Genomic DNA, 57,671 nt, shown 5'->3' on the forward strand with positions numbered 1-57,671 from the left:
TGTTAAATCCGAATGATATTGAGAGTATTTCCGTATTGAAGGATGCTGCCGCTTCCGCTATTTATGGCGCACGTGCTCCATTTGGCGTGGTTTTGATCACGACGAAGAACGCTACGGAAGGTAAGCCGAAGGTGACATGGTCTTCTAGCTATTCATTACAATCACCACAGAATGTGCCGGATGTAGTTTCCGATGGTTATATTTGGGCAAAGCATTTTTATGACGCTTATTTTAATTACAATCAAGCGAATCCTTCCGGTATCAACAAGACACAGCAATTTTCCGTGGCTTGGCTGGACGAGTATAAGCGCCGTCATGAGACGGGCGATTTTGGGACGGTGATCTCTGATGGCTCTATCGGTACAAAAGGCCGTTATGTATATTATCCGGAAGGAACCGACTATTATGATCTGATGTATAAGAAGAGTGTCTTTGCGCAGAATCAAAATCTTTCCATCTCGGGTTCCGACGGGAAGTTTGATTATTATTTGTCAGGACGTTTCTATAGTTACGATGGACTTTTCGATAGCGATGAGCAAACGGATAAGTTCAAGACCTATAACATGCGTTTCAAGGGAGGTTATCAGTTAACTCCTTGGTTGAAGATCAACAATAACTTTGAGTTTTCCCATAATAAATACTACAATCCGATTACCTATTCGGAAGGTTCTGGTGTGGTATGGAGAAATATCGCGGACGAGGGACACCCGTCATCGCCACTGTTCAACCCTGATGGTACGATGACTTATTCTGCCGTCTATACCGTAGGCGATTTGCTTTATGGACGTAGCGGTATTACGACAAAGAACTCCAACTTAAAGAATACTACGACATTCAATGCTAAGTTCTTGGGTGACCGTTTGCGTGTGAATGGTGATTTCACGTATCAACAGAAGACGCAAGAGAAGACCAAGAAACAAGTACGTTCACCGTATGCACGGTCGGTTGATGCAGATGGGGAAAGCCAGATCGAACATATTACGGGTACCTATTCCAATTTGGCAGAGACAACTGATCATACGAACTATCTAGCAACGAACCTTTTCGCAGAGTTTGAGGAAACTTTTGCCGAGAAACATTATTTTAAGGCTATGGCTGGATGGAATTACGAGAAATCTAGCTTCAAACGTATCTATGCTTATAATGATGACCTGTTGACGGATGACGTGGACAACATGAATCTGGTGATGGGTACTGATAACCGGAGCATTACCTCACAATGGAAGGCTTATCAGTTTGGTGGCGCTTTCTTCCGTTTGAATTATGCCTTTGACGATCGCTACCTATTGGAGGTAAACGGACGTTACGATGGTTCCTCCCGCTTCCCGAGTGATGAGCGTTGGGCTTTCTTCCCCTCGGCTTCCGTGGGTTGGCGAATCTCGCAAGAACCTTGGTGGAATGTTAAGTCCGAACATATCTCTAACGCTAAGGTCCGGTTTTCTTGGGGCTCTTTGGGCAATGCGGCCGGGTTGAGTAATTATCAATATATCCAGACATTGGGTATCAGCAAGTCTGATTATATCCTTGACGGTTTGCGGCAGAATTATATGTCATCTCCGGCGGCTCTTCCCGGCAACTTGACGTGGGAAACCGCTACGACGTATGATATAGGAGCGGATTTAGGATTCTTTGATAATCGTTTGACCGTAAGTGGAGATTATTATATCCGTAAAACAACTGATATGATCGTGAATGGCCCGACCGTACCGGATGTGTTCGGTGCTTCTTCTCCGAAAGGTAATTATGCGGATATGTCTACTTATGGCTATGAGTTGTCTTTGGAATGGAGAGATGGATTCGATTTAGCTGGTAAACGATTTAATTATAGCATCAAGGGTACATTGGCAGATTACTATTCAGTGATCGATAGGTTTAATAATGCGAATATGTCATTGAGCGAGTACGCAAATCAGTCGCTCGACAAGAATTATTACGAGGGAATGCGTATCGGTGAGATTTGGGGGTTTGTATCCAATGGCTTGTGGCAGGATCAAGCTGGCATCGATGCGGCTGAGGCCGCTGCGAAAGCTGCGGGGCAATCCTATTATAACCCGCTTATGCAAACATCGAAAACCTATAAGTTGTATCCGGGCGATATTAAGTTCGAAGACTTGAATGGCAACGGCTATATTGACCGCGGACAGAATACGGTAGATGATCCGGGCGACCGTAAGATCATTGGTAACGAGGAACCTCGTTATATTTATAGTTTTACGCTTTCTGCCGATTGGAACAATATCTGGGTAAGTGCTTTCTTCCAAGGGGTGGGTAAGCAAGATTGGTATCCGTCTAATGAAGCCTCTACGTTCTGGGGGCAGTACAATCGTCCGTATAACCAGATGCCCTCTTGGCATGTGGACAACTATTGGACTCCAGAGAATCCGGATGCTTTCTTGCCTCGTTACACGGGTTACTATGCGCCTTTCTATGGAGGTCATAAGAACGCCAACACGCGCTATTTGATGAATGCGGCCTATCTACGCTTGAAGAACATACAGGTTGGCTATAATTTGCCATCAGAATGGATTAAGAAGTTGCATTTGACAAATGTAGGAATTTATCTTTCCGGGGAAAATCTCTTTACATGGTCTCCGCTTTACAAGTATTCCAAGGATGTCAATGTATCGAATATCGGTGAATCGGATAAGGACTTGACTTCCAGCAACAGTGGTGATGGATATAATTACCCGATGATGAAGTCGTTCAGCATCGGCCTGAATGTTACATTTTAAAGAATAGGAGATTATACGAAATGAAAAAGAATATATTATTAAGCGGTCTGGTGGCACTTTTGGCTATATTTTCGGGGTGCGAGATGAATGAGGAACCAAAGTCGGAGGCTTCTGTGGATATGGTGTTTAGCTCCGAGAATGGTTTGAAGACGTATACGTACTCATTTTACAATGTCTTGCCTTCCCGAGGAAGCGCTTTCCGGCGTGATGCTACGGCAGATTATGGGGTGAAAAATTCCTTGGGTGGTATGGAGGTTGGCGCTTATACTACGAATAGCGCGACGAGTTGGTCATGGTCCGCTCTTCGTAATATAAATTTCTTTTTGGAGAATAACGTGAATGAGTCACTAAGCACGACTATCCGTGACAATTATAATGGTATCGCACGCTTGTTCCGTGCTCGCTTCTATTTTGATAAATTGGTACAATATGGCGAGGTACCTTGGATTGATAAGGTATTTAACGAGGCTGAAGACCCGGATCTTTATAACCCGCGTGATACGCGTGATGTGATTATCGGGCATATCTTGGAGGATTTGGATTATGCGTATACGAATATATTGGAAGAGGATGTCACGCATAATTCAACGATCGTAAATAAATGGACAGCTGCCGCTTTCAAATCTCGTGTTTGCTTGTTTGAGGCTGCTTGGCGTAAATATCATGCCGCTGACCAATTGGATATCGCTCGTACGGGATGTACGGAATATTCGGCCAAAGATTTATATAAACTAGCGGCTGAGGCGGCTAAGGAAGTTATGGATAACGGACCGTACAAACTTTATACTTCGGGTGCTTATAGCGATGGCCGTGGAGCGTATCGCGAACTTTTCATTGCCGATAAGGCCGTTACCACGGAGGTAATGATGGCTATCGAGACTGACAAGGTGTTAGGACTGGGTGAGCAGAATTGGTGGTATAATTCCTCTACTTACGGACCACACTTATGCATGAGCCGTAAATTTATGCTGTCATACTTGAATGCGGATGGTACGCCTTATGTCGAGAAAAAAGCGGATGGAAGCTATAAGAATTTCGTGGAGGAGACAACCGGACGTGATACCCGCTTGAACCAGACGATCCGGGGAGCGGATTATACCCGTAAGAATGCTTCTGGTGTTTATGAGCCGACGGCAGCTAATTTCACGGGACATACATTGACGGGATATCAGTTTACGAAGTTTGCCATGGATGACGTGGCTTACGATGATGCGGCTACGAATGATAATGACATTCCTATCATGCGCTATGCTGAGGTTTTGTTGAACTATGCTGAGGCTAAGGCTGAATTAGGCGAACTGACTGATGCGGATTGGGCGGCTACGATAGGTGCGCTTCGTTCTCGTGCGGGAATTACGGGAGGCACACCACAGACAGGTACATTGACAACCCGTCCGTCATCTGCGGAACCTTATATCGCTTCTTATTACCCGACGATCTCTGATCCTTCCTTGTTGGAGATCCGTCGCGAACGTGGTATTGAACTTTGTCTGGAAGGCTTGCGCCTAAATGATTTGAAACGTTGGAATTGTTGCGATCTTTGGGTGAACGATCCTTGGGAAGGTATCTTTATCCCGTCACTTAACCAACCGCTGGATGTGAATGGCGATGGTAATTATGACGCCTATTTCTATGATACGGACAAAATCGCTGATGAGAAATATGCTGCGATTGGTGTCTATGTAGGTACAAATAAGAGTAATGTGCTAAACGTGAAGCCGGTTCAAGGTGGTTATTTGATGGAGTATAATTATGCTGGACGGAGCTGGCCGACTCGTCAGTACTTGTATCCGATACCGGAGGTTGTAATCCAGTTCAATACGAATCTAAGCCAGAATCCGGGTTGGTAATCAAGGGGGTATCATGAGAAACTTAATTATAGTGTTTATCTCTTTATTTACTTTCTGCATAGGGATATCCGGACAACAGAAGTGTAAACTGAACGTGGGTAGTTTTAATCTGCGGTATGATAATGAGGGGGATAAGGATGATTCATGGGCACACCGCAAAGACATGGCGGTATCTTTGGTTCATTTCCATGACTTTGATGTCTTTGGAATCCAGGAAGGACTGATTCACCAAGTGAAGGATTTGGTGAAAGATGGTACGTATACGTTTGTTGGTGTAGGTCGGGATGACGGAAAAGAGGCAGGGGAACATGCCGCGGTCTTATTTAAGAAAGATCGGTTTAAATTATTGGACTCGGGAAATTACTGGTTGTCGGAGACACAGGATAAGCCTTCTTTTGGCTGGGATGCGCAATGCCGGAGGGTTTGTTCTTGGGCGAAGTTGAAGGATAAGGTTTCGGGAAAGGAATTTTATTTCTTTAGTGTGCATTTCGATCATATCGGTAAAGTGGCCCGTCATGAGTCTGCTTTGATTATGTTGGCTAATATTAAAAAGATAGCGGGGGATTCCCCTGCTATCTGTGTAGGTGATTTCAATGGTACGCCGGATTCTGAGCCTATACAAATATTGAAATCCGATGGTTTACTGTTGGATTCACGGGAAATCTCAAAAACACCACCCTATGGAACGGTAGGAACGACAAATCAATTTAATTTGAATGCTCCGATGAAGAATCGAATTGACTACATTTTCGTTACCAAGAATATTCACGTGAATAAATATGGTACGTTGAATGAGTTCCAATACGGTCATTACCCTTCAGACCATTTCCCGATTATGATTGAGGCTGAATTTTGAGTTTAAGGATTAGGATGTTAAAAATAATTATAAAGGTATGAAGAAGCTAATTTATTCTTTCTTATTTCTCCTTTGCTCCGTGTTTGCGTTGCAGGCGGAGTCTATGGTAGTTGCCACTTATAATTTGCGTAACGCGAATGCGGGTGACTCGACGAATGGTAATGGCTGGGGGCAACGGTATCCGTATATCGCCCAGTTGATTCAGTTTCACGGTTTTGATATTTTCGGAACTCAAGAAGGCAAGTACCAGCAATTGCAAGACCTTAAAAATGCGATGCCCGGTTATGATTATATCGGGGTAGGGCGTGATGATGGTAAACAAGCCGGGGAACACTCTGCCATATTTTATCGTAAGGAGAAGTTTGAGGTACTGGATCATGGGGACTTTTGGTTGTCTACGATAACCGATCGCCCCAATAAGGGATGGGATGCCGTTCTTCCCCGTATTTGCACATGGGGTAAATTTCGGGATAAACAAACCGGCTTTACTTTCTTGTTCTTTAACTTACATATGGATCATATTGGCGTACAGGCCCGTGCGGAAAGCGCGAAACTTATCCTTAAGAAGTTGAAAGAATTTCCGGAGAAGCTACCGGCGATTCTGACAGGTGATTTTAATGTGGATCAACATAATGAATCCTACTTATTACTGGACAATTCCGGTATTATGCGGGATTCTTATCAGATAGCGGATTTCCGGTATGTACCCAACGGCACGTTTAATGCCTTCCATGCGGATCGCAAAACAGACAGTCGTATCGATCATTTATTCCTTACGAAAGAGTTTGATGTGAAAAAGTACGGAGTCTTGACGGATACGTATCGTTCGGAAGCAAAAGAAAGCGCTCAAAAGGAACAGGATGCGAACTTCCCTAAAGAAGTTTCCATGCAGAAGTATGTCGCTCGTACGCCATCTGATCATTTTCCTGTAATGGTTGTGGTAGAAGTAGAATAGAAAAACTTTAAGAAAAATAGAGGCGATCGCTAGAGGTCGCCTCCTATTCTGTAGAAATATTATAGAGGTTCTATTTACTCATTCTTTTTATAATAATTACCCATAAAAGAATTAATTGTATCAGAATAACAATTACCTGTTTCTTTGGATGTATGGGGTCTTGTTGGATCGATTCCTCCCTTAAACTGATCGAAATAAGTATATCTTATTTTCGTATAATCCGTAAATGCTTGTTCGGGAGAGGTATTAAAATGTCCATGCATAAAAAATTCCCAAGTATCGTCTACACCCGCATAATTCTTTTTGGCAAACCCTTCTATCGTTATATAATCCGAATTGTCTTGGGAGATAATGGTAGCGTAATGATGAGCGGTACTATCTTTCACTGTAAAATTCAACATGCTAGATTTACTTTGACTTTCGTATCGGCCAAACAGAGAGGCAACCATATCGCACCCTCTGGGCATTTTAACCTCTTCAGAGTGGGTTTGTTCGTAAAGAAATGCCTCTCTGGTACATAGACCTAAGGTATCAATTGAGATACGACTCTTTATTTGTCGTAATTTCGATATAAGGGAATCTATATTATTTACAATCGGACCATACATCTCGTGGACATCATCCCTTTCACTATTATTATCAAAGACGGTAGGTATATAGGAAGAGGGCGACAAGGCTACTTCCAGATCAGACTTCAATGTGGTTAAATTTTCGATCAAGGTATCATAACTTCCAGTTACAGGCTTTTTACCTCTTTCTGGGTAGAGCCAAGAGGAAAGTTTAATGTGAATTTCTTTATACATTTCATAGACAGAAGTAAATTGACTCTGTTCGACCGGCCATTTAAATTGCAACTGAACAAAGAACTTCCTTAAATTCTCACTGCTTTTTCTTATCTCGTTCACCTCTTGATAGAGCGAATTAAATTCTTCATTATATCCACCTGTAACATCATTAAGATTTGAAAAACTTGAAATTAACTTTTTACTCGAAAAATCATGTTCCTTTTTCCATTTCGGTTCTACCCGGATATACTCTTTTGTACGGTATGTTGAATTGAGTCTTGTAAATTGTCTTTTTTCCTTTGGCACAAACTCAATCATAGCACCTTCCTTTTGCATAATAGTATTAAAATCTAATACATACAATTCGTGATTTGGATATTCCAAGCCGCAAATAGCTTGGCCAGAATTGGAAATATTATAAATTTTCCCACCTTCCGTGAAGGTAGCATATCGTTGAATGGGTACAAAATTATTGACTGATGGTATTTTTAGCTCGTCTTTTATTTTAGTTCCTGGACTGTTATTATTTATTTGACATTGAATAGCCTTCCTCTCAAGCAACTTATCATGAGAAGACTGTAATATTTCACACAAAGATGCTTGCTTGGAATTACCAACATGACCAACAAGGGTATGCGGTGTTCTCTGTTTTCTTTCAGCATATGTTTTCATGACAACTTAGATTTTAAACTATTCGTAGATAAAATCGGAGATTGCGTTCTGTTTTTTCCAAAAATAATAATTTTGCAGGAAAATAAATATTAAAATAACCAATCGAATAATAATTTTTCTACATTTGCGTTACAGGAGATTTGAGGAAAGACACGATTGATCCCTTGTAAAATATATTTCTGAGATCTATTACAACTGAGTCTCGGCAAGACTATGGTTTTGTTGATAAACCGTAAATCACTCAACCATATATATTTATAATCTATTCCTCCTTTTTATGAAATCTCAGATCTATCAACTAAGCATCTTTTTAAACCTCGATTACAAACTGATTCTGTTCGCTTTATATCTTCGTTCTTCTTTTTGTTAGCCATAGTCTTGCCGAAACTCATTTACCTGTAAAGACGATTGCGAATATTCATGATAATAAAGATTGTATGCAGGAAATTCATGCCGATAAGGTTTTAATGATAGCGATCGGAAATAATGATTATATCAGTTATAATAAACTGTTTGATCGTTATTACGGGCGTCTTTGTCAGTATGTGTATAGTCTATTGATGGATAGAAATGATGCGGAAGATGTTGTTCAAGAGCTTTTCTTGAATTTATGGAAAAATAGGGGGAGAATAGAAATAAAGGAAAATGTATCAGGATATTTATATCGGATGGCTAAACATCTGGCCTTGAACTTTATCCGATCAAAGGTGCAGACGGGAAGTTTATCAGAGAATCAAGACTTATTACTTCTATCCTATGAGGATAATCAACTGGAAACAGAAGAGTTTAGGATCGCTCTTTATGATTGTATAGACCATTTGCCGGATCGGAGCAGAGAAGTGTTACTTCTTCACAGGGTAAAAGGATTGAAGCAGAAAGAAATATCGGAGAAACTATCTATATCCGTGAAAACAATTAAAAATCAAATATGGATGTCTTTACAGAAGTTGAAGGAATGTCTGGAGATGAAGGAGGTATAAAATAATGAGAAAATTTTCAAGGTTCGTATAGGACCTTTTTTTATTTGTGGTGTCATTTAAATAAAGACTAGACTCATGGAGAAGAAAAAGCAAATAGGAGAACACATCGTTGACCATTTATCGGAGAGGATGAATGAAGAGATCGTGGATCCGGTTCTGGATGAATGGTTGGCTGAGGATGAGTCTAATCAAGAGGATTTTAAACGGTATAAAGAGATCTGGAAAGAAACAGGCTCTTATCTGGAGCAAGAAACTTTTAATGCTCAATACGCATGGGATAAGATCGATCGTATCAATAAGGAGAGAGATAATAAGCGGAAACGCTTGGTGAATATCGGATATATCATTTCAGGAGTGGCGGCTACTTTATTGCTTGTCCTCGGGTTTTCGAAAATGGGAGTATTTGATAAACAGCCGGAAATGCTGGTTCGAATGACCGCTGATTACGGAAGCCGATCGGAGGTGGTCTTGCCGGATGGTTCCGTTGTTAAGCTGAATTCTGGATCTGATATTACGTATTCCTATAACGCAAAGGAGAATATCAGGGAAGTGAATTTCCAAGGAGAGGGCTTCTTCGATGTCTCGAAGAACAAGATACCGTTCGTGATCAAGATGAGCAATGGATTACGCTTAAAGGTACATGGAACTTCTTTTAATTTGCAAGCGTATACGGATGAAAAAACAGTTGAAGCCTCGTTGGTGGAAGGTTGTATCGAGTTGGATCATGGGAATGATAAGTTGTTAATGAACGCCGGTGACATGGCGATTTTCGATAAGCAAACCAACAAGATGAGACCGACATCGGGTGTGTTATCTCATTCGTACAGCTGGCTGGAGGATAAACTCTATATGGATCATATGTCGTTGGCTTCCGTCTGCAAATATCTGGAGAGGAGGTACGATGTAACCATCCATCTTCAAAAGGATTTGGGGAATAGTATACATTACGATGGAGTCATACAGGAGGAAACCATAACGGATATATTGGGCGTACTATCCCGATTGAGTGATATAAGTTATAACGTGAAAGGAAAAAATATAAGTATAACCTCTAAATAAAGTCTGCCTATGAAGTAAAGAACAGGAATCGCATGAATACACATGAAAAACGGGAAATGCTGGAACATTCCCCGTCATCTTTTTGATCATTAAAATTAGTGCTCGTAACACTAGTGTTAACAAACAATCGAATTACAAATATATGAATTTTTGGAATATAGCAAGGCCGGAAGAGTCTCCGGTCCTTAAAAAAACTTTGTCTATTATGAGATTGACGACATTATTCTCTATCGCATGTTCACTTCAGATCTCGGCCTCTGTCTATTCGCAAGAGACAAAGTTGTCTTTGGACGTTAATAACCAGACAATAAAGGAGGTTCTTTTCAAGATAGAGAAACAGTCTGGCTTCCGTTTTATCTACGAGAGCGAGAAGGTTAACCTGAATAAGAAAGTATCTGTACATGTGAAAGAGCAGACGGTGGAAACCATTTTAAAGCGTCTTTTCGCAGGGGAAGGCGTAAAGTATGAGATTACGGAGAATAATTTCATCTTGATTAATCCCTCTACAAAAAACGAGAAAGCCGCCCCTTCCTCACAAGCCGTTTTGCAAAAGAAGAATTTAGTGCAAGGTGTAGTGACCGACGAGAATGGAGAACCTATTATTGGCGCGAACGTAGTTGAGAAAGGTACTACCAACGGAACGGTTACGGACCTTGATGGAAAATTTACGATGGAGGTATCGGAAAACGGTGTCCTTCAAATCTCTTACATCGGATATGCCATGACGGAATTGCGTCCCGGCAAGGAAGCGAATTTGAACGTGAAGTTACGGGAAGATGCTTTGCAAATGGATGAGGTTGTAGTTGTCGGTTATGGTACGGTAAAAAGAGCGAACTTGGGTGGTGCCGTATCTACGGCCGACGCGAAAGCGTTTGAATCTCGTCCGATTCAGAATGCGGCTCAGGCTTTGCAGGGAGAGGTACCCGGTTTGACGATTACACGTGCCGGAGGCGCTCCGGGTTCGGACATGACCATGAAGGTTCGTGATGTCTCTTCTATCAACGGTGGTACTCCCCTTGTTTTGATTGATGGAGCGGAGGGAAACATTAATATGATCAATCCTTCCGATATCGAGAATATTTCTGTATTGAAAGATGGTACGGCCGCTATTTACGGTGCTCGTGCCTCGGATGGTGTTATTCTGGTGACAACGAAAAGTGGTAAGCGCAATCAGAAGACATCTGTTGCTTTTGATGCATATTACTCTATTAAGACTCCTGCGTTGTTAAGGAAACCGGCGAATCTATTACAACATGCGGAGATGGCCTTGGAGATCACCGATGGATCATTCACTCCAGAATACACGAGAGATCAATTGGACCTGATCCGGCAGAATAGTGATCTGGTGTTGACTGATGCGGAATGGGGGCGTTGGACCGGTTATCCGCAATTCTTCAAGGATCAAGACTGGAATGATATGCTTATTGGCAATGGTAATATGCAGAATTACAATGTCAATATCTCCGGCGGTGGAGAGAGATACTCGTATATGTTGTCTTTAGGCCATCAGCGGGAGGAAGGTATCCCTAAATTTGGTGAGGATGTGAACAAGCGTTACTTCGTACGTGCTAAATCGAGCGTCGAGATCTTCAAGAACTTGACTTACGATCTTAATTTAGCTTATGAGGCAAGCAACAGGGACTATTCCTCGGGTTTGACGGAAGGACAGAATATATGGGAACTGATTTATAAGACTCGCTCTTGGACTCCGATGTACAATCCGTCGGGAACTTTCTATACATTCGAGGGTTTCGATAATCCGGCTCAAGTATTGGAAGACGGGGGTATGGTGAATAAGACTACAGGTAATATAACGGTCAACAACCAATTACGCTGGAAAGTGATCGACGGATTACAATTGGTGGGGCAAGCCGTGATCCGTAAGTATGATCAGGATGAGAACGTGACGAACAAGAAAATCACCAATTACGATTGGGATAATAACGAGGTCCGGGAGAAACGTACGCCGAATAGCGCAGAGCGTCGTTACCAGAAAACTTTATCCAAGAACTTCACGCTCTATGCTGATTATAAAAAGAACTTCAATGACCGGCATGATTTAAGCGTGATGGTCGGTACTTCCCATGAGTCTGAGAACTATGATAGGTTCACGGCGAAGCGTATTAACTTCGACCAACAAGAAAATATGTCTTTGCAATTGGGTAGCGCCCAAGATCAAAACGCTTGGAGCGAGGGAAATCAGTGGACGATTAATTCTTTCTTCTCAAGAGTGAATTATACGTTTGCCAATAAATATGTCATCGAAGGAACGATCCGTGCGGATGGTAGTTCCCGTTTTGATCCGGATCACCGTTGGGGATGGTTCCCGGGTGTAAACGCGGCTTGGCGTGTCGGGGAAGAAGGCTTCATGAAAAGATTGGGTTGGTTCGAGGACTTGAAGGTAAGGGCTTCTTACGGAGAGATGGGTAATCAGTCCGGTATCGGATTGTATGATTATATTCAATTGATCTCTTTATCGAACGATTATTATCCTTTCGGGACTGGCGTGAAAGGACAAATGGCTACGTCTGGAAATATTATTTCTACCTCTCGTACATGGGAGACGATCCAGACAACCAATGTGGGATTTGATTTCTCGACGCTCAATAACCGTTTATATGGATCGTTCGACTACTTCTGGAAAGAGAATAAAAACATGCTTATCCCGAAGACCTATCCTTCTATGTTAGGTGCGGACGCTCCGAGCACGAACAGCGGCCATTTAAGTATTCATGGATGGGAAATCTCTCTAGGCTGGAGGGATCAGATCAAGGATTTCAGCTACTCGGTTCGCTTTAATATCAGTGACGCGAAAAACAAGGTCGTGGATCGGGTTGGAAGTAACCTGATCAAATTAGGTAATAACGAGACTCCGACCGGATATCCGTTGAATTCCTATTTCGGATATGAATTTGATGGAATCATCCAGAATGAGCAAGAATTGGAGGCGTATAAATCTCGTTTCTCGGAAGGGGGTATCCCGGGTGACTTGAGCGTAGGTGACGCTATGTACAAGGACTTGGATGGAGACGGGAAGCTATCCGTATTAGGTGATGGTAAAGAAGGCTCCGGTGACGTGAAATACTTGGGCGACAAGAACCCGCGTTATAATTTCGGCTTTAACCTGAGTATGGCTTGGAAGGGATTCGATTTGAGTGCTTTCATACAAGGAGTCGGCCGTAGGACGATGTTCTTGGAAGGGGAGAGTCGGTGCCCGATGCCAGAGGCATGGTATCAATCCGCCGAGTATTGGTATGGAAAGACTTGGACCCCGGAAAGAACGGACGCCCAGTATCCGGCGATCACGTTGAAGGATAAACGAAACTACAATTATTATGTATCTACGAACACGAAGTTTAACGTTGCGTATGCTCGTTTGAAAAACTTGCAGTTCGGTTATACGATCCCGCAGACTTTGACCTCGAAGGCCGGTTTGCAGAAGGTGCGGGTGTATTTTTCCGGCGAGGATTTATTTGAGGTACATAACACGCCAAATGGTTGGGACCCGGAGGAGAACAGCGGTAGCATTACTTCCTATCCGTTTACCCGTAATTATTCATTTGGTATAAATGTCGTATTTTAAAAATTAAAGCGAAAAGTCATGAAAAACTATCGGATAATATTGGGAAGCTTTATTGTTTCCGCTTTGTTCTTGTCAAGTTGCCAAGATATAGACCTGTTGCCAAAAGATAATATGCCGGACGAGCTATTCTGGAAAACCCCGGATGATTTCGAGAAAGAGGTCAATTGGCTCTACACACGTACCGAGACATTCGGCACGAAGGATACGGATAGCGATATCGCCTATGAGTTGAACGAGAATACGACGAGCAACGGTACGTTGATCGCCCCGAATACGGATGCCCTATGGGACTCTACTTTCATAGACCTGCGTCAGAGCAATATGATTATCGAGAAGAGCCAGACGTACGAGGGCGATCCCTCGGAGATCGAGCGGTATGTGGCTGAGGCCCGTTTCTTCCGTGCTTACTCGCATTTTCGGTTGATGGCGAAATACAACGATATTCCTATCTTGACGAAGGTGCTTACCGTAGATTCCCCGGAGTTGTATGGTTCTAGGAATAAGCAACAGGAGGTGGAAGACTTCATCTTGTCGGAACTCAACGAGGTGTATGCTAAACTACCCTTGCAAAGTGAGTTAAGCTCGGATGAGGCGGGACGTGTAACCCAAGGCGCTGCCTTGGCGTTGAAAGCGAGGGTTGCCTTGTTTGCCGGGACGTGGGCGAAGTATCACCAGCACCGTTCGGACTATCAGCAGTTGTTGCAACAAGCGATCGATGCCGCTGCAAAAGTGATCGATAGTGGTGAGTATGCTTTATATGAAGGCTCTGGTGAGGAGAGCTACCGCTACTTGTTTATCAATGCGGGCGATAATTCAAAAGAAGGTATCTTCGACAGTCGGTACGAGACGGATATCCGCCACCATAGCGACGCGTGCCCTGTATATTGGGGATGGCGAGGGACGCCTACCCGTAAGCTGGCAGATATGTATTTGTGTAAGAGTACGGGATTGCCAATTGAGAACGCTAATTCCGGATTTGAGGGATATGCCACGATCAAGAGCGAATACGAGAATCGTGACCCTCGTATGAAACAGACCTTCTTGATGCCCGGAACCGACTATATCAGTCCGCAAGACGGCGCCTTGACCTGCCCGCCGCAATTTACCATACGTCCCGAGACACGTACGGGTTATAAGTTGTGGAAATATATGGCGGAGACTTCCGTTCCTTCTGACAAGGATGTATATGATTATCACATCATCCGTTATCCGGAGGTATTGCTGATATTGGCTGAGGCCACTTACGAGAAAGACGGGGCGATCAGCGATGACATCTTGAACAAGACGATCAATGTGATTCGTTCCCGGAAAGGCGTGGAGATGCCTCCTTTGACCAACGCTTTCGTGAAGAGCAATGGGTTGGATATGCGGACGGAGATCCGTCGGGAACGTACGATCGAGTTAGCGTTCGAAGGCTTCCGCAGGGATGATTTGAGACGTTGGAAGACGGCTGAGACGGAATTGATAGGTGCCATAAAAGGTATTAAGCTGAAAGGTTCGGAATACGAGAACTTGGATGTCTTGAACGAGGGAAATCCCGGTTTGACAGACGAAAATGGTTTCTTGATTGTGGAACCGGCGGAGAATCGTAACTTTGTGACCCCGAAGCATTACTATTATTCCCTTCCGTTGGATGAGTTGTATCTGAACCCGAACTTGGCTCCGAACAACCCGGGGTGGTAGGGTAATGCCTTATATTCCGGTAAAAATGGCTTTGCACCCTTGCGAAATGCTTTTTAGATCTCTAAAAATGATTTTACACCGGTGAAATGCCATTTCTAGAATATTTTATGAGAGTAAATGAATTTAAAATTGAATCGAATGTCATTCATAAAGAAGATAGGTCTTGTATGCTTTATCGTCTTCTGCTGTGCGGGATGCCGTAGCGCGGGAGAGAAACTGGTTGAGAGTGCGGCTGCTCCCCGTATTATCAACATCATCAATTTCATCCGCCAGACAGACTACCGGGTGGAGAACGCCGATAGCTTATTGTACGAGACGGTTTGTGAGCAAGTGAAATTGGTGAATAAATATGATTTACCGGCTACCTTTTTATTACAGTACGATGCGTTGATCAACCCATTGTACCAAGATCTGTTGAAAAGTAAACTCAATGCTCACTCCGAGATCGGTGCTTGGTGGGAACTTACGCAACCGCAGATCGAGGCCGCCGGGATCAAGTGGCGTGGCGAGCATTCTTGGGTCTCGCACGCGAATATCGCTTTCAGCACCGGATATACGAAAGAAGAACGGGAGCGACTGGTGGATGTCTATATGGCGAAGTTCAAGGAGATATTCGGCACGTACCCGAAATCGGTCGGTTCTTGGTTTATCGATGCGCATACCTTGGGGTATATGTACGATAAATATAAGATCGTGGCGTCGTGCAACTGCAAAGACCAAGTGGGGACGGATGGTTATACCCTATGGGGTGGTTACTGGAACCAAGCCTATTACCCAAGCCGGATAAACGCTTATATGCCGGCGCAGACCGAGGAGGGGCAAATCCCCGTTCCTATTTTCCGTATGCTGGGCAGTGATCCTATTTATCAGTATGATGATGGTCTGGGACAAGAGCGTCAAGGGGTGATCTCCTTGGAACCCGTGTATGAGAAGGCGGGCATGGATCGCCGCTGGGTGGATTATTTCTTGGAATCGATCGTGAACAAGCCTTGTCTGGCCTTCAATTATGCGCAAGCGGGACAGGAGAACTCTTTCACGTGGAGTAATATGAGCAAGGGACTGGAGATGCAGATCCCTATCTTGGACTCCTTGAGGAAGGAAAATAAGATCCGGGTGGAGACGCTGGGCGAATCCGGTGCGTGGTTCAAGGAATGCTTCAAGGTTACGCCGGCGACGGCTGTCACTACGTTGACGGATGTCCGTGGAGAAGGAAATAAGACGGTCTGGTTTAACAGCCGTTATTATCGGGCGAACTTATTGTGGGAGAAGGGAACGTTCCGCTTTAGGGATATCCATCTTTTCGACGAGAGCTATAAGTCGGCTTATCTGGAAAAGCCCGGAGACGGGAACCAGTTCCTATTCTATACGTTGCCCGTCGTGGACGGATTCATGTGGAGCGAGGGACTCGATCGTGCCGGGCTTCGGATCGTCCGATTAGACAAGGATGGAGATAAGGAGGAACTTACCTTGGACCATCCGGTAGTGACGGAGATAGGCAAGGATACCTTGGTAGTTTCCGCCGAAGACTCAAAAGGCCATGCTTTCAAGATCACGTTCTATGAGACCCGCTTCGAGGTAGTCGCTCTATCAAAGGAGGCGGACTTCTCATGGGCTTTAGAGCTAAAGGCTGCGGCAGGGAAGGAGCTACCTTTCACCGTTATAGAGGATAAGGCGGTCAACGCTAGCTTCGATGGTTTTAACTACGTGATCACTTGCGAAAAAGGCCATATAAGGAAACCTGAATCTGGTTCGGATTATGTCTTTAGGATGTTTCCGTCGGATCAGGAAATAGTAATAGATTGTACAAATGCGAGAAAGTAATATGAATATATCAGTTTGGAGAAAATGGGCGATCGTATGGATGGTCTCTGTGCTCAGTGGTTTTCAATTAAGGGCGGCGGATCCTGTGGTCGTCCCGGCGAATATGGAACCGCTGACGATAGAAGGAAATCGTTTTGTCACCTTATGTATCATGATACGTACGACGCCTTGGGAAGTCTCCCGGGATGTCAAGTTACATCCCCGCGATGAGGTGGATTGGCATACGCTTGAGGGAGTGCGGGCCTTGCGGGAGGCTTTCGCCACGAATAACCCGAACGGTCGTCTTACATGGGGATTCACGATGAATGCCTTGGAGGACGGACGGAAGAATTACCGGGAGATCCGTGATTATGTAGTGGAGTGCCAAAAGAAATATGGGGATGAGGTTACTTATTTCCCCGGTTATTTTCCTGCGATGTATCTACCCCGTGAGCGGGTAAACCGTGAGATGTCGGAGGCGATAGAGATCATTTCTAAAATGGTAGGAAATGGTTATCGTCCGCAGTCAATTATGGGAGGTTTCTTATCGGCCGATAATTTGAGATATTTGGCGGAGAAAGAGAACATCCATGTGGCGCACGCCGTGATCTGGAGCCAGCATAATATAGACGGTGGTGGTGCTGACGGTTCTCCTTCTTATCCTTTCTATCCCTCGACGGAACACTTCTGCAAGCCGGCGCAGGGAAAAAGCGATTTCATCGATTGCGTGAATCTGGATGGCTGGACGATGGACTTTATCTGTGCCCGCCGTAGCGGACAGACCGGACATGGTATCGATGGATACAACAGCCGTAGAGGTGTCGGCCCGATCGAGACGTACAAAGGTTGGGGGCTTGACTTGGGGCATCGTGAGGTGATGCACACGGAAGCGATTCACTTTGATAAAGGTCTTGAGTTGAATGGCTTTGGCTGGGTCGCCAATATCTGGGAGGCGCAGATGGTACATGAGTTCGGGAAGGATCTCATCTGTGATGCCATGAAGATGTGGGTAACGGGTACCAAGGAACGCTGGCCGGATACTCATTTCGTTACGTTCGGAGAATTTGGCGAACTTTGGAGAAAACAATATAAATCGAACGACGACTGGAACTATCGCTTCGTAGAACGTGGCTCTGGTTTGGGAGACTCTTATAATAATTTGGAGATAAAATGGTTTATGAATAAGGAATTCCGCTTGGCCTTATTACGTGATTGGCATACGAAAAATTCCCCGGCTTATGTCATCGACTTTACCCGCTATGATTTGCCGGCTCATGAACCTGCCGATCCGACCCCGACAAAACCGGCTAAGGATTGGAGCTTGATCAACAAAATCAACCAAAAAGGTCTCCGCCCGCAAGATAAGCCGGTCTTGATCGATAAGTTGGAGAAAGAAGATCAAGATTTGATTCGGAAATATTATCCGGAATTATTTAAATAGTTGGTTTATGAAAAAGATTACCGTTGTTTGTTTAGCTCTTTGCTCCTTTCTTTTTGGGGGAGATCTCTTCTCCGTAAAGGCGCAAATCCTAGAGAAGTTCACATTGCCTACCCCATGGACAGAGGAGGCATTGAAGGCTGAGATTCCTTTACCGGAATATCCGCGTCCGCAGATGGTGCGTTCGGAATGGTTGAATCTGAATGGTATATGGGATTATATGGGAGGAAAAGACCTGCTTGATCCTGTTACGGCAACCACCCCTCCAGTCTTTCCCGCGAAAGTAGAAAAGATACGTGTGCCGTATCCTCCTGAATCGGAATTATCCGGTATAGCTCGTGGGGGTGATACTTGCCTGTGGTATAGGCGTAGCTTCTCTGTTCCTCAAGCATGGAAGGGCAGGCATGTATTGTTGAATTTTGGGGCTGTAGATCGGATCTCGTCCGTGTTTGTCAACGGTAAGAAGGTGGGTACCCATACGGGAGGGTACGATGCTTTTAGTTTAAATATTACTGATTATTTGAAATCCGGTGAAAATGTCCTTGTGGTAGGTGCTTATGATCCTAACGACGGCCGGGCCGCTTCGGGCAAGAACGGCTCACGTGGAGATTATATTTTTACCTCCGGTATCTGGCAAACCGTTTGGCTTGAACCGGTAGAGAAACAATATATTTCTCAGATTAAGCTTGTTCCCGATTTAAAAAATAATCGGTTGGAAGTAATTGCTTATACGGAGGATAAGGAGTTAAAGGTAACGGCTATCGCGGATAATGGTACTTCAGAGGTGGCAAGAACCGAAGGAAATTCCAATATGAGTTTTTACTTGCCTATCCGGGAACCCCGTCTATGGAGTCCAGATGATCCTTTCTTGTATGGTTTGAAATTACAGTTGAAAGATCGAAAGGGTGAGATAATAGATGAGGTATCTTCTTATTTTGGTATGCGTTCTGTTAGTATGGGAAAGGTAGATGGTGTGCTTCGGCCTTTATTGAACGGGGAGTTTGTTTTCCATATCGGTCTTTTGGATCAGGGTTATTGGCCCGATGGCGCATTTACCGCTCCTACCGACAAGGCTTTGTTGTATGATATAGAACTGGCGAAACGTGCGGGTTTTAATGTAATACGCAAGCATATCAAAGTAGAGCCTCAACGTTGGTATTATCATTGTGACAGGCTTGGCCTAATGGTTTGGCAAGATATGCCGAACCTTTGGGAGCCTTTGAAGCGACAGACATCACAGCTTGGGTGAAAAAGTACGATCCGAATCGTTGGGTAAACGGTATGTCGGGATATAATTACGCTCCGGGCTATCGTAAGGCTTATGGAGATCCCGGAAATGGAGATTTCGTGGATATGCATCATTATGGCAAGATCGAGCCTAAGGCGATCCCCCGTCCCGATGATAAACGTGCTGCGTCCCTTGGCGAATTCGGAGGAAAAGGTCTATTTGTGCGTGGGCATATGTGGCCTGTACGCAATGACGCTTATGAGATGATGTTGAATAGAGAAATTTTGACCGATACCTATGTATTAATGCTTACCGAGCTAGAGCAGATGATAAACTATTTCGGACTAAGCACGGCCATCTATACGCAGACTACAGATGTGGAACATGAGATAAACGGCTTGGTCACTTATGACCGAAAGGTGGAAAAGATAGATATGGAGAAGGTTAAATACATTAATCAAGAGGTAATCGAATGTACACGGGCAAAATAAAGAATACCTAGTTAAGTTTATGGGAGTGTCCTCGGAAAAGGACACTCCTTTTTTATATATTTGGGCATCTTATTTTTCATGTTATAAAAAGGTTGGTAGATGAAAAAAATCGTTGTTGCTTCCGATTCATTTAAAGGCTCAGTATCTTCTATTGAAGTGGCTGAATGTGCCGAGTTGGCGATCCATAAGGTCTTTCCGAATTGCGAGGTCGTGAAAATCCCGGTTGGGGATGGGGGAGAAGGTACCGTGGAGACTTTGATTACGGCGATGGGTGGAGAAGCCGTATCTTGTGTCGTACATGATCCGTTGATGAGATCGGTCGAGGCCACTTATGGGATACTGGGAGATAATCGTACGGCGGTTATCGAGATGGCGACGGCGAGTGGTCTTACGTTAGTGCCTGTGTCGGAGCGTAATCCCTTGAGAACAACGACGTATGGAACCGGAGAGTTGATAAAAGACGCTATGGATCGTGGTTGCCGGGATTTCTTGATAGGAATAGGAGGAAGCGCAACGAATGACGGAGGAACCGGTATGTTGCAGGCCTTGGGTTTTCGTTTTCTTGATAGAAACGGGAATGAGCTGGGATTGGGTGGGCAGATCCTTAATCAGATTTATGAGATAGATTGCTCAAGGGCATTATCGCAATTGCGGGAAACTTCATTTACCATAGCCTGCGATGTGAATAACCCTTTTTATGGTGAGAAAGGGGCGGCGTATGTCTTTGCCCGCCAAAAGGGAGCGGACGACGCTATGGTCCGTTTGCTGGATGAGGGCTTGCGAAATTTTGCGGAAGTCATAAAAAGAACGGGACGAATAGAGATAGACGACATTCCGGGTGCGGGAGCCGCAGGTGGTTTAGGTGGAGGGTTTGTCGCTTTCCTAAAGGCTGAACTTAAACCCGGTATCCAGATGGTTCTGGATGCCTTGCGTTTTGATGAATGTATACGGGGGGCGGATCTAATTATTACGGGAGAAGGTAAACTGGATAAACAGACTTGTATGGGAAAGACCCCATGCGGAGTATTGCAGGCAGGCATGAGACAGGGTATCCCGGTTATCGTAATGGGTGGTTCCGTAGAGGAGGTAGAGGCGCTTAATAAATCCGGGTTTCTGGCGGTCTTGCCACTTCTTCCTTATCCGGTTTCCTTGGAGCAGGCGATGGATAAGGATTTCACCTGCCGGAATGTTGGGCGTGCCTTGGAACAACAATTGCGTGTAATCCATTACTATATGAATCACTAACACATGGGTATAATGAGTGCATGGGGAGCTTTTATCGGATTATTAGTGTCGATTTTCTTGATTATAAGAAAGGTATCGCCAGTCTATAGCCTTATTTTAGGGGCATTAGTAGGAGGATTATTAGGGGGTGTGTCGTTGCCGGAAACGGTCTCTTTAATGATCAGTGGAGTAAATGACGTAACTCCGGCCGTCATTCGAATTATAACGGCGGGAGTATTGTCGGGGATATTGGTGAAAACAGGTGCGGCGGCTTCTATCTCCAATACGATCATTTATAGATTGGGAGAACGGCATGTGTTTTTTGCGCTCGCTTTCGCTACGATGTTGCTGACGGCTATTGGAGTGTTTATTGATGTTGCTGTTATTACGGTGGCTCCGATTGCGTTGAGCATCGGCCGGAAACTGGCGGTTCCCCGGGGTAGCCTTTTGTTGATGATGATCGGTGGAGGCAAATGTGGCAATATCATTTCTCCAAATCCGAATACGATTATCGCCGCTGAGAATTTTCATGCGGATTTGTACTCTGTCATGTATGCGAACTTGATCCCGGCGTTGGTTGGCTTGTTGTTTACGGTATATGTCATAGGCCGTTTCTTACCCCGACAAAATGGATTTTATGCGAACGAGGAGATAGATAACCTGCAAGCGGATCTCCCCTCCTTCGCCTCTAGCATGGTCGCTCCGGTAGTGACGATCCTACTGCTGTCGTTTCGCCCTTTATTCCATGTGGCGATCGATCCGATGATAGCCTTGCCCGTTGGAGGAATCGTTGGTATTCTGGCGATGAGGAAATGGTCATTGATTACGGACAGCCTCTCGTATGGACTCAAGAAGATGTCGAATGTCTCGATCCTGTTGGTCGGGACAGGCACTATAGCGGGAGTGATCAAGGCTTCCTCTATCAAGGATGTTTTATTAGATGCGTTATCGCATACGAATATGGGAGAGCTTTTATTGGCTCCGGTTTCCGGCGTATTGATGTCTGCCGCTACAGCCTCTACTACAGCCGGAGCGACAGTTGCCTCTTCGTCATTCGCGGATATTATTATCGCCGCCGGTATCAGTGGTGTCTGGGGAGCCGCTATGATTAATTCCGGTGCTACCGTACTTGATCATTTGCCACATGGATCGTTCTTCCACGCTACCGGTGGGGTAGCGGATATAAGCATTCGTGAGCGGTTGAGGCTGATTCCTTATGAGACCGCAATCGGCGCTATTTTGGCCATTGGGACTATAATTGCTTATCTTACCGTGAATTAATTCTTTTCCAGTTTTGGCTTGGATTGGAGCCATTTGGGTGTTTTCTTGAGTGTATTGGTCTGCCTTGGATTTACGGCCATACAGATAGCCTTTAGCCAATATTGGCTGTCCGGCTTGCGCTACGGCCCGATGGAGTGGTTATGGCGGACCGGCACGTATATGAGATGGCAACCCATCCGTTTGGGTTAAGCTGGAAAGCATTGTTCTCAAGACAAATTCCGTACAATAAGACCACTGATGAGTCTGGTTTATAAAATGCTAAAAATCAGAGTCAAAAAAGCACGATGATCTTTCATCTAAAACACGTACGACTTTTTGAAAAAACATGTACGTGTTTTGCATGAAAGTCGTACGTGTTTGTCCCGAATCCTTCCACTGAAAACCAGAGCGCATATAAAAATCTACAAGAAGCTTCATTTAAACGGAGCGGTAAATGAAAAAGCTGTGGATGGAAGATCGTATAATTAGAAATAATATTTTTAATTTTCATTTTAAAATCTCATCTTTGCGATGAGATGGATGTTAAGGAACAGTCAATAGTACAGAAATTACGGAATGGCGACCAAGGTGCGTATCGATATTTATATGATCGTCATTATGTGGTACTATGTCAATTTGCGAATGAGTTGGTTGGCGATCCATTTCTAGCGGAGACTATAGTTGGTGATGTGATATTTCATCTGTGGGAAATCCGTGAGACATTGGATATAAATAGCTCTCTTCGTGCTTATCTAATGCGGGCTGTGCGGAACCGCTGTTATAACCATATCTCATCAGAAAAGGAAAAGAAGGAAGTCCGTTTCTCGAAGATTGAGTCTGAGACCTTGGGGTGGGACGCTATGATACAATCGGATGAACAGCCGCTAGGTATATTACTTGAACGGGAGTTAGAGAAGGAGATCATAAAATCAATCGATAGTTTAGGCGATGAATGTAAACGAGTTTTTAGGAAAAGCCGTTTTGAGCATAAGAAAAATGAGGAAATCGCTACAGAGCTAGGAATTTCTGTCAATACTGTTAAATACCACATAAAGATGGCTTTAACCCGCCTACATCAAGATCTGAGGAAGTATCTGATCTTGTTGATATCATTTTTCTCCTTGTGAGGATGAAAAAATTGATGTTTCTCACTACCCCTTGAGGAGAAATAACTGTCTTATATATAAAAGCTGGATATTTAATCTATATGGAAGAAAAGAAATCACATACGAAAAACGAGCGATCATTACCTGATCATGAAGAACAAGAACTTTGGTTCTCTGCTTTGGTTGCCGATGATTCCTGTGCCTATAATGTCGATAAGGCGTTCGATCGTTTTGTTTCTCGTACCCAGCAAAAACGCCGTACGGTTTTCAATATTCCTAAAATCGTTTATGGTGCGGCAGCGGTTATCCTATTATTGATCGCTTCTACGATTTCCTATTGGTGGGGTGAGCGGCAATTACAGAACCAGTTTGCGGATATCTTGGTGGAAGCTCCTTTAGGGGCCAAGACCAAGCTGATTTTACCGGATAGCACATTGGTCTGGTTAAACGCTGGCTCAAAGATCGTATATTCGCAAGGTTTTGGGGTGAAAGACCGCCATCTTCGACTGAATGGAGAGGCTTATTTTGAGGTGAGGAAAAATGAGAAGTTACCTTTTGATGTAATGACGAAAGAATTGAATGTAAAAGTATTGGGTACTAAATTCAACTTCCGGAATTATGACGAGGACGAAGAGGTAACCGTGAATCTGTTGGAAGGAAAAGTTCAGCTAGAGAATTATGTAAAGAAGATGGGAATTAATTACTTGTTTCCATCAGAGAAAGTTACCTTAAATAAACTTACTGGGGAAATGGTTATAAGCCGAGCCAAAGTAAAAAATGCTAAGGAGTGGACAAATGATGGACTTTTCTTTGATGAAATGCCTCTTGCTGATATCGTGAAAGAATTGAACCGTAGCTATGGTGTAAAGATTCAAATCGTGGATGAACAGTTAACTCATAATCGTTTTTATGCGTTGTTCAATAGGAAAGAACAGACTATATATAATGTACTGGATATTATAACTGCTACAAATCAAGTAAAGTATAAGGTGGAAGGAGACAATATTCTACTTTATGCGAAGTGATAAATAATTGTTTAACCTTAAAATTGTTTTGATATGGAGTATATGGAAGGAGATTAAAAAAGGAGTAACAGGATATAAAAGGAATCGGAGAATGGGCTAGATCCTCCGACTCGTAAATCCTCAAATTACATTATGCAAATGATCTGGATGAGGATTACAAATGTAATCAATCCTCTGAAAGGTCATCATCAATCACAAGTTAAATTACTAAAAATTAAGCTATTTATGAAAGTTGTAAAAAAGGCCATTTATATGGTCGTAGCTTCGTTTTGCTTAAATCTAACTGCCAATGCTCAGGATATAACCTTGAAAGCTAGCAATATAACAGTAAAGCAAGCGATGGATGAACTAAAGAGTAGAAGTGGCTACTCATTTGTATTTTCATCTGCGGATGTGGATACAAGGAAGAAAATATCCGTGTCTGCGGAGAATCAATCGGTCAATGCGGTAATCGAACAGATCTTGCGTGGTCAAGGATTGATATATGAGATCCAAGGGAAGAATATTATCTTGAAGAAAGAGGGAGCGATTGAGAAAACAGTATCCAAGAAAACTAATAAAATAACAGGTGTTGTTTTAGATCCTAGTGGAGAACCGGTTATTGGAGCCAATGTTGTTGTAAAGGGCTCTACAAATGGAACAATAACAGATATTGATGGGAATTTTTCTATTCAAAATGTTCCGGAAAATGCTGTTCTTTTGGTTTCTTATATAGGTTTCAATACGAAGGAAGTGGCTTTGGCTGGTAAAACAGCTGTGTCAGTTAGGTTGCAAGAAGATACCCAAGTGCTGGATGAAGTTGTAGTGGTAGGTTATGGTGTAACGAAGAAAAGAGATTTGACAGGGGCTGTAGGAGCAGTTAAAATGGATGAGAATGTTATTAGTTCACCAGCTGTTGATGCTGGACAGGCCATTGCTGGACGTGTAGCTGGTGTTCAGGTTGTTTCTGCCACAGGTCGTCCGGGAGCTTCTTCTACCGTTCAAATTCGTGGTATAAATTCTGTTACAGCTTCTCAGGCACCACTAGTTGTGGTGGATGGTATCCAAATGCCCGACTATGATTTAAATTTGATTCCTCCTAGTAATATTGAGTCTATTGATATTTTGAAGGATGCGGCTTCTGCTGCGATTTATGGTTCTAGAGGAACAAATGGTGTAATTCTTATCACTACAAAAAGCGGAAAGGAGGGTAAAGGTAAAATTAATTTTGGATATAAGTTTAGCATACAGCAGCCGATAAAAAAGGTTGATGTTATGAATTCCGCAGAATATGCCGAAGCTGCTAAGGATGCAATCCAGAATGCATGGATTGAAGATGGTGGAGATCCTAATGCTCCTAATACTTTAGAAGCACGTAGGAATCAATATAAATATACTTGGCCTACGGCGTTAGACTCTCCCGAAACTTTATATGATACGGATTGGCAGGATGTAATATATAGGAATGCCCCTATGCATCAAGTTGATTTAAATTATTCATGGGGGAATAAAACCTCTAATTTCTCAGCAACTATGGGAGTTGTCAAACAAGATGGTGTCGTGATCACTTCAACATATCAGAAATATACGATGTCTTTACAAGCGTCCACAAAAATCAAGGATTGGCTTCAAATAGGAGGAATGATGACCGCATTGTATGATAAGGAACGAGAACCTTTTAGTCGGACAGTGGAGTGGGCTGTTCAGTATCCCTCTATTTATCCAGTTTATGGTAAGGACGGCCTTTTAGGTGAACCTACAACTACTGAGGGATTTGAGAACTATAACTCATTGTTGTTTAGGGCTCGTAATGGGCATCCTCTTTATTGTATTGATTGGGAATTATATAGTAAGAAATTCAAGAATTATGGAAATGCTTTTATTGCCCTAGATATTATTGACGGATTGAAATTCAAAACTACTTTTAATTATTATATAAATCGTTCGGATAGAGATGAATATCAGCCTAAAGACCATAATATGGGACCTAACGCTATGGATGCAGGCTATGGCTATAAAAAATGGAATAAGACACTTTATGTTACAAGTGAGAATTTACTTACATATAATAAAGAATTTGGTAAACATGCGGTTTCCGCATTAGCTGGTTATGAGGCAAATTATCGTAGGCTGGAAAGTGTAACCGCTGCTCGTACAGATTATGAGAATGACTTGATTCATTATGTTGGTGCGGGTAAAACATTAAGTGCAGCTGCTGATTCTGATGTTGAAACAGCCCGAGTCTCTTGGTTTGGTAGGGCTTCATATACCTTTGATGGAAAATATATGCTTTCAGCTTCTTTGCGTAGAGATGGATCATCACGTTTTGGAGCAAATAATAAATGGGGCTATTTCCCTTCGGTATCTGGGGCTTGGAGGTTGTCTGATGAATCTTTTTTTAAGCCATTGGTTAAAATAGCGAATACTGTAAAAATCAGAGCAAGCTATGGTGTGACTGGAAATGATGGGATTGCAGACTATTCTTGGATAGCAAATTTGGATAAAGGGAAAATCGTTTATGGAGAAAATATAGAATCTTCTTATTATCCTAGTAAATTAGGCAATCCAGATTTAAAATGGGAGAGGCTACAACAATTAAATATAGGTGTGGATTTAGGATTTTTACAAAATAGAATTCTACTGGAAGCCGATTGGTACCGTTCTTATTGTGATGGATTACTATTAAATGTTCCGGTGCCGGCTACTTCGGGATTTCAGACAGTACTTAAAAATATAGGAGAACTGGAAAATAAAGGTGTAGAATTAAATTTAACGACAAGAAATTTAGTCGGTAAATTCCAGTGGCAGACTGTATTTAACATCTCAACGAATAAAAGTAAAGTGTTAAGTTTAGGAGAAGATGATGCTCCTATATTGTTTTACCCGGGTAATGCTGGACAATTAGGCTTGATTACACAAGTCGATCATCCTCTATATGAATTTTATGGCTACAATTATCAAGGGGTAATCATGAATGAAGAAGAGTTAGCATCAGCAGCTAAATATCCAGGTATTGGCATTGGCTATGGAAAATATGAAGATGTTAATAATGATGGAAAGATTGACTCAGAGGATCGTACTACATTGGGGCAAAATACTCCTAAATTTATTTGGGGTATGACAAATACGTTTAAGTATAAGAATTTTGACTTAAGTTTCTTGATCCAAGGTGCACATGGACAGAAGATTTATGATATGAATATGATTCGTTCAACTTATTATCATGAAGGACGAAACTATCTGGCAGAAATGGTGGATCGATATCGTTCTCCGGAGCAACCAGGAGATGGTTATCATTATAAACTAAATAGAAATACGAATCATTTTGAAACACAGGGGTCTTCTTATTGGTTGAAAAATGGCTCATATATACGTTTTAAAAATATCACATTGGGTTATACCTTACCTAAGAGTTTGACAGATAAATTGCATATTGGTTTTGCTCGTCTCTTTGTTAATGGAACTAATTTATTTACGATAACAAAATATCCAGGGATAGATCCTGAATCGTTTAAAAATAATGCAACAGAAGCTAGAAGACGAGGTACTTCGGATAATCAATATCCAACGGCTAAGGTTTTTACAATGGGAATTAATGTTGAATTTTAAAAGGATCATGTTATGAAAAAAGTGATAGTCTTGATTTTAGCTATGGGAGCTTTGGTGACTTCTTGTGGTGATGACTTTTTGAGTAAGTTTCCAAATACGCAAGTTTCAGAAGGGAATTTTTATAAGACAGAAGATCAGTTGTCTGCTGCTGTAAACGATTGTTATAGGCAATTGAACAGATTGTATGAAGAGTCTAGCATTTGTGAATTATATGGAGAGTTATATTCTGATAATACATGGATGCAGTATTTTGCTTCAAGTGATCCTTTTCTAGATAATATAAGTAGATATATACAGGAAGATAATAATGGGTATATATTAGATGCATGGAATGCTTGTTATAATGGTATATTCATATGTAATAATGTATTATATTGGCTAGAGAACAGTGAGGCTGTTTATAAGGAGGAAAAAACAAAAAAGCAATTCATAGGAGAGGTTCGTACTATTAGAGCATTGTTTTATTTTAATATGGTAAGGGCGTGGGGAGCTATTCCGATGCCTTTGGCTCCGATTTCTCCGGAAGAATCTTATAATTATTTAAGGGAGGATCCTTCAAAAGTATATGAACAGATTATAACTGATTTGACTATGGCGAAAGAGTATCTTCCCGAATCTTATTCTAAAACGCATGTTGGAAAAGTGACGAAATATGCAGCTATGGCTCTTTTAGGGAAAGTTTACTTAACGCTTGGAGATAAGACTAAAGCTGCTGTAGAACTGAAATCGGTTATTGACAGTGGTTTATATTCATTGGATACGAATGAGGATGGGCTAGTTGATGGTACTGACTATGAGTATTTATTTGCTCCAACTACAAAGAATTGCAAAGAATCATTGTTAGAATGCCAATTTTTAGCAGGAGTTTCAAATCCGAATAGTACACACCAGACTGCTTATATGCCTTTTTTATGGTCTTTCCATCTACCTGGGCAAACAGAAACATTCCGAGGACATGGGCATTGTACGCCAACGAAGGATTTGATAGCGGAATTTGAACCGACAGATACTATTCGTAAAAATGTTACTGTTGTTGAGGGTTTCGTTGATTTAGAAAGTGGAAAATGGGAAGATTATGCATTTACGATGAAGTTCTATGATCCTAATTGGAGAAATCCTGGTAATAATTTTAAAATACTGAGATATGCGGACGTTTTATTGATGTATGCAGAGGCTGTGGGTGAAGATGAAGGTAAGAAGTACTTAAATCAAGTTCGTGCTAGGGCCGGGCTTGTTGGATATGGTGATGCTGTTTATCCGAAGGAGTATAATACCTTTAATAAAGCTTTAGAGCATGAGCGCCGTGTAGAATTGGCAATGGAATTCCATCGCTTTTTTGACTTAGTAAGAACAAATAGAGCAATGGAGGTAATAAACTCTAAAGGGTTTAACTTGACTAAAGATAAATTACTTTTTCCGATACCAGTGAATGCGATAGATATTAATCCTGGACTTTTGCAGAATCCGGGATATTAAAATTAATCAGGGTTGCCTATGTATGGGGCAACCCTATAAATAAAATATCATGAGAAACTTTCAGAAACAAATATGGATGTTAGTTTCGCTTCCTATGATCTCATCGGTTGTTTATGGGAGCGAAAAATCAGAAAAAGGTTTACCTAATATCATTGTCTTTGTTGCAGATGATGCAGGTATGGATTTTGGATGCTACGGGAATAATGGTATTAAGACACCCAATATTGACCGGTTGGCAAAAGAAGGGATACGTTTTGAGAAGGCTTATCTTACTTCTCCTCAATCCAGCCCTTCAAGAACGAGTATGATGACCGGCCAGTTTGCCCATACGATAGGCACCGAGGACTTGCACAACCCTTTGGATGGGTCTACGAAAATGATGCCCTATTATTTTAATCAAGCCGGGTATTCAACAGGGGTAATGCTTAAAACGCATTGGGGACCTAATGGCGATAAGCAATTTACCCATGTTATTAAAGGGGGATATAAACCGAATCAGGGAGATTTGACGGAGGAGCTGTATCGTAATTACCGGAAGTTTTTGGATGATAGCAAAGAGCAACCCTTTTTCTTATGGGTTGGCTTTATTGATCCTCACCGGCCTTATAATCGAGAAGTTTGTCCTCAAGTCAATAAGCCAGAGGATGTGAAAATACCTCCGTTTTTGGTGGATGCGGCAGATACCAGGAGGGATATGGCTGATTATTATGATGAGATTTCCCGTATGGATCGGAATATAGGGATTATGCTGGGAGAATTGGAAAAAAGAGGAGAGCTGGATAATACGATCATTGTGTTCATGAGCGATAATGGCCGTCCTTTCCCCCGCTGTAAAGGTTCCTTGTATGATACGGGGATTCAAACCCCTCTTATTTTTGTGTGGGATAAACATATCAATCCGAATACAGTGCATAGCAATGGCTTGGTTAGTTCGGTGGATTTAGCTCCTACCTTGTTGGATTTGGTGGGAATTAATATGCCAGATACTGTTTATGGTAGAAGTTTTAAAGAATTACTTTTTGATCCTACGAAAAGAGGACGGGACTACATTTTCGCTGAAAGGAATTGGCATGATACAGATGAATACATTCGCTGCGTACGAACCGAAAGATATAAGTTTATTTATAACGCATATTATGAGCTTCCTCATGGCACGACGATGGACTTAGGCTCAAGTTTGAGTTGGTATGATTTGAAAATCGCTCAAAAAGAGAGAACGTTAAGCAAGGAGCAAGCCCTTTTATTTACTTCTCCTCGTCCAATGATAGAAATTTATGATTTGGAAAAAGATCCGGAAGAATTTACAAATGTGGCGGATGTGAAAGAGTATCGAGACGTTGGTAAAAAATTGGCTAAGCTTTTGGTGAATTGGCAAAAGGAGACAAAAGACCATCCTTGGTGGATGCGTCGCAGATGTGACCAAAATGATCGTGTGACTGGGTTCCCCTTGTATGAGACTCGTCCGGGGTTGTGGGCAGATTGATTTTGAATATAATTAAGTAAGATGATTATGAGATGTTTTTCGTATTGTGTTAGTTTATTTTTATTGTTATTTGTATCCTGCGTTAATGTTTCAAACCAAAAGGATACAAGCCTGTCAGGTTTGAGCTATGTTAATACTTTAATAGGGACAAACTCGAATAGAGCTTTCTCTCATGGCAATACGTACCCTGCGGTTACGCAGCCTTGGGGGATGAATGCTTGGACACCGCAAACTGGTCTGATGGATGATCCTTGGGTATATACTTATCAGTCAGATTCTATTCGGGGGTTTAAGCAGACACATGTGCCAAGCCCTTGGATTGGTGATTATGGCGCTTTCTCGATCATGCCTGTTACGGGTTCATTGAAAACAAAAGATACGGAACGCTCATCTTGTTTTTATCATTCGGATGAATTTGCTACTCCCTATTATTATAAAGTGCATTTGGCCGATTATAATGTAGATGCGGAATTGACAGCGACGGAACGATGTGGATATTTGCGATTCTCTTTTAATGATAATAAGGACCGATTTTTAATATTGGATGCTTTTAATCAAGGAGGACATGTGAAGATAATTCCGGAAGAACGGAAGATAGTCGGTTTTTGTAAGAATAACACAGGAGGTGTACCATCGAATTTTGCGAATTATTTCGTAATGGTATTTGATTCTGAATTTTCTGATTGTGGAGTTTGGGACAAGGATGGAGTTTATGAGCAGAAAAAAGAGTTGGAGTCTTCTTATATTGGATCTTATTTACGTTTTGAAAATAGTTGCAATCGAGTTTCTGTAAAGGTTGCCTCATCGTATATCTCCGTGGAACAAGCGGAGTTAACATTGAAGCGAGAAATTGGTGACTTGGATTTTATGCAAGTTAAAGAAAAGTCAAGATTGGTTTGGGCAGATTTGATGGGACGTATTAACGTTGAAGGTGGAACTGAAGAACAGAAAAAAACTTTTTATTCAAATTTGTATAGAGTTTCTTTATATCCTCGTCAGTTTTATGAGTATGATGAGAAAGGGGAAGCTGTTTATTTTAGCCCTTATGATGGGCAAGTGCATAAAGGAGTCATGTTCAGCGACAATGGCTTTTGGGATACTTTCCGATCAGCTCATCCTTTTTATACCTTGTTGTTCCCTGAGTTGACAGGGAAGTTGATGCAAGCATTGATTAATATTTATGAGGAGGGAGGATGGCTCCCGAACTGGATAAGTCCGGGTTATCGGAATTCAATGATTGGAGCCCATGCGGTTTCTTTGATTAGCGACGCTTACGTAAAAGGTATCCGGGACTTTGATGCCCAAAAGGCATTGGAGGCGGTTCGTAAAGAATGTTCCATGGATGCTCCACAATCTTTTATGGGGAGATATGGCTGGGAAAATTATAATAAGCTAGGTTATGTCCCTTACCCTAAATATCCTCAGGCTGTTTCAATGACATTGGAATATGCTTATGATGATTTTTGTGCGATGCGCTTAGCGGATTTGTTAGGAGAAATAGATGATGCTATTGAGTTTAAGAGACGTGCGATGAATTATTCTCATGTTTATGACTCTATTTCAGGATTTATGCGTCCGCGCATGCTTAATGGGGAATGGCATTCTCCATTTGATCCGTATCGCTGGGGTGGTCCTTATACGGAAGGTAACGCGATTCAATATAGTTGGAGTGTTTTTCATGATGTGCAAGGTTTGGTTAGTTTAATGGGTGGAAAGTCGCAGTTTATCTCCAAATTGGATTCTGTGTTTACACGTCCTCCCAAATTTAGCTTATATGATCGTAGCTTTAATGAGATTGCGGAAATGCATCAAGCGGGATTTGGTCAATATGCTCATGGAAATCAACCGGCCCAACATCTTCCCTATTTGTACACATATGTTGGAGAGGCTTGGAAAACTCAATATTGGGTTCGGAAAATTATGGATTGTTTGTATAATTCAACTCCTAATGGTTATTGCGGCGATGAGGATAATGGACAGACATCCTCTTGGTATTTGTTTAGCGCCTTAGGATTCTATCCTGTTTGTCCGGGTTCTGGGGAATATATTTTAGGAAGCCCTATCTTTGATAAGGTGACACTTTCTTTATCTAATGGGAAAAAATTTGTTATCTCTGCTCCGGGAAATTGCGAAAAAAACAGGTTCGTGGGACAAACCTATTTAAATGAAGATATATATTCTCCTTTATTTATTCGTCATGAGGATATAATTCAAGGAGGAACTTTACGATTTGATATGGTATCTGATCCTCTTAGAGATAAACAATATAGTAAGGATGACTATCCTTATTCTTTATCGAATTTTAATTAATCGTTAGTATGTATAAGATATTTTCTACGGGTTTATTCGTTTTTGTAGAGGTTAGCTTTTTTTTCGCACATTCAGAAAATAAGGCTCCTAATATCATTTTTATTATGTCTGATGATCATACCTCTCAAGCTGTTAGTGCTTATGGTGGGATATTATCATCAGTACTTCCGACACCCCATATAGACCGGATAGCCAAAGAAGGCGTTCGTTTGAATAATTGTTTTGTAACCAATTCGATAAGTACCCCTAGTAGGGCGGCTATTTTAACAGGGCAATATAGTCAAAAAAATGGAGTATATACATTAGGTGATCGTCTCTCGAGAGATTTGCCGAATGTGGCAAAGGAGTTGCAGTGTGCCGGTTATCAGACTGCTATTGTCGGGAAGTGGCATTTAGGAACAGAGCCAAGTGGGTTTGATTATTATAAAGTTCTTCCAGGGCAAGGCCGATACCATGATCCGATATTGATCGAAAAAGGGAATTGGCGTGATGTCGCAAATAAAGAGGGGGAAGGGGCTATAGGAAAAGTTCATAAGGGGCATAGTACCGATGTCATAACAAATGAGGCCATTTCCTATTTGGAGAATGTGGATAAGAATAAGCCATTTTTCTTGATGTGCCATTTTAAGGCTCCTCATAGACCTTGGCAACCTGCCGAACGCTTTAAGGGGTTGTTGGAAGGAGTGAATGTTCCCGAGCCATCTAATTTGCTCGATGCTTATGAAAGTAAAGGAAAATATACTTCTGAGATACGAATGGGGCTAGAGTTCATGAATAAAAATGACTTGAAAACTCCGATTCCATCGGATAAGTCCAGGGATGAATTCAGACATTGGGCTTATCAAATTTATATTAAGGATTATTTACGTTGTGTAGCGGGAGTAGATGAGAACGTTGGTCGAATCTTGAAATTTTTGGATGAGAACAATTTAACGGAAAATACAATAGTCGTTTATACTGGAGATCAAGGTTTCTTTTTAGGGGAACATGGATGGTTTGATAAACGGTTGATGTATGAAGAAAGTCTTCGTATGCCGTTTTTGATTCGCTATCCGAAAGAAATTCAAGCGGGAGGAATAAATGATGATATTATCTTAAATATAGATTTTGCTCCTTTGTTCTTGGATTATGCGGGGGTTAAGAATACGCCTGCTTATATGCAAGGAAAAAGTTTTCGGGATAATTTATCAGGAAAGGCTTCTCCGGAATGGCGACAGTCTATGTATTATCGTTATTGGATGCAAGGAGATGGCGCTCATAATGCGACAGCTCATTATGGAATACGTACGGATCGATATAAGTTGATTTATTATTATGCAAGATCTCTTGGGAAAATCGGAACCAAAGATGGTACGATAGCTCCAGAATGGGAACTGTATGATTTGGAAAAAGATCCAAAAGAGATGCATAATATTTATAATGATCCCCAGAACCAGTTCTTAATAAACAAATTGAAACTTGAATTATTGAGGTTGAAAAAAGAATATGGTGATGACGATGAGAGTTGTGAAGAGATGAAAAAGATTAATGACGTTTATTTTAAATAAGAATATGAGGATATTAATAGTCATACTAATGTTGCAATTATTTACTTGCTTATCCTTGCAAGCAAGGAGTGTAGAAGTGGTATATAAAACAGTCGATTCATTGCAAATGAAGTTGTATATCGATTATCCGGATGATATGAAAGCTTCTGAAAAACGACCGGCGATTGTGTTTTATTTTGGAGGAGGATGGATAGCTGGAGATATCGCTCATTTCAAGCCTCAAGCCGACCATTTTGTTAAGAAAGGGTTGATAACAGTTCGTGTTAACTATAGGGTTCAGGGTAGGCATAAGGTATCGCCTTTTGTTTGTCTTTCTGATGCGAAATCCGCTATTCGTTATATAAGAAAAAATGCGGACAGCTTGTGTATCAAGAGTGATAGCATAGTGGCTTCCGGAGGTTCTGCCGGAGGTCATTTGGCAGCGGCAATCGCATCAATAGATGGTTTTAATGACGCTACGGATGATTTATCCGTAAGCTGTAAGCCGAATTTGTTGGTGTTGTTTAATCCAGTGTTGGATAATGGCCCCGAAGGATATGGTTATGATCGAGTAAAAAAGCATTATAAGGAATTTTCTCCTTATTACAATATAAAGGAAGGATTACCTCCAACTATAATATTCTTAGGGACAAATGATAATTTAATTCCTGTGGAAACGATGGAAAAATATAGGGATAATATGTTGGAATTAGGAAATGTATGTGATCTATACTTGTATGAGGATCAGCAACATGGTTTTTTTAATCATGGTAGAAATAATAATGTTTATTATTATGATACTTTGAACAAGATGGAGAGTTTTTTGAATAGGTTTAGGTATATAAAATGATATACGATGGATACTTCGAGAAGAGATTTCATAAAGAGCGCAACATTGGCGGCGGGGACTTTTTTGTTGTCGGGATCTTGCACCTCTGTAGCGAGGAATGATAAGCGGAGAGGTAAAAGACCTAATTTGGTATATGTCTTCGCGGATCAGTGGCGTGCCCAAGATGCAGGATTTGCGGGAAATAACGATGTTATTACTGAAAATATAGATAAATTGGCTAGTGAGAGTTTGGTATTTAAGCATACGGTGTCTTGCATGCCAGTATCTACTCCTTATCGTGGCTCTTTGTTAACAGGGCAATATGCCCATACGCATGGACTGTTTTTGAATGATGTAACCTTGGATCCTGATTCGGTTTCTATAGGAAAGGTATATAAAAACGCTGGTTACGATACAGGATATATAGGGAAATGGCATGTAAATGGGAATGGAAGAAGTAATTATATTCCTGAGACACATAGGCAGGGTTTTGATTTCTTCAAGGTCTTGGAGTGTACGCATAATTATATGCATTCTGCTTATTATGACAATAATAATCCGGAAAAAAAATATTGGAAAGGGTATGATGCTTTTGCACAAACAGAAGAGGCGGTACATTACATGGAAGAGCATGCTAATGGGGAAAAGCCATTTGTCTTGTTCCTGTCTTGGGGACCACCTCATAGCCCTTATGAGGTTGTACCGGAAGAATTTTTGAATTTATATAAAGATAAGGACATAACTCTTCGTCCGAATGTCCCGGATCAGATGAAAGAGAAAGCGACTCGTGATTTAAAAGGATATTATGCGCATATAACGGCTTTGGATCGATGTGTAGGTATGCTTCAAGATGCGATTAAACGTTTGGGGGTGGAGGAGGATACGATATTTGTACTCACGTCAGATCATGGGGATATGTTAGGCTCTCAAGGATTGGAGTGTAAGCAAAAACCTTATGAAGAGAGTATAATGGTTCCCTTCCTATTAAAGTATCCGGCTATATTTGGGAAAAAAGGTAAGGAGGTTGAAACGATCTTAAGTTCTGTTGATATAATGCCTACATTGCTTGGAATGTCAAATGTGACTGTACCTGAGTCTGTTGAAGGGAAAGATTTGTCTCCTATATTACGGGGAGAAATTACTGATTTTACGGAAATGGCCTTGATCGAATGTATCGCACCTTTTGGGGAATGGGAAAGAGATAAAGGAGGAAAAGAGTATAGGGGTGTACGAACTAGGAGGTATACGTATGTTCGGGATTTATTAGGCCCTTGGCTTTTATATGATAATCAAGAGGATCCGTATCAATTGAGAAATTTGGTTCATGAAGTAGGCTATAAGCATCTTCAAGAACAATTGGATGAAAAACTGTTCAGCTCATTAAAGGAGCATGGGGATCCTTTCTTGGAGGGAGAATATTATATTAAACAATGGGGATATACAGTGAATTCAAAAGGCACCGTGGAGTATACACCATAAAGTGTAGAATAACAGTAAGTCTTAAATATTAAAATTGATGCGAAAATGAATAAATCGAAGTGTTTTTGGATGAGAGTTTTTTTGTTTGCGTGTGGGGTGTTCGCATTGGATGCGCAATCAGAAAACGCTCCCGTAGACTATGTGAACACCCGTATAGGAAATATAAGCCATTTGCTTGTTCCTACTTTTCCTACGACTCATCAGCCTAATAGCATGCTTAGGATGATTCCCGGGCATCATGATTTTGTTACAGATCGGATGCGTGGGTTACCGTTGAATGTGCCTTCTCACCGTAGGGGGGATGTTTTATTGCTTATGCCTTATTGTGGCAATTTGGATGTTTCAAAGGGGGCATTTGATTATAGGTATGATCATGAAATATCCAAACCTTATTTTTACTCTGTTTTTTTGGATGATTACGAGATAGAAGCTCGCTTTGCTCCAATGAAAAAGTCGGCTATCTATTCATTTGCTTTTGAAAAAGAAGATAACCCCCAAATAATATTGAGAACAAACGCTAAAGGCGATTTGATTTGGGCAAATAAAGCCTTGAGCGGCTATGAGATTTATAACGGGATTAAGCATTACTTTTATTTGGAGTTTGATCAAGATCCGTTAAGTGTGTCTTCTCTTGATTGGGAAAAGATCTGCGCAAAGTCTATTTCTTTTGATTCTTCCGTGAAGGAAATTAAGGTGAGGTATGGAATCTCTTATATTAGTGTCGAACAGGCCCGGAAAAATTTGAGAGAAGAAATTGCTGATTTTGATTTGGATCGAGTTGCTGGCCAAGCAAAGCAAGAATGGAATAAAGCTTTGTCTAAAATTGTGATAGATGGGGGCACAGAAGATCAAAAGACCGTTTTTTATACGTCATTATATCGGGCGCATGAAAGGATGATTAATATTTCGGAGGATGGAAAGTACTTTAGTGGATATGATGGGAAAGTCCATGAGGACGGAGGAGTGGATTTTTGGGTAGATGATTGGGTATGGGATACTTATCTTGCGCTTCATCCATTACAAGTTCTGTTAAACCCGAAAGCTCAGGAACAGAAGCTTTCCTCCTACATTCGCATGTATGAGCAATCGGGCTGGATGCCAACTTTCCCATGTGTGTTTGGCGACGCTCATTGCATGAATGGAAATCATGTAGCAGGTGTTTTTGCGGATGCGTTACATAAAGGATTGCAGTTTGATGTGGAGAAGGCATTTGAGGGAATGAGGCATACGGTAATGAATGAATCCATGATCCCATGGTATTTGGGACCTAAGACAGAGTTGGATGATTTCTATCATGAGCATGGTTGGTTCCCAGCCTTACATCCGGGAGAAAAGGAGGTTTTCCCAATGGTTGGCCCTTTTGAGCAGCGGCAGGCTGTTGCGGTTACTACTGCGGCATCTTACGATGATTGGTGCATTGCTCAGTTGGCCAAATATCTAAAAAAAGAGACAGAGTATGATTTCTTCAATAAACGTTCTTACAATTACCGAAAAGTCTTTAATAAGGAGACGAACTTTTTTCATCCAAAAGACAAGGATGGGAATTTTATAGAACCATTTGACTATATTTTTTCAGGAGGTATTGGTTCTCGAGCTTATTATGATGAGAATAATGCTTGGACATATAACTGGGATGTACATCACCATATTCAAGATCTAATTGATTTATTTGGAGGGGAGGAACCTTTCACGGAAAAATTAGATCAATTATTTGTAGAAAGCATGAAGCGATCTAAATGGCAGTATTATGCCGTGCATCCTGATGCTACCGGTAATGTGGGGCAATTTGTCATGGGTAATGAGCCCAGTTTCCATATTCCTTATTTATATAATTATGCGGGTCAGCCATGGAAGACGCAAAAACGGATCCGTATGCTTATGGAAAGTTGGTTCCGGAATGATTTGATGGGGATCTGCGGCGATGAAGATGGTGGGGGGATGTCTGCCTTCTATGTTTTTTCCGCATTAGGTTTTTATCCGGTATCTCCGGGTGTGCCAGTTTATACGATAGGTAGCCCTTTGTTTGAGAGATCAGAGATTCGGTTGGCGAATGGAAAAGTGTTTACGGTGATTGCTCATGGAGCTTCTTGGGAAAATAAATACATCCAGTCCGCTAAATTGAATGGAGTAGAGTATGATAAGACTTGGTTTACCCATGAGAATATCATGGAAGGTGGAACATTGGAACTGTTAATGGGCAACCGTCCTAATAAGGGCTGGGGAATAGGTGAAGGGGCAACCCCTCCTTCTAGTGAATTTGTTGATTGATTCTTTGTACAAAAAATATTGTTTATGTTAGTTTCATTGAGAGAAATTGTAGCAGATGCTTATCAAAATGGTTATGCTGTTGGAGCATTTAATTGCTTAAGTTTAGAAAATGTGGAAGGAGCGATAATGGCTGCGGAGGAATTGAACTCTCCTATTATTTTACAACTAGCGGAAGTACAGTTCCCTTGTGCGCCATTAGAGAAGATGATACCTATGTTTGTGGATGCGGCTCGCAGCTCCTTTGTTCCCGTCGCTGTTCATCTAGACCATGGATTAAGTTTCAATACTTGTGCGCAGGCGATTCGCTTAGGGGTTACATCTGTCATGATTGATGGTTCTACCCTACCTTTAGAAGAGAATATCCGAGTTACTCGTGAAGTAGTCCAAATGGCCAAGGCTTTTGGTGTAGCAGTTGAATCTGAATTAGGGAAAGTTGGTGATACTGATACGGTGGAATGGGATAATAATGTGAATACGTTTACAGATGTAGATGAATCAATCCGATTTGTACAAGAAACAGGCATTGATGCCCTTGCTATTTCTATAGGTAATTTACATGGGAAATATACAGCTACACCTAACTTGAATATCCAACGACTAAAAGAGATCAAAGACCGGAATCCAATTCCTTTAGTTCTACATGGAGGATCGGGTACTAGTGAGGCTGACTTTAAGGATTGTGTTCATAATGGGATTAGTAAGGTAAATGTAGCGACTGCTATTCAATTACGTATAATGGATGAGTTACGTGAGTGCATGAAAAATGAGACTGATTTGGGGTACATTGGATTAAAAGAAAAAATAAAGTGTGCGTCAAAGAATGCTGTAGCAGATCATATCAAACTGTTTGAGAGTAATAATAAAGTAAAGCAATGAGGACGGGGATTATTGCAGCTGGGACATGGCTGGCCGATTTGATCAAATTTATTCCTTATTATCCTGCTCCGGGAAATTTGGTCTCTATCGAAAAAGAAGAAGTTGGATTAGGAGGATGCGCTCACAATGTTTTGATGGATTTGGCAAAATTGCAGAGTGGATTGCCTTTGTATGCTGCTGGTTGTATAGGAAAAGATGCGTATGGGGACTTGATCTTGAAAACAGTCATGGAACAAAGGATAAATGCGAAATATTTATGTCAGTTATCCAGTGTTCCTACATCTTATACAGATGTTATGGTGGCTAAAGCGGGTACAACCCGTACGTTTTTTCATAATCGAGGAGCGAACGCAGAGTTTGGTATAGAATATATAGATCAAATAGATGTTCCTGCTAAGATTTTTCATTTAGGATATCTATTGTTATTGGATAAGTTGGAGGAACCGGATAAATTCTATCAATTGAAAGTAGCCCGTGTTTTTCATGAATTGCAGCAAAAAGGCTATGAGACTTCCGTGGATGTAGTCTCGGAAGAGAGTGATCGTTTTCGGAATGTCTTATTGCCTTGTTTACCATATATTAATTATTTAGTAATTAATGAGGTGGAGGCAGGATCATGCTATGGGATATCTTTACGTGGTGATAATGGGGAAATTCTGTTGGATCAGGTAAGGCTTGTAGCGGTAGATTTGATGAAAGCAGGAGTGAATACGTTGTGTTGTATTCATTTTCCAGAAGGAGGATATGCCTTACATCGTTCTGGTGAGGAAGGCTTTTGCCCATCCTATAAGATACAATCAAATGAAATTGTTTCTACGGTTGGAGCAGGAGATGCCTTTTGTGCAGGAGTACTATATGCGGCACATGAAGGTCTGGGATTAAAAGATACACTGCGGTTTGCAAATGCTTTGGCGCATTTTAATTTATTACATGCGACTTGTTGTGGTGGGGCACCTAGATTAAAAGAAGTTTATGATTTTATAAAAGTAAATAAGATATGAGAAGAAGTGAAATAAACCAATTTATACATGAGGCTATCGAGTTTTTTGAAGAAAGCCATTTTTATTTGCCGGAATGGATATTATGGAGTCCTGCGATATGGGAAAAGAAAGGTAAAGCTTATGACGAGATTCGTTTAAATCATTTAGGATGGGATGTGACAGACTTCGGGAAAGGACGATTTTTGGAGGAGGGGCTTACGCTGGTTACAATTCGTAATGGGAATATTCATCGTGACAAAAAAAGTTACTGTGAAAAAATCATGATGGTTCGTGAAGGACAGGTTACCCCTGTTCACTTCCATTGGAAAAAAATGGAGGATATTATTAATAGGGGGCGTGCTATATTGTGTATGCGCTTATGGAAAGCGACGGCGACGGAAGGATTATCTACAGAAGATTGCTGTGTAAGTATAGATGGTGTTAGGACGAAAATTAAAGCTGGTGAAACTTTGCGATTAATGCCGGGGCAGAGTATCTGTTTTGAGCCTTATCTATATCATACATTTTGGTCTGAAAATGGGCATTGTTTGGTAGGCGAAGTTTCTACAGTAAATGATGATATTAATGATAATCGTTTTTATGAAGAATTGGGCCGATTTACGATTATAGAAGAAGATGTTCCTGCGGAGTTTGTATTATGCAATGAATTTTCTAATTAGGATTAAAAAGAAATTTTTTGTTAAGATGTGAAAGGCTCAGATGCCAAAATAGAGGCTATCTCCGAATGAAGTGACCCCAAAAAGTTGGACAGGTTAAACCTTTACCAATTATAGAAAGAGTTCGGTATTGTACTGGACTCTTTCCATTTAACCGGGACTTTATTCTTTTATTGTTGTAATTCAATATATACCTCTAAAGCCTTCATGAAGGCTTCTGGCGATTCAAATTCTTCTGCATAAAGAAGTTCAGACTTCATGATGCCGAAGAAGTTCTCTGCCGTCGCATTGTCAAAACAGTTTCCCTTTCGGGGCATGCTTTGTATAACATGATGATCTTCAGAATGCTTGCGGTGTCTGGGATGAAGGTTCTCGCCCATAACTTGAGAAAATTGGTGGTCTTAACGTTAGACAGTCTTCTTTCTCCTTTAGGCCGGATAACATTAATATATAAAGATTCGTGAAATCATTTTGTAGATGTTATCTTTGCGTAAGTAAGTTACGAACAAGTGATTTATTCGTAAGTGACAAATAAACAGGAGGAGATATATTATGGCAACGAAGCAAATTCCATATGGCCTGACGGATTTCGAGCGAATCCGTACCGCCAATTATTATTATGTTGATAAGACTCGCTATATTGCGGAGGTGGAGCGGAACGCAAGTTTCTTTTTCCTTATCCGCCCGCGCCGTTTCGGGAAGTCGCTATTCTTGAATGTCCTCAGATGGTATTATGACGTGAACCGTAAGGATTCTTTTGAGGAACTCTTCGGCGACTTATATATCGGCTCCCATCCGACCCCGGAGCAGGGACAATATCTTGTATTGGATTTCAATTTCGCAGGCGTGAACCCAGATCCTGACGAGTTGATCCGCTCTTTTAATGATCACTGTGCCGCTCGTTTCCGGGAGTTTGCCTACTACTACGAACGTTTCTTCAATCCGGGCTTCTGGGAGAAAATGGAGAGTCTGCCAAATGCTGACGAGAAGTTGACCTACACGATCAGTGAGGCTAAACGCTTGAATCTCTCTATCTATCTCTTCATTGACGAGTATGATAACTTCACCAACGCTATCCTCGCCAATATGGGTGAGAAGCATTACAAGGCATTGACACACGGTACGGGCTTCTTCCGTTATTTCTTCAACAAACTGAAAGAAGGGGCTACGGGCGATGGCCCTATCAAGCGCATGTTTATCACCGGGGTATCTCCAGTGACGATGGACGACGTGACCAGCGGTTTCAATATCGGAGCCAACATGACGACGGATTACCGCTTTAACGGAATCATAGGTTTTAGCGAGGGAGAGGTACGGGAGATGCTGGCCTATTACAAGGAGGAGACAGGTTTCGAGGATAGTGTGGACGATCTGATCAACTTGATGAAGCCGTGGTACGATAACTACTGCTTCTCGGAAGAATGTATGGACGAGCCGATGTACAACTCGGATATGGTATTATATTTCCTGAGCAATTATCTGAGTCTTCACAAGCCTCCTAAGAACATGATCGACAACAATATCCGCACGGACTACAACAAGCTCCGCCATTTGATCCGTCTCGACAAGCGGTTCGGCACGAACGCTTCGATCATCCAGGAGATCGTGAACAACGGCGAGACCACCGCAGTAATCAAGGATGCTTTTCCTGCCGAGGATATCGCCAAGCCGGACAACTTCAAGAGCCTGCTTTACTATTTCGGGTTGCTCTCCATCAAGGGTACCAAGCGTGGAGATACCCTTCTGGGCGTTCCCAACCTAACGGTACGTGAGCAATTATATACCTATCTGATCGAGGCGTATAAGGAAGCTGATGTCTTCTCAATTGAGTTATATAAGCTTCATGATCTGGTAAAGGACATGGCTTACGACGGAGACTGGAAGCCTGTGTTCGAGTATTTCTCCTCCGAGCTGGAGCGGCAGAGCGCTATCCGCGAGTTCATTGAGGGGGAGGCGCACGTGAAAGGTTTCCTGCTGGCTTATCTAGGCTTGACCCGTACCTATATAATTTATCTGGAGTATGAGGCCAACAAGGGGTACGCCGATTTCTACATGATGCCCGACTTGATCCACCAGCCCGAGATAGGCTTTAGCTATATCGTGGAGGTGAAATACGCCCGTCGGGACGCTTCCGAAATGGAAATCGAGGCGTTGAGAGCCGAGGCCGCCATCCAGTTACGCCGTTACGCCGCTGACCCGAAGGTTCACGCTACCAAGGGGGATACGGAGCTTCGCCTTGTCACCTTGGTCTTTAAGGGTTGGAAGCTTGCTGTTTGCGAGATGGACTTGGCTTGATTTTGTTTTTATGCTATTTTTGATGGTAGATAATAATACGTTTAATCATCAAAAAAGGAGATATGAGCAAAAGAAAGAATAACCGCTTGGGCAAGGCGGGCATCACATTTTATACCTATGCCACCGAACGCATCCGGGAGAAACGTTTAGCGGGGAAACATAACACCGCCGATTTATATAGGACGACCCGTAATTGGATCTGCGCCTTTCTGGGTAGGAGAAACCTTCTTTTCCCGGAGATAACCCCGGGCTTAATAAGCCGTTTTGTCGCTTATCTGCAATCCGCCGGCTTGCGAGTGAATACCGTGAATACATACCTCAGCAACTTTCGCTCGATTTATAACCAAGCTTGCCGGGATGGTCTGTTGCCGGCTTGCGTCGTATCGCCTTTCGCGTACTTGAACTTGAAGCGGGAAAGAGCCGGATCTAGGGCGTTGGGAAACGAGTCGCTCCGGGAGATCGTGACCTTGAAGTCTGAGGAGCCGGATTTGGCGTGCGTGATCGACTATTGTACGTTCGCCTATTTATCTTGCGGCATGCCTTTCGCGGATATGGCTCGCTTGACTACGGCGAACCTGTATGGCGAGGAAATCGTATATCGGCGTAAGAAGACGGGGACCTTAATCCGTGTCGGGATAACAGCGGGGATGCGGCGGTTGATTAATAAGTATGCGGACGCTTCTTCCCCGTACCTTTTCCCTATTTTATCTCCGGGTAGAGAGGTAGGGCATGAGGAATACAAGGCGATACTGCGTTCGTATAATAACTCGTTGAAGAAGATCGGTCGTGCGCTATCTCGTCCCATTCATCTGACCTCGTATGTTTTCCGCCATACATGGGCAACGAACGCCTTGCGGAAACAAGTCCCTTTATCGATCATTAGCCAAGCGTTGGGGCATACCTCGGAAAAAACAACACGTTTTTATCTGGCCTCTTTGGAACAGTCGGAATTGAATCGTGCGAACGCTAGGGTGACGGAAGAGGTGGATTTGCTTTTGGCGGCTGGGTGATGCCCTTATTCGCGAAATAAGGGGAGGAGCCTATTCAGCATAAAAATTACCTATAATAGGCTATTTTCAACGGAAGGCTTGGCAAATGTAAAAAATATTATTGATAAACAATCACTTTTATCTATTTATTAAGAAATAGGAATTGAAGGGGATACAGATATCGTATCCTCTAATTAATCCAAATTTATGCTTATTGCGCATATATCGTGGATATGCGGTTAAAAATAGTGGTTATGCGTGTTTTTTTTAGTTTATGTTGGACGTGCGATATCTCTTCCCCTTATTTCGCGAATAAGGGTGATAAACATTATTAAAAGGTAACGCCCCACTACCACGGGGCATTAAAGACAAAAAACATCATGGCAGAAGAAAAGACCATCTTGACCGTAGATCTGTACGACAACGTGTTAACCGAGAAAACCGGCGATTTCACCGGAAAGATCCGCATTACCGGAACCACGCGAACCTCAGACATCTCGAACCGCATCGTGAAGAAACGCACCGAGTACCGCCCGGAGACGATCACCAACATCCTCGACCTCTCCTACGACGAGATGATCGAGGCCCTCGCCCAAGGCCGTTGCGTGGTGAACAAGTTCGGGCAATGGCTGCTCACTATCAACGGCTCGTTCGACGGAAAGAAATCAGACTTCCGCTCTACGGAGAATAAGATCACCGTAATGTTCACCCCCAGCGCCACCCTCCTGAAGGCGCTAGAAAACATCTACGTGAACGCCGACGTAGCTACCGTGGGCCCGATGATCGAGAGCCTCACGGATTCTACCACGAACGAGAAGAACCTCCATATCACTCCGAACGCCCCGGCTATCATCTTCGGCAGCACGCTGCTTATCAAGGGGGATCATCCATCAGTAGGCGTCTACTTCACCAAGGACGAGGAGGGCGCCACGCCAACGAAAGTCTCCCTTATCGTACGTAACACCAAGAGCGAGATCATCATCCAAATCCCGCAACTCGCCGAGGGGCAGTACTGGTTGAGCGTCACCACGCAGGCAGGTGCGGGCTATTCTCTCGTAAAAGATCCACGCACCTACAAATTTCCCATACTCCTGACAGTTGGCGCGGGAGGAGGAGGCGACAGCGAAAGCCCGGACGAGATCTAGGCGCATAGCGGGATGGGAGAGCCTCTATGCCCATGGATGGGAACACCATTGTTCCCACCCATGGGAACCGAGGCTTTCCCACACCTATCAACCGGGGCTTTCCCACCCATGGGAACACCGTTGTTCCTATACCCCTTACTAACGAATGTTAAATCATTTATTCATTATAAATTTATAGTCTATGAGAAAACAATTTTTACTAATGCTGATCCTTTGCTTGTCGGCCACGATGGTCTGGGCGGAAAGGATAGACGTGTCCACGGCCCGCAAGGTGGCGGAGAACGTGGCTAATGCAGGTTCGGGCTTGCGCTCGGCTGGTGACTTGTCGCTGGTTTATGCGGCGGCACCGGGACAATCTCGCTCTGTTCTGCGTAGTGGAACAGTGGATGGCGACGCTGACTATTTCGTGTTCAACGCACTGGGAAATAAAGGTTTTGTGATCGTTTCCGGAGAGGATCGTGCTTATCCGGTCCTAGGGCAATCGGATGAGGGAAACTTTGATCCGGACAATTTGCCGGAAAACTTGCGTGCGATGTTGGCTTATTATCAAGATCAGATCATGTACGCGGAACGTACAGGCTTGGAGGCTTCGGCCAATATACAGGCTGAATGGAATCGTTATCTGAACGGTAGCCTGCGGGCTTCCTCCGGAAATGTGTTGCTAGAGACGGCCAATTGGAATCAAGAGGATCCATACAACCGACAGACTCCTACAATTAACGGGCAAAGAACGTATACGGGCTGCGTGGCTACGGCTACCGGTATCATCATGCGATATCATAAATATCCTACGACAGCGGTTACCAGTGGGGTGACTACATATAATGGACTCCCGGTTACATACGCTCCCTATGACTGGAATCAAATGCCTCTTAATTACACAAAGGGGAATTTTACTGATACACAGGCTAATGCGGTATCGGCCTTGATGTGGAATATCGGGGCAAATGTGAATATGGATTATGGTGTTATCGGGTCTGGTGGAAGTAGTGCTAATACAAGATTCGCAGCTTATAAACTAAATAGCTTATTTGGCTATAGTGATGGCATTGTTTTCGTTTCAAAAGAGGATTACCGTTGGGATGAATGGAAAACGATGTTACGGGATGAGTTGGATAACGATCGACCGGTTTTATACAGTGGGCGTACCCAGAGAAATGCGGGACATGCGTTTATATGCGATGGTTACAAGGAAAATGATGCGTTCCACATCAATTGGGGGTGGGGAGGTTATTTGAATGGGTACTTCTTGCTTACCGCTTTGGATCCCGAGGGAAATAATGAACCTTATAGTTCTGAAATGAAAATGGCGATAGGAATTCGTCCACCCGAGGCTGGCGACACCAAGATATATCAGCTGAAATACTCTTCTTTAGAACCATCAATTGTTCCTCTTCCTATTGGTTCTGATGTCATGATATCTGTCAAAATCAAGAATGCAGGGAATGTGGATTTCATTGGGAAAGTGGATATCGCAGTGATAGAGTCGAATGGGAACGTGAAGCGTATCGGTACCCCGGTCGATATAGATTTTGCATTTACGCCAGAATATGACCTCGGGGTTGCATTCGAGAATATCCAATGTCGCTTGACTGAAGCTTTAGCCGATGGCGATAAAATCCATCCTGTTTATTCGACTGATGAAATCAATTGGAAGATCATGACAGGTACAGCCACGGCTCCTTTATACATCAATAAGAATGGAGTGATAATGGAGGGCGATGATCCTAATGATCCTACAATAAAGCCGATAAATGTAAACATTCAATGGAATCAATTGGATAATACTTATTTGAAAGTATCTGGGCTGGATAATAGCGAGTATAACTCGGAAAATACGGTTCGAACCCTTTATAAAGTGACCAATGCGACAGAAGGCCTCGTCTTGCGATATGTCTTGAAGGACTATTCAAGCTGGAAAGGTCAGTTAGCTGTTTATTATGGAGATGAGTATGATATTTATATGCCGGACAAAGGTACGCCGGTGTCGATTGGTACAGATGGCTCCTTTAGTGTCCCTATTAGTTTAGCGGCTTTGGCGCAAGGTTCCTTTACTAATTACTTGAAAATATTATCAGCAAAAGCCGGTAGTCTGGCTTATGACATGCAGGTATGTACCGAATCGGATCAAGCTAATCCCGTATTTGAGGAAAAGGATAAATCGATGGTATTCATAAATAGCATTGAAGGAAAGATTACTCCGAGCCCAGTTGTTGGAACCGTAAATAAGGAAATATCATTTAATTATACGTTCGATAAGGCTGATCCCTTACTTGTTGGAAAAGAACTAAAGCTTAATCCAAATTTATTCATGCAAACTATAGATAAAGTAAAGTTATACTATATGGATGGTGAGCAGAAGAAAGAAATTGAACTGGAAACAGGGAGCTCTGGTACTTATCATTATGCGAAAGAGCCATTGGCTGTAGGTAATCTCACTGTAGGGGCAAGTTATCGGTTCGTATTGAGTTCGAGTCAGGCAATTGCGGAAAGTGAAGGAGCAGGCGTATCTGTTGATTTTGCGCATGTAGATGGGAAGCCTGTCCCCTCTACTTCCGGATACTCTAGGCTTATCATATCGGAAGCCCCGATAACGACGCATAAGGTCGAACTGAATTTGCAGGATTTGATCGTGCAAAACGAGATAACAACTGTCATAGATAAGAAACCTCTGTCACTTACGTTACATGCGAATACGGGTTATCAGCTCCCCGCATCTATTACGGTTACGATGGGAGGAACCACCTTGAATATAGAGCAGTATTATTATGATTCTACGTCTGGAAATATATATATCAATAGCGTGACCGGCGATATCGTCATCACTGCTAAAGCCGATCCGATCCAAGCCGCCACATATCCTGTTAAGGCTAATTTGTCGAATCTGTCTTCTTCCCCCGCTATCACAGACGCTACGACCGTGAAAGAAGGAGAGACATTCTCGTTTACCTTATCGGCGAATAACGGTTACATGCTTCCGGCATCCATTACGATAAAGATGTCCGGTTCCACTTTGGAGGCAGGAAAGGGATATACCTACGATGCCAAGACAGGCAAAGTAGAGATATTGAATGTGAGAGGTGAGGTAGCCATTACCGCTGAAGGAGTGTCTGAACCATCTGTTTACAAGATCACGGCAGACCTGAAGAACCTAACCTCCACGCCGGCTATTACCTCGGCTACGACCGTGAAGGAAGGCGAATCGTTCACTTTCACCTTAAAAGCCGCTACGAACTACAAGCTTCCGGATGCGATCAGTATCTTGAAGGGCAATGACGCATTGACAGCGGAAGAGTTCACCTACGACGCTAAAACGGGTAAAGTCGTGATCAAGGCAGTTTCCGGTGACTTGACCGTGAAAGCTTCCGGTATTGATGATCGCCATTATGAGGTGATACTCAATTTGGCTGGAGTTACTTCCGAACCTGCTTCTTTTGATCCGGTATTAGTTAATGGCAAAGTTGAATTGACCTTGAAGGCGGCTGAAGGTCATATACTTCCAACCACGATCACGGTGAAGATGGGTGATAAGACCTTGGTTGCCGGTACGGATTATACCTATAACACTTCCACAGGAGCTTTCTCTTTGGCGAAGATTACAGGGAAGCTCTCCATTACCGCACAAGGTGTGAAAAAGAGCTATTCAGTTACCGCTACATTGGCAAATATAACTTCCGATATCAAGTCGGACACTAAAGTTCAATTTGGTGAAGCCTTCGCTTGTGTACTTTCCGCAAATGAGGGTTATACACTTCCAACTGAGATCACGGTAACGATGGGTGGTAAAACATTGGTAGACGTAACTGATTATACCTATGATGCCGCTACGGGAAAAATCTCTTTGAAGAAAGTAACCGGTGAGTTAGCGATCACGGCGCAAGGCGTACAGAAGAGCTATGCGGTAGCCCTTACGTTAAAAGACTTGACTTCTGATATCTCGCAAGGCAAGAAGATTAAACATGGTGAGACCTTGACCGGTAAGTTATCTGTAGTGACCCCACAGTACGGGCTTCCTTCCACGATCGAGGTGATGATGGGTGATAAAGTGCTGGCTACCGGTTCCGGCTATTCCTATGATCCGAAGACCGGGGAGATAGAAATAAAGAACGTAACCGCTGAGGTTTCCATTAAAGCTTCTGGTGCGGAGATCTTCCAAGTGAAAGAACAGACCGAGAACATAGAGATCAAAACTTCCGAACAGACCGTGAAAGAAGGAGAGCCATTCAAATGTGAATTAGCACCAGCTACGGGATACAAATTCCCTTATGTCATAAAGGTGATGATGAATGGTCGTTTGTTGAAGCAAAAGAATTTGCTTAGGGCAGCAGGTTCTGAGTACTATACGTATGACAATACGACGGGAATAATCGAGATTGAGAATGTGGATGGCGAGATCGTTATTGAGGCGAAAGGTGTACAAGAGGGCTTCTTTGAGGTAATCCCGAATCTTGTTAACCTCACTTCCGATCCGGCTTCTTTCGAGCCTTTGGCTAAGGATTCCAAAGTGGAACTTACGCTGAAAGCAGCCTCCGGCTATACGCTTCCGACATCCATTACTGTGAAGATGGGAGAGAATACGCTAGCGTCTACGGATTATACATACAATTCTGGCACGGGTGCTTTCGCATTGGAGAAGATCACGGCTACCTTGGTGATTACGGCGGCAGGTAATAGGATTCCGGATCCGGAACCAGAACCGGAGCCAACCCCGACCACCTACATGGTGACATTGCCGGTTGTAGAGGGCGCTACCTTGATTGCGGAGTCTTCCACGAATGTAGAATCCGGCAAGAGTTTTGCGTTCACACTGACTTTGAAGGACGGCTACAGTGCGCCTCAACTGACAGTGAAAGCGAATGGCTCAGTACTTGGTCCGGTATCAAGCGGCCGTTATGTGATTGAGAAAGTAACGAGTAATATCGTTGTTACCGTAACAGGCATCGTGAAAGATAATCCTACTGATAACGCAGAGGTAGATCCCAATGGCTTGCGAGTATGGGGAGAGAATGGACGATTGCATATCCAGACTCCTGTTATGGACACAGCTTGTATCGTTACATTCGAAGGGCGTTTGTATAGGAACTTATCTTTGCCTGTAGGCGAGACTATCACGAGTATTCCACAAGGGTCTTATATAATTTATATTGGCAACCAATCCTACAAGATCCGCTTCTAGCTATTCTTGAGGAATCATAGGAAGGCGAGTCATTTGCGAGTGGCTCGCCTTTCTTGTTTAATAAATCTTAATATTTATCGGGGATATAAGTATCGTAAGCCATTAGAAAGTATATTCATGCGTAATCTCAATCTATTTATCATGAAATGTATATCTATCTACTTTGTGACCCTATTGTTACTGATGTCGGGCTGTGAATCCGGGCGGAGGATCCTCTTAAAAGATCTTCGTTGTGAGAACTTGGAGAATCCGGTTGCGATCGACAATACTCATCCCCATTTTAGCTGGAAAATCGAGACAGACAGGCAAACTATGCGGCAAGCGTATTTTGAGATACAAGTAGCCACGGATAGTTCCTTGCTGGCTCAAGGCAAAGCCGATCTATGGAATTCAGGTAAGGTGGAATCGTCCGCTTCCGTGATGGTCCCTTATCGAGGAAAAGAGTTGCGATCTAGTGTGCTGGCCTATTGGAAAGTCCGGGTATGGGACAATAAGGGGGAATCCTCGGATTGGAGTCCAATCAATCGCTTTGGGATCGGGCTTTTGGATAAAGCGGAATGGCAAGGGAAATATATAGGGATGCCGGATGAGAAGAATCCGATGTTAAGGAAGAAGTTCGAGCTTCAAGACCGTGATGCCACATTACTCCTTCATGTAAACTCCTTAGGGTATCATGAGATCTATTTAAATGGGAGGAAGGTATCAGAAGATGTTCTCTCGCCTGCGGTATCTCAATTAAACAAAAGATCATTATCGGTGACGTACGATCTTACGCCGTACGCAAAGCAGGGAATAAACGACTTATTGCTCTGGTTGGGCCGTGGTTGGTACAGAAAAGCTACTTTTAATGCCGTTCATGATGGGCCGTTGGTTAAACTGCGATTGGACGAGATCCAAGCAAATGGTACCGCAAGTACGCTACTCGTTACGGATAGCTCTTGGGAAGGCCGGGGAAGTATGTATGGTGAGACCGGTACCGGTACTTGGTATCCCCATCAATTCGGGGGTGAATGTGTGGATGGGCGGAAGGCGTTGCCGGATTTAACAACGGCTACGCTTGACAAACTGGATTGGACGCCGGTGTTGGAGGTGGAGGTACCCGGGATAGAGGTAAGTCCCCAGATGTGTGAGCCTAATCGAATACAAGAGATTATCCGTCCCAAAGGAATCAAACAAATAGGGGACAGTATTTGGCTCGTAGATATGGGAAAGGCGTTAAATGGTTGGGTTGAGCTGAGTTTCCCAAAATTACCGGAAGGCCACCGGGTCCGTATGGAATATACGGATTGGTTAAATGAAAACGAAGATTTCAAGCCACAAGAGGAGAACGGACAGTATGAGGATTGGTATATCGGTTCCGGACAAGGCAAAGAGGTATTCCGAAATAAATTTAACCACCATGCGTTTCAATATATAAGGATATCCGGTTTGGCGAAAGCTCCCGAGGAGGTAACTGGCTATCTGATTCATACGGATTATAAGGATGCCTCGTCTTTCGAGTGCTCGGATCCGGACTTGAATGCTATCTATGCGATGATCAAATATACTTTCAAGAACCTAGCTTTCAGTGGTTATATCGTAGACTGCCCGCATTATGAGCGTATGGGATACGGTGGGGATGGAAATGCCTCTTGTAAGAGTTTCCAGACATTGTATGAGGGCTCTTCCGTGTATATGAACTGGATGCAGATGTGGCAGGATTGCATCCGTGAGGATGGGGGCATGCCGCATTGCGTACCGAATCCATACCCGGCGGGAGGTGGTCCGTATTGGTGTGGTTTTATTATCACGGGATCGTGGCAGACTTATTTGAATTATGGGGATAGCCGTCTGATCGAGCGATATTATCCGGTTATGCGACATTGGTTGCGTTATGTGGATGCGTATACGGTCGATGGGTTGCTGAAACGTTGGCCGGATACGGATTATCGGGCATGGTATTTAGGGGATTGGTTGGCTCCGGCGGGTGTCGATTATACGGCGCAGTCATCGGTAGATCTGGTTAGCAACTGCTTTATAAGCGATTGCCTCACTACGATGGAGAAGATCGCGAAGGTATTGGGGAAAGCGGAGGATGCCGCTAAGTATAAAGAGCGTCGCCAACGATTGAACGAGCTTATCCAGAAGACTTTCTATGATCCGGAGAAGAAACAGTACGCTACAGGCTCCCAGATCGATCGGATTTATCCGATGTTGGTCGGCGTGACAGATGAACAGCATATGCCCGAGGTAAAGGAAGGTTTATATCGAGAGACTTTGGAGAATTGTAAAGGCCATATCGGTTCCGGTTTGGTGGGTGTTACGATCTTGACCGATTGGGCGATAAAGAACGGAGAGGCTGATTTTCTCTATTCCATGCTGAAAAAGAGAGAGCAACCGGGATATCTATATATGATCGATCAAGGGGCTTCTACGACTTGGGAATACTGGTCGGGAGAACGTAGTAAGGTTCATAATTGTTTCAATGGCATTGGCGCTTGGTTCTGTCAGGCGATCGGAGGGATCTTGCCGGATGAGGATGAGCCGGGCTATAAACATTTCTTTATCAAACCTCAGATACCGAATGGCGTGACGTGGGCGAGGGTGGCGAGAGAGACCCCTTACGGTACGGCACGTGTGTCTTGGACTATGGAGAACCAATCGCTTTCCCTTGATCTGGAGATACCAGCGAATAGTACGGCGACCTTTATCGCTCCATTTAACGTATCGAATTGTGTGTTAGATGGGAATAATGTAGAAATATCGGCGGGTTCGATCTTGTTGGAAAGTGGAAAACACACGCTATCGCTGCCTGCGGAATAGGAATCATATGATTCCCTTCTTTTGGAAATAAACATAACTTAATACTACGAATATAACATGATTAAAGAAACATTATTAGCCTCTGCTTTCGGCTTATTGGGATTGGTGACCGTAGCTTGCGGCTCTCAAAAGAAAGATCAGATGGTGGAAGCTGTGTCGGAAACTGCATCGGAGACGGCTTGGTGCTTGGACGGGTTTGTGCGTCCGGCTGGTGTGAATCCGGTAATTAAGCCATTGCCAACTAAGTTTTATTGCCCGATGCGGGAAGATTCTGTAGCATGGGAGGAGAGTGACACATTTAATCCGGCGGCTACGATTTACGATGGGAAGATCGTGGTGATGTACCGTGCGGAAGATAACTCCGCTCAAGGAATCGGTTCCCGGACTTCCCGTTTGGGATATGCGACCTCTACTGACGGTATCCATTTCGAGAGGGATACGGAGCCTGCTTTTTATCCGGCTAAAGATAATCAAGCGGAGAACGAATGTCCCGGAGGTACGGAAGATCCTCGTATCGCTATGACCGAGGATGGTACGTATGTCTTGCTATATACGCAATGGAACCGCAAGGTGCCTCGTCTGGCGGTGGCGACCTCAAAGGATTTGAAACACTGGACGAAGTTCGGTCCGGCTTTTGAGAAAGCCTATAATGGCAAATTCAAGGATGAGGCGACTAAATCCGCATCGCTAGTCACGACTTTAAAGGGAGATAAGCAGGTCATTGCGAAAGTGAATGGCAAGTATTTCATGTACTGGGGGGAGAAGAACGTATATGCGGCTACCTCCGATAATTTGACCGATTGGGACCCACTGTTGGATGAGAATGGTGAGTTGCTTAAATTGTTCTCTCCCCGTTCCGGCTATTTCGATAGCCAGTTGACCGAATGTGGACCTCCCGCTATCTTGACGAAGGATGGTATCGTTCTGTTGTATAATGGTAAAAACGAACCGGGAGAAAAAGGGGATACCGCTTATCCGGCGAACTCTTATTGTGCCGGACAAGCATTGTTCGATGTAAATAACCCGACGAAATTGATCGGTCGTCTGGATAAGCCTTTCTTGCAACCGACGGATGACTTTGAGAAAAGCGGCCAATACCCTGCGGGTACGGTATTCGTGGAAGGACTGGTCTATTACCAGAATAAATGGTATCTGTATTATGGCTGTGCAGATTCATTCGTGGCGGTAGCTGTATCGGATAAACAATTGAATTTTTAAAGTATAATGAGGATAGAAATAATGATGCAACTTGCAAGAAACTTGAAATGGATAACGACCACGGCGTTATCGCTCGCGTTGGTGGGAACTGCCTGTTCCGGTCCGACCCGGACTATCGAGGAGGTCCATTTCTCTGATTATGTAAATCCCTTTATCGGGGCGAGTACGAATACGGAGGCGGCCGGTGCTTACCATGGCTTGGGGAAGACCTTCCCCGGTGCGACTACCCCTTTCGGTATGGTACAGGTAAGTCCGAATACGATTACAGGGGGCGACAATGGTTCCGGATATAGCTACGAGCATGAGACGATCGAGGGATTCGCCTTTACGCAAATGAGTGGTATCGGTTGGTACGGTGATCTGGGTAATTTATTGGTAATGCCTACCGTGGGCGATCTGCGCACGAACTCGGGAAAAGAGGGGGGCGTAGCCGGGTATCGTTCCCGGTATGATAAATCTTCCGAGGAGGCCAAGGCTGGATATTATAAGGTATTGCTAAGCGATTACCAGATACAAGCGGAGGCGACAGCGGCTCCTCATAGCGGTATGCTGAGATTCGTTTTCCCCGAGAATAAGCAGTCCCGCATCCAGTTGGACTTAGCCCGTCGTGTAGGAGGTACTTCTACGTATCAGGCGGTTCAAGTGATAGATGACCATACGATCGCCGGACGAATGGAATGTACGCCGGAAGGCGGAGGCTGGGGGAATGGTGAGGGTTCTTCCCGGTATACCGTGTATTTTTATGCGCAGTTCTCCAAACCGTTGAAAGATTATGGCGTATGGAGCGTGGATATCCCGGCAGGGCAGGATCGGCATCGGGAATTCGTGGAGAGCCCGGCTTTCCAGACATTGACAGCGAACGCGAAGATTTCGGAGAGACCAAAGGCATATGAGGGTGAGCACCTCGGGTTCTTTACGGAGTTTGAGACCGAAGCGAATGAGGAGGTTCTTTTCAAGGCCGGTATTTCCTTTGTAAGCTTGGAGGGTGCGGAAAAGAACTTGAAAGCGGAGATCAAGGATTGGGATTTTGACGCGGTACGTTCTCGTGCCCGCTCGTTGTGGGATACGGCTTTGGCTAAGATGGATGTCAGCGGTGGAACGGATGAGCAAAAGGTGATCTTCTATACTTCCTTGTATCATACGATGATCGATCCGAGGATTTACACGGATGTGGATGGTCAGTATATGGGTGCGGACGGAAAAGCGCATAAGTCGGATACGTTCACGAAACGTACGATCTTTAGCGGTTGGGACGTGTTCCGTAGTCAGATGCCTTTGCAAACGATTATTAATCCGGTATTGGTGAATGATTTGTTGAAATCATTGACAACGATGGCCGAGGAGAGTGGGCGTGAGTACTATGAGCGCTGGGAGTTGTTGAACGCCTATAGCGGTTGTATGTTAGGAAATCCGGCTATATCGGTCTTGGCGGATGCCTATGCGAAAGGTATTTGTAGCTTGGATATGGAAAAGGCTTATCGGTATGCGGATAAAACCTCGAGAATGTTCGGGAATGCGGAGTTGGGCTATACCCCGAATCCGCAGAGTATCTCCAAGACCTTGGAGTATGCGTATACGGAATGGTGTATGTCTCAGTTGGCGAAATCATTAGGAAAACAGGAGGATGCGGCTTATTATGCGAAGTTGGCTCAGTCTTACCGGAATTTATATGATGCGGAGAAACATAGCTTCCGCCCGAGAGAAGCGAATGGCCGGTTTGAGGCTTGGCCGGAAGAGGGTAAGCTGAAGGAATGGTACGGCTGTATGGAATGCAATGAGCTGCAACAGGGGTGGTTCGTGCCTCACGATATTCCGGGTATGGTGGAA

At 43.1% G+C, this 57,671-nt stretch carries 35 protein-coding genes and 2 pseudogenes (2 of these 37 cut by a window edge); 35 read left to right on the forward strand and 2 right to left on the reverse strand.

Going from position 1 to position 57,671, the window contains the following annotated elements; all coding sequences use genetic code 11:
* The 4 genes in view from ACESPU_RS08270 to ACESPU_RS08285 are tightly spaced (at most 37 nt apart) and all read left to right on the forward strand, a layout consistent with a single transcriptional unit that may run on beyond the window.
* On the forward strand, positions 1–2,732 hold the 3' portion of the coding sequence (locus ACESPU_RS08270) for a TonB-dependent receptor (RefSeq protein WP_158532741.1). It extends 832 nt beyond the left edge of the window; only the last 2,732 of its 3,564 coding nucleotides appear in the window; its start codon lies beyond the left edge, outside the window; it ends in the stop codon at positions 2,730–2,732.
* Between the two features lie 20 nt (positions 2,733–2,752).
* Complete coding sequence (locus ACESPU_RS08275) at positions 2,753–4,582, forward strand: RagB/SusD family nutrient uptake outer membrane protein (protein ID WP_005863546.1); 1,830 nt, start codon at positions 2,753–2,755, stop codon at positions 4,580–4,582.
* Positions 4,583–4,595: 13 nt separating this feature from the next.
* The gene (locus ACESPU_RS08280) at positions 4,596–5,438 is read left to right on the forward strand and encodes an endonuclease/exonuclease/phosphatase family protein (RefSeq protein WP_005863544.1); all 843 of its coding nucleotides are present in this window, start codon (positions 4,596–4,598) and stop codon (positions 5,436–5,438) included.
* A 37-nt stretch (positions 5,439–5,475) separates the two neighbouring features.
* A complete protein-coding gene (locus ACESPU_RS08285; protein ID WP_005863542.1) occupies positions 5,476–6,393 on the forward strand; it encodes an endonuclease/exonuclease/phosphatase family protein in 918 nt (305 codons plus the stop codon).
* A 74-nt stretch (positions 6,394–6,467) separates the two neighbouring features.
* Here the strand turns inward: ACESPU_RS08285 and ACESPU_RS08290 are convergent, their stop codons facing one another.
* Positions 6,468–7,850, reverse strand: a complete 1,383-nt coding sequence (locus tag ACESPU_RS08290; protein WP_048926993.1) for a hypothetical protein — start codon at positions 7,848–7,850, stop codon at positions 6,468–6,470.
* A 437-nt stretch (positions 7,851–8,287) separates the two neighbouring features.
* Here ACESPU_RS08290 and ACESPU_RS08295 point away from each other — a divergent pair, with 437 nt between their 5' ends.
* The 24 genes and pseudogenes from ACESPU_RS08295 to ACESPU_RS08410 all read left to right on the forward strand — a co-directional run bounded on the left by ACESPU_RS08295 (position 8,288) and on the right by ACESPU_RS08410 (position 42,222).
* A complete protein-coding gene (locus ACESPU_RS08295; RefSeq protein ID WP_122145659.1) occupies positions 8,288–8,830 on the forward strand; it encodes an RNA polymerase sigma factor in 543 nt (180 codons plus the stop codon).
* A 75-nt stretch (positions 8,831–8,905) separates the two neighbouring features.
* On the forward strand, positions 8,906–9,889 hold the full coding sequence (locus ACESPU_RS08300) for a FecR family protein (protein ID WP_250788751.1): 984 nt from the start codon (positions 8,906–8,908) through the stop codon (positions 9,887–9,889).
* 142 nt (positions 9,890–10,031) lie between these two features.
* Entirely contained in the window at positions 10,032–13,472 is a 3,441-nt protein-coding gene (locus ACESPU_RS08305; protein ID WP_057326787.1) for a TonB-dependent receptor, read from the forward strand.
* Positions 13,473–13,490: 18 nt separating this feature from the next.
* Positions 13,491–15,155 carry a RagB/SusD family nutrient uptake outer membrane protein gene (locus ACESPU_RS08310; protein ID WP_008773092.1) on the forward strand — a complete coding sequence of 555 codons (1,665 nt, stop codon included), beginning with the start codon at positions 13,491–13,493 and terminating at the stop codon, positions 15,153–15,155.
* Positions 15,156–15,293: 138 nt separating this feature from the next.
* Positions 15,294–16,976 (forward strand): hypothetical protein, encoded by a 1,683-nt coding sequence (locus ACESPU_RS08315; RefSeq protein ID WP_373133258.1) that lies wholly within the window; start codon positions 15,294–15,296, stop codon positions 16,974–16,976.
* Positions 16,963–18,396 (forward strand): DUF3863 domain-containing protein, encoded by a 1,434-nt coding sequence (locus ACESPU_RS08320; RefSeq protein WP_057326789.1) that lies wholly within the window; start codon positions 16,963–16,965, stop codon positions 18,394–18,396. Before ACESPU_RS08315 ends, ACESPU_RS08320 begins: the two co-directional genes overlap by 14 nt.
* A gap of 7 nt (positions 18,397–18,403) precedes the next feature.
* Positions 18,404–19,642, forward strand: a complete 1,239-nt coding sequence (locus ACESPU_RS08325) for a glycoside hydrolase family 2 protein (RefSeq protein WP_373133259.1) — start codon at positions 18,404–18,406, stop codon at positions 19,640–19,642.
* On the forward strand, positions 19,639–20,112 hold the full coding sequence (locus ACESPU_RS08330; RefSeq protein ID WP_373133260.1) for a hypothetical protein: 474 nt from the start codon (positions 19,639–19,641) through the stop codon (positions 20,110–20,112). Before ACESPU_RS08325 ends, ACESPU_RS08330 begins: the two co-directional genes overlap by 4 nt.
* Positions 20,113–20,211: 99 nt before the next feature.
* A complete protein-coding gene (locus ACESPU_RS08335; protein ID WP_373133261.1) occupies positions 20,212–21,357 on the forward strand; it encodes a glycerate kinase in 1,146 nt (381 codons plus the stop codon).
* Between the two features lie 12 nt (positions 21,358–21,369).
* A complete protein-coding gene (locus ACESPU_RS08340) occupies positions 21,370–22,617 on the forward strand; it encodes a GntP family permease (protein WP_373133295.1) in 1,248 nt (415 codons plus the stop codon).
* A 3-nt stretch (positions 22,618–22,620) separates the two neighbouring features.
* Positions 22,621–22,806 (forward strand): annotated as a pseudogene (locus tag ACESPU_RS08345) (DUF418 domain-containing protein); the annotation flags it as partial.
* Positions 22,807–23,132: 326 nt separating this feature from the next.
* On the forward strand, positions 23,133–23,723 hold the full coding sequence (locus ACESPU_RS08350; RefSeq protein ID WP_057317269.1) for an RNA polymerase sigma-70 factor: 591 nt from the start codon (positions 23,133–23,135) through the stop codon (positions 23,721–23,723).
* An 80-nt stretch (positions 23,724–23,803) separates the two neighbouring features.
* A complete protein-coding gene (locus ACESPU_RS08355) occupies positions 23,804–24,727 on the forward strand; it encodes a FecR family protein (protein ID WP_122378912.1) in 924 nt (307 codons plus the stop codon).
* Positions 24,728–24,952: 225 nt separating this feature from the next.
* Positions 24,953–28,315, forward strand: a complete 3,363-nt coding sequence (locus ACESPU_RS08360; protein ID WP_270214948.1) for a TonB-dependent receptor — start codon at positions 24,953–24,955, stop codon at positions 28,313–28,315.
* 12 nt (positions 28,316–28,327) lie between these two features.
* Positions 28,328–29,791, forward strand: a complete 1,464-nt coding sequence (locus ACESPU_RS08365; protein WP_373133262.1) for a RagB/SusD family nutrient uptake outer membrane protein — start codon at positions 28,328–28,330, stop codon at positions 29,789–29,791.
* Between the two features lie 49 nt (positions 29,792–29,840).
* Positions 29,841–31,274, forward strand: coding sequence for a sulfatase (locus ACESPU_RS08370; RefSeq protein WP_272025812.1), 1,434 nt, complete (start codon positions 29,841–29,843; stop codon positions 31,272–31,274).
* Positions 31,275–31,295: 21 nt separating this feature from the next.
* Complete coding sequence (locus ACESPU_RS08375; RefSeq protein WP_373133263.1) at positions 31,296–33,584, forward strand: GH92 family glycosyl hydrolase; 2,289 nt, start codon at positions 31,296–31,298, stop codon at positions 33,582–33,584.
* Between the two features lie 8 nt (positions 33,585–33,592).
* Complete coding sequence (locus ACESPU_RS08380; RefSeq protein WP_122378917.1) at positions 33,593–35,131, forward strand: sulfatase; 1,539 nt, start codon at positions 33,593–33,595, stop codon at positions 35,129–35,131.
* Between the two features lie 28 nt (positions 35,132–35,159).
* Positions 35,160–35,960: an alpha/beta hydrolase gene (locus ACESPU_RS08385; protein ID WP_373133264.1), complete on the forward strand. Its 801-nt coding sequence runs from the start codon at positions 35,160–35,162 to the stop codon at positions 35,958–35,960.
* A 6-nt stretch (positions 35,961–35,966) separates the two neighbouring features.
* On the forward strand, positions 35,967–37,418 hold the full coding sequence (locus tag ACESPU_RS08390) for a sulfatase (protein ID WP_122378918.1): 1,452 nt from the start codon (positions 35,967–35,969) through the stop codon (positions 37,416–37,418).
* 69 nt (positions 37,419–37,487) lie between these two features.
* A complete protein-coding gene (locus ACESPU_RS08395) occupies positions 37,488–39,686 on the forward strand; it encodes a GH92 family glycosyl hydrolase (RefSeq protein ID WP_195205739.1) in 2,199 nt (732 codons plus the stop codon).
* Between the two features lie 24 nt (positions 39,687–39,710).
* The gene (locus ACESPU_RS08400; protein WP_122378919.1) at positions 39,711–40,562 is read left to right on the forward strand and encodes a class II fructose-bisphosphate aldolase; all 852 of its coding nucleotides are present in this window, start codon (positions 39,711–39,713) and stop codon (positions 40,560–40,562) included.
* On the forward strand, positions 40,559–41,563 hold the full coding sequence (locus ACESPU_RS08405) for a carbohydrate kinase family protein (RefSeq protein ID WP_122378920.1): 1,005 nt from the start codon (positions 40,559–40,561) through the stop codon (positions 41,561–41,563). The genes ACESPU_RS08400 and ACESPU_RS08405 overlap by 4 nt, the downstream gene beginning before the upstream one ends.
* Positions 41,560–42,222: a D-lyxose/D-mannose family sugar isomerase gene (locus tag ACESPU_RS08410; protein ID WP_122378921.1), complete on the forward strand. Its 663-nt coding sequence runs from the start codon at positions 41,560–41,562 to the stop codon at positions 42,220–42,222. The genes ACESPU_RS08405 and ACESPU_RS08410 overlap by 4 nt, the downstream gene beginning before the upstream one ends.
* A gap of 55 nt (positions 42,223–42,277) precedes the next feature.
* Here ACESPU_RS08410 and ACESPU_RS08415 read toward each other — a convergent pair.
* Positions 42,278–42,545: pseudogene (locus tag ACESPU_RS08415) on the reverse strand (IS3 family transposase); the annotation flags it as partial.
* A gap of 226 nt (positions 42,546–42,771) precedes the next feature.
* On the opposite strand from ACESPU_RS08415, the gene ACESPU_RS08420 reads away from it, so the two are divergent.
* The 7 genes from ACESPU_RS08420 to ACESPU_RS08450 all read left to right on the forward strand — a co-directional run.
* Positions 42,772–44,514 carry an AAA family ATPase gene (locus tag ACESPU_RS08420; protein WP_373133266.1) on the forward strand — a complete coding sequence of 581 codons (1,743 nt, stop codon included), beginning with the start codon at positions 42,772–42,774 and terminating at the stop codon, positions 44,512–44,514.
* Between the two features lie 62 nt (positions 44,515–44,576).
* Positions 44,577–45,524: a site-specific integrase gene (locus tag ACESPU_RS08425; protein WP_005860121.1), complete on the forward strand. Its 948-nt coding sequence runs from the start codon at positions 44,577–44,579 to the stop codon at positions 45,522–45,524.
* A 359-nt stretch (positions 45,525–45,883) separates the two neighbouring features.
* On the forward strand, positions 45,884–46,648 hold the full coding sequence (locus tag ACESPU_RS08430; protein WP_122378925.1) for a DNA-binding domain-containing protein: 765 nt from the start codon (positions 45,884–45,886) through the stop codon (positions 46,646–46,648).
* A gap of 181 nt (positions 46,649–46,829) precedes the next feature.
* On the forward strand, positions 46,830–51,824 hold the full coding sequence (locus tag ACESPU_RS08435) for a C10 family peptidase (protein WP_373133268.1): 4,995 nt from the start codon (positions 46,830–46,832) through the stop codon (positions 51,822–51,824).
* A gap of 117 nt (positions 51,825–51,941) precedes the next feature.
* Positions 51,942–54,626, forward strand: a complete 2,685-nt coding sequence (locus ACESPU_RS08440; RefSeq protein ID WP_373133270.1) for a family 78 glycoside hydrolase catalytic domain — start codon at positions 51,942–51,944, stop codon at positions 54,624–54,626.
* 57 nt (positions 54,627–54,683) lie between these two features.
* Positions 54,684–55,844 (forward strand): glycoside hydrolase family 130 protein, encoded by a 1,161-nt coding sequence (locus ACESPU_RS08445; RefSeq protein ID WP_309431407.1) that lies wholly within the window; start codon positions 54,684–54,686, stop codon positions 55,842–55,844.
* Between the two features lie 21 nt (positions 55,845–55,865).
* Positions 55,866–57,671 carry the 5' portion of a GH92 family glycosyl hydrolase gene (locus ACESPU_RS08450; protein ID WP_373133297.1) on the forward strand. The gene runs 531 nt beyond the window's last position, so only the first 1,806 of its 2,337 coding nucleotides appear in the window; its start codon is at positions 55,866–55,868; the stop codon falls past the right edge of the window.

The organism is Parabacteroides sp. 20_3, assembly GCF_964238835.1.
Lineage (GTDB): Bacteria > Bacteroidota > Bacteroidia > Bacteroidales > Tannerellaceae > Parabacteroides > Parabacteroides distasonis.

Excerpts from the sequence above, each read along its gene's own strand:
- ACESPU_RS08385 (WP_373133264.1), top strand. The coding sequence starts at position 35,160 with ATGTTGCAATTATTTACTTGCTTATCCTTGCAAGCAAGGAGTGTAGAA.
- ACESPU_RS08290 (WP_048926993.1), bottom strand. The coding sequence starts at position 7,850 with ATGAAAACATATGCTGAAAGAAAACAGAGAACACCGCATACCCTTGTT.
- ACESPU_RS08410 (WP_122378921.1), top strand. The coding sequence starts at position 41,560 with ATGAGAAGAAGTGAAATAAACCAATTTATACATGAGGCTATCGAGTTT.
- ACESPU_RS08360 (WP_270214948.1), top strand. The coding sequence starts at position 24,953 with ATGAAAGTTGTAAAAAAGGCCATTTATATGGTCGTAGCTTCGTTTTGC.
- ACESPU_RS08300 (WP_250788751.1), top strand. The coding sequence starts at position 8,906 with ATGGAGAAGAAAAAGCAAATAGGAGAACACATCGTTGACCATTTATCG.
- ACESPU_RS08380 (WP_122378917.1), top strand. The coding sequence starts at position 33,593 with ATGTATAAGATATTTTCTACGGGTTTATTCGTTTTTGTAGAGGTTAGC.
- ACESPU_RS08395 (WP_195205739.1), top strand. The coding sequence starts at position 37,488 with ATGAGAGTTTTTTTGTTTGCGTGTGGGGTGTTCGCATTGGATGCGCAA.
- ACESPU_RS08405 (WP_122378920.1), top strand. The coding sequence starts at position 40,559 with ATGAGGACGGGGATTATTGCAGCTGGGACATGGCTGGCCGATTTGATC.
- ACESPU_RS08435 (WP_373133268.1), top strand. The coding sequence starts at position 46,830 with ATGAGAAAACAATTTTTACTAATGCTGATCCTTTGCTTGTCGGCCACG.
- ACESPU_RS08400 (WP_122378919.1), top strand. The coding sequence starts at position 39,711 with ATGTTAGTTTCATTGAGAGAAATTGTAGCAGATGCTTATCAAAATGGT.
- ACESPU_RS08315 (WP_373133258.1), top strand. The coding sequence starts at position 15,294 with ATGTCATTCATAAAGAAGATAGGTCTTGTATGCTTTATCGTCTTCTGC.
- ACESPU_RS08325 (WP_373133259.1), top strand. The coding sequence starts at position 18,404 with ATGAAAAAGATTACCGTTGTTTGTTTAGCTCTTTGCTCCTTTCTTTTT.
- ACESPU_RS08295 (WP_122145659.1), top strand. The coding sequence starts at position 8,288 with ATGCAGGAAATTCATGCCGATAAGGTTTTAATGATAGCGATCGGAAAT.
- ACESPU_RS08340 (WP_373133295.1), top strand. The coding sequence starts at position 21,370 with ATGAGTGCATGGGGAGCTTTTATCGGATTATTAGTGTCGATTTTCTTG.
- ACESPU_RS08430 (WP_122378925.1), top strand. The coding sequence starts at position 45,884 with ATGGCAGAAGAAAAGACCATCTTGACCGTAGATCTGTACGACAACGTG.
- ACESPU_RS08335 (WP_373133261.1), top strand. The coding sequence starts at position 20,212 with ATGAAAAAAATCGTTGTTGCTTCCGATTCATTTAAAGGCTCAGTATCT.
- ACESPU_RS08305 (WP_057326787.1), top strand. The coding sequence starts at position 10,032 with ATGAATTTTTGGAATATAGCAAGGCCGGAAGAGTCTCCGGTCCTTAAA.
- ACESPU_RS08440 (WP_373133270.1), top strand. The coding sequence starts at position 51,942 with ATGCGTAATCTCAATCTATTTATCATGAAATGTATATCTATCTACTTT.
- ACESPU_RS08370 (WP_272025812.1), top strand. The coding sequence starts at position 29,841 with ATGAGAAACTTTCAGAAACAAATATGGATGTTAGTTTCGCTTCCTATG.
- ACESPU_RS08285 (WP_005863542.1), top strand. The coding sequence starts at position 5,476 with ATGAAGAAGCTAATTTATTCTTTCTTATTTCTCCTTTGCTCCGTGTTT.
- ACESPU_RS08350 (WP_057317269.1), top strand. The coding sequence starts at position 23,133 with ATGGATGTTAAGGAACAGTCAATAGTACAGAAATTACGGAATGGCGAC.
- ACESPU_RS08355 (WP_122378912.1), top strand. The coding sequence starts at position 23,804 with ATGGAAGAAAAGAAATCACATACGAAAAACGAGCGATCATTACCTGAT.
- ACESPU_RS08275 (WP_005863546.1), top strand. The coding sequence starts at position 2,753 with ATGAAAAAGAATATATTATTAAGCGGTCTGGTGGCACTTTTGGCTATA.
- ACESPU_RS08420 (WP_373133266.1), top strand. The coding sequence starts at position 42,772 with ATGGCAACGAAGCAAATTCCATATGGCCTGACGGATTTCGAGCGAATC.
- ACESPU_RS08445 (WP_309431407.1), top strand. The coding sequence starts at position 54,684 with ATGATTAAAGAAACATTATTAGCCTCTGCTTTCGGCTTATTGGGATTG.
- ACESPU_RS08375 (WP_373133263.1), top strand. The coding sequence starts at position 31,296 with ATGATTATGAGATGTTTTTCGTATTGTGTTAGTTTATTTTTATTGTTA.
- ACESPU_RS08365 (WP_373133262.1), top strand. The coding sequence starts at position 28,328 with ATGAAAAAAGTGATAGTCTTGATTTTAGCTATGGGAGCTTTGGTGACT.
- ACESPU_RS08280 (WP_005863544.1), top strand. The coding sequence starts at position 4,596 with ATGAGAAACTTAATTATAGTGTTTATCTCTTTATTTACTTTCTGCATA.
- ACESPU_RS08425 (WP_005860121.1), top strand. The coding sequence starts at position 44,577 with ATGAGCAAAAGAAAGAATAACCGCTTGGGCAAGGCGGGCATCACATTT.
- ACESPU_RS08310 (WP_008773092.1), top strand. The coding sequence starts at position 13,491 with ATGAAAAACTATCGGATAATATTGGGAAGCTTTATTGTTTCCGCTTTG.
- ACESPU_RS08390 (WP_122378918.1), top strand. The coding sequence starts at position 35,967 with ATGGATACTTCGAGAAGAGATTTCATAAAGAGCGCAACATTGGCGGCG.
- ACESPU_RS08320 (WP_057326789.1), top strand. The coding sequence starts at position 16,963 with ATGCGAGAAAGTAATATGAATATATCAGTTTGGAGAAAATGGGCGATC.